The sequence below is a fragment of the Streptomyces sp. ISL-43 genome (genome assembly GCF_018614195.1).
Lineage (GTDB): Bacteria > Actinomycetota > Actinomycetes > Streptomycetales > Streptomycetaceae > Streptomyces.
The window spans coordinates 115089-172257 of record NZ_JAGGOT010000051.1 but is presented as its reverse complement, the minus strand read 5'-3'; the positions used below and the strand labels follow the sequence as shown (position 1 = coordinate 172257).

Below are 57169 nucleotides of genomic sequence, written 5' to 3'. Positions count from 1 at the left end.
ATGGCTACTGACATCAAGGACTCCGTCCATGCCGTCGAGGCTGCCGCCGTCATGGGACTGCTCCCGGCCCGGCCGCGGCTGCTCGCCCTGGGCGAGCCCACCCACGGCGAGGACACGCTGCTCGACCTGCGCAACGAACTCTTCCGGCAGCTCGTCGAGCAGGAGGGCTACCGGACGATCGCGATCGAGAGCGACTGCATGGCGGGCCTGGTCGTGGACGACTACGTCACCTCGGGTACGGGCACCCTCGACGAGGTCATGGAGCACGGATTCAGCCACGGCTGGGGCACCTCCGCGGCCAACCGCGAACTCGTGCGCTGGATGCGCGCCTACAACGACGGCCGGCCCGCGTCCGAGCGACTCCGCTTCGCCGGTTTCGACGGCCCGTTGGAGATCACCGGCGCCGCGAGCCCCCGGCAGGCCCTCACCGCACTCCACGGCTGCCTCTCTGCCCGGGTGGACGCGGGCCTGCTCCCCTGCACCGCGGAAACCCTCGACCGCCTGCTCGGCACCGACGACCGGTGGACCCGTCCCGCCGCGATGATGGACCCGGCCCAGTCCGTGGGGCAGTCGGCAGAGGCCGGTCGGCTGCGGCTGCTCGCCGACGATCTGGTGGCGCTGCTGGACGCGCAGACGCCGCACCTGATCACGGAGACCTCGCCCGACGACCGGGACCGGGCACGCCTGTACGGGCGCACAGCGACCGGTCTGCTGCGCTACCACCACTGGATGGCCGACGCCTCACCGGCCCGCATGACCCGGCTGGTGGGCCTGCGGGACCAGATGATGGCCCACAACCTCCTCGCCGTCGCCGCTCGGGGCCCGGCACTCGTCCACGCCCACAACTCCCATCTCCAACGGGAGAAGAGCACGATGCGGATGGGCGGGATGCCACTGGAGTGGTGGAGCGCCGGTGCGCTGGTGAGCGCCCAGCTCGGCGAGGAGTACGCCTTCGTGGCCACGGCCCTCGGCACGATCCGGCACCAGGGAGTGGACGCGCCGCCGCCGGACACCGTCGAAGGACTCCTGTACGCGCTCCCGGAGGACCGCTACGTCATCGACGCCCGGCGGCTGGCCACCGCCCTCGACGACCCCCGGCCCGCGCCCCGCGTGTCCCCCTGGTTCGGCTACGCCCCGCTCGACCCGGCCCACTTGGCGGACAGCGACGGCATCGTGTTCGTCAAGGACGTCCCGCAGAGCTAGGGTCTCCCGGGCGCGGGCGGGTGTGGACCGGCTGGTCGCGCTCGACTCCCGGCACCCCTCACTGCCGCCCCTCGGCCTCCCACTCCTGGTGCGCCGTGTGGACGCGGTGCCACAGCTCCGCCCGCGTGGGGGCGTCGACGTCGGTCAGGTCCAACCGGAACACGCCGGCCAGTACGTCGTACCAGTCGTCGGCCGAGTCGATGGTCCGCTCGTCCGTGCCCCCGGCGTCGATCCGGCGCAGCACACAGCCGCGCAGCACGTCCACGCCCTTGGCGCCGCGGAGCTGGGCGGTGAGGACCCGGACGAAGCCGGACTCGGGGGAGGTGGACAGCCGGTTGTGCTCCGAGGCGAACGAGGACAGCTCCACGGGGTCCGGCGCGAAGTCCATCGCCGTGAACGCGCCGCGGGGGTCATGGGTGAACCGCCAGCCGCCGGGCACCGCCACCGACGGAGCCATCGCGTAGGTGAACGGCCCCTGGGTGTAGCTTCCTTCGCGCAGCGGCAGCGGCTCGTGCATTCCGCCGGCGAGTCCGGTGTCGACCAGCCACCGCTCGCCGTCGAGCCGCACGGTGAGCGCGAGATGGTCGCCGGCCGCGCCCGCGGGGGCCTCGGGGGTGCCCTGCACCCCGGCCCGGTGCAGGGTGACGTCGTAGCCGAGGGCCGTCAGCAGCGCGCCGAAGGCCCCGTTGAGGTGAAAGCAGTAGCCGCCGCGCCCGCGCGTGATCCGGGCCACGGATTCCGCGGCGCCGATGCCCGTCGGCCGCCCCAGATGGATGTCGAGGTTCTCGTAGGCGACCCGCTCCACCTGCGCCCGGTGCAGTGCCCACAGCGCCTCGATGGTCGGGGCCGCCGGCCGGGCCACCCCCAGCACGGCCAGATACCCGTCGACGTCGATCATGCTCCCCCTCACGGCCGGAAAGGATGATCAGCATAGTCGCCGGGCTCGCGCAGGTTCGTAGAGTGGGAGCGGAAGGTCGCCATGAGCGGGGAAATCGAGGGCGGGGCCGCGAAGTTCGAGCGGGCGGTGAACTGGCTGCGCCAGGAGGTGCGGGCCGTCGCGGCATCCGTCGCGCCCGGCGTCGAACCGCGCGTCAAGGAGCGGACCGACGACCGGTACAGCGTGGGCGGAGCGATGGGCAAGCGGTTCTCGCTGTCCCTGTTCCTGCCCGACACTCCGTACGAGACCGGTGCCGCAGCCGCCAACGACGCGTTCGTAGCGGCGGGCTGGCGCACCGAGCCGCGTCAGGCCTTCGGGGGGCGTCCCGTCCTCAAGGCAATGCGCGACGGCTTCGAAGCGGGCGCCGGCGCCGAGGGCCGCACGCACAGCCGGAGGTGCATGGAGTGCGGTCTCGGAATGGACTGCCCGGATTGCCGCGGCACCGGGCAGGAGCCCGTGCGCGGAGCGGGCGATGGCCGCTGATCGGGCCGCGGGGACGCTGTCCCCGCCCCAGGGCTTAAGTGACGAGCTGCGGCGGGCGCTGTCGGCGAAGACCCTGTGGGCGCTGGATCTGGGGGAAGCCGTCCTGGATGTACAGGATGGCCGGGGCTCGCCGTTCGCCCAGCTGCCGCTGTGGATCACCGTCAGCGCTTGGCGCCCGTCCGCGCGCGGCCCGGGCGGCTACTTCGGCGCCGACCTGGGCGCCCTCGACGACTGCCTGGGCGGGACCTTCGCGAGGACGTGGTCCGTACCCCGCGGATGATGAAGGAACGGGGAGCATCCACCCTGTTCCATGATCAAGATATAGCCCACCGGGGGGCTTGCCGCAAGACCCGGGTCGTCCCGCAGAATCGGCGATCGAAGCCGGAATCCACGGAAACGAGAGTCACTTCATGCGTGTGTTGTTGTCGACGTGCGGATCGCGCGGGGATGTCGAACCGATGGCGGGACTCGCCGTGCGGTTGCGGGAACTCGGCGCGGAGGTACAGGTGTGCGCGCCGCCGGACGAGGAGTTCGCGGCACTGTTGGCCGGTGTCGGCGTACCGCTGGTGCAGGCCGGCCCGGCGGTGCGCCCGATGGTGACCGGGGCTGCGCGGCCGTCGCCGGCGGACTTTCCCAGGCGCGTAGCCGAGATCATCGCCGCGTATTTCGACGCGCTCTCCGCGGCCGCCGAGGACTGTGATGTGCTGGTGGCGACCGGGCTGTTCCCGTCCGCGGCCGGCGCGCGGTCGGTAGCCGACAAGCTGGGCATCCGCTACGTGTACGCGGCACTCCAGCCGGCCGTCCTGCCGTCGCCGCACCACCCTCCGCATCCGTACCCGGGCCACCCCCTGCCGCCGGACGTGACCGACAACCGGGTGCTGTGGGACCTGGACATCGAGACCATGAACGCGGTGTTCGGGGTGGTGTTCAACACCCACCGGGCCTCGATCGGACTGCCGCCGGTGGACAACGTCCGCGACCACGTCCTGACCGGCCGGCCGTGGCTGGCGACGGACCCGGTCCTGGACCCGTGGCAGGAGCCGTCGGACCTCGACGTCGTGCAGACCGGCGCGTGGATCCTGCCGGACGAACGCCCGCTGCCCGCCGAGTTGGTGGAGTTCCTGGACGCCGGCGCGCCACCCGTGTACGTGGGCTTCGGCAGCATGCCGATGGGCGCCTCGAAGGACGTCGCCCAGGTGGCCATCGAGGCGGTCCGCGCGCAGGGGCGTCGCGTACTCGTGTCCCAGGGCTGGGCCGACCTGGCGCTGATCGATGACAAGGACGACTGCTTCGCGGTCGGCGAGGTCAACCAGCAGGCACTGTTCGGCCGGGTGGCCGCCGTCGTGCACCACGGCGGCGCGGGCACCACGACGACGGCCGCCCGGGCAGGTGCGCCCCAGGTGGCGGTACCCCAGTTCGTGGACCAGCCCTATTGGGCCCGCCGGGTGTCCGACCTGGGCATCGGCACCGCACACGACGGTCCGACCCCGACCTTCGAGTCCCTGTCGGCCGCGCTCAGGACGGCCCTCACCCCCGAGACCCGGGCACAAGCGAAGGCCGTGGCCGGCAGGATCCGCGCCGATGGGGCGGCGGTGGCCGCGAAGCTGCTGCTCGACCCGGCCGGCAATTCGTTGGACGTGGCATGACCAAAGCCGAGGGTGGCGGGATCGTCGTCTGGTGATCACGGCCGGCCCCGCCCTGTCACTTCGGACACCAGCGGGCGCGTCACGTCATGCCGCGAGGAACGCCGTCGTGGCCGCCACGAACGGCTCGGCGTCGTCGAGCCACGGATAGTGGCCCGCCCCCGGTTGCACCGCGAGCGTGACGTGAGGGAAGACCTCCGCGAGCTCGGCCATCATCGCGGGCGGGCTGTTCAAGTCGACGTCCCCGGTGAGCAGAAGAACGGGCGCTCCGAAGGCGGCGAGCGCCGCCCGAGTGGTTTCCGGGTCGAAGGCACCCTCGGCCGCGAAGAGGGCGACGGCCTCCTGGTTGCTCGGCCGGCCGGCTTTCTGATGTTCCTGGGCCGCCGCGTCCCACCGGCCCCAGAAGAAGGGGGCGATGGCTTCCCAGTCGCTGCCCGTTCCCTCGGTGATCGCCTCCAGGGCGGCGAACGCCGCCGGGAACCACGGCTCCTCCCTTCGAAGCCGGGCGAGCTCCCGTCGGGTCTCCCCGCTGACCGCCACACCGACGGCCCGGGCGCTGGGGCCGATGAGAGCGAGCTTGCCGACGTTCCGCGGGTACCGGGCCGCGTACTGCGTCGCGATGTTCGACCCGGCGGAGTGGCCGAGCAGGTCCATCCGGGGCAGTCCGAGGTGCACGCGTAGCGCCTCGACGTCTTCGACCAGGCGATCGCAGCGGTATGAGGAGGTGTCTTCGGGAATCGCGGAACGGCCGGTGCCGCGAAGGTCCAGGACGATCAGCCGACGGTGCGCGGACAGGCCGCCGAGATCGCCGAGGTACGCGGAGTCCGCAGGGCCTCCGGGGATGCAGACGAGCGGGTCGCCGTCACCGGTCACACGGTAGGCGAGCTGGGTTCCGTCAGCTGCGGAGAAAGTAGGCATGGGGTGGATCCTGCCAGCCATAACCGAGTTATACAACTCGGTTATGCGGACAGGACGCTCTGGGATATAACTGGGTTGTGGCAGCCGAAGAGAGTACGTACCGGATCCCCGAGACGCTGACCGAGGAACAGGCCGGGCGGATGCTCGCCGGCATGAACGAGGTCATCCGCGCGGGCGAGGAGATGCGAAAGCTGCGCGCCGAGATGATCAAAGTGTTCGTGGGCCTCGGCTGGACGCAGGAACGCATCGCGCAGCTCACCGACATGAGCCAGCCCGCCGTGTCCAAACAGGTGGCGAAGCACAAGACCGATGCCCCGGAGCCTCCGATGGGGCTCTCCCTCGGCCAGTACGACGCCCCCTGGCTCGAAGGACGCCTGTGGGGCCTCGCCGAGGAGATCTCCGAGGCCTGTCAGGAAACGGCCCGCTGCACCCGCTACGTCAACGCCCTCACCCGGGGGAAGAAGCGTTTCACGCCGCAGAACGTCGACGAGCTGCGGCGTCTCGTCGAAGAGGACCTGAGGCTGCACCGGGCGGTCCTGCCCACCGGTTGCCAGGCCGCGTACGACGAGATCAGCCGCGGTCTCGACCTTCCGTCGGAGGCGACCACCACCGCACCGGCGTCCGTGCGCCGCTCCCTCGCGCACCGGATCCAGCGCGATCGGCTCGGCGCCGGCAGCTGAGCCCTGTTCGGCAACGACCCGCCGGTGTCACGACACCGCCGGAGCCGTACGTCGCGCGAGCGCGTCGGAGGTCCTGACCGTGATGTACAGCGAAGCGGCGAGGGCGAGTACGAGGACGGCGCCCATCGCGAAGACGCTGCCGCTCGACACGACCGAGGGGCTGCCCGCCTCGGAGCGGGCCGAGCCGCCGAGGAAGGGGACGATCGCCAGGACGGCGATCCCGAGGGCCACCTCGCCCCAGACCACCTTCGGGAAGTGTCCCAGGGTCAGGCGCAGGAGGGAGGACGTGGCGTCGTCGCGGCGGGCCCGGGCGATACGGGGCATCAGCCAGAACTGATTGACGCCGCCGGCCGTGACCATGCCGAGGACCAGCAGGATCTTGACGAGCAGGAAGAGTCCGTAGGTCGTCGTCCAGAGCTGGCTGACGGAGCCGACGTGCTTCCAGCTCAGCCACAGGCCGGAGGTGAACACCGCGCCGACACAGGTCAGGGCGACGAAGGCGAAGCGGCCCCAGACGTCCGCCCACAGGGCGCCCGCGTCCTGGCTCAGGCGGCCGCGTGCGCCGGCGAGGGTGGCGAGGAGGGTCAGGCCGCCGGCCCAGACCACGCCGCTGACGATGTGCGTCTGGCTGAACACGAGGTCCAGCCACTTGTCCGCGTCCTTCGGCTTGGTTGCCGGGACCGCGGCGACCAGCGTCACCGCGAGCGTCAGGGGCAGGGCGGTCAGCGCGAGGGCGTCGAGGCGCCGGCGCGCACGGGGAAGGAACAGCGAGATCAGGACGGCGGACGCGAGGACCAGCACGAGGTTCTGGACCAGGTAGATCGTGCCCTGCGCGATCCAGGCCCCCTTCGCCGCCGGCGCGCGGAGGAAGTCCCAGATCAGCCCCGGCGCGAGGGCCTCACCGAACGGCATGCCCTTGCCGGCCCGGGCCACGCGGCCGGCGAGCTGGAAGTAGCCCGCGACCAGCAGCACCACGCCCGCCCAGGCGAGGTACCCGGCCGTTCTTCGTCTTATGACACCGACGTCACCGCGGTCGTTCTCCGGTGCGCGCAGGGCGGGGCGGATCGACGCCGCGTAGGTCACGGTGGCGCCGATGGCTCCGGAAAGGCCGATGAAGTAGCCGGCCTTGGTGAGGATGCGCCACAGCGGGGGCACGGCGTAACCGGCCTCGGCGGCCAAAGATATGGAAATCATAAGGGCAGGCTAACCTAAGTGACCCCATGCCCCTGCTGGTCGACATGTACATGACCTGAATTCGCCGTCTCGGGCCGCCGGCCGGCTGCCAGGGGCTCCCGGTCGTGGCGGACCGGGCCCGGTCAGCCTCCCGACAGCCTGTAGGCGTCCCGGGCCAGGGTCAGCGCGATCAGATCACGGGGCCGGGACAGCGAGCGCGAGGTCAAGTGCTCCAGTCGGCGCAGGCGGTTGAAAACCGTGTTGCGGTGGCAGTACAGGCGGACGGCCGCACGGCCCGCCGAGCCCTCCGCGGCCAGCCAGGCGTCCAGGGTCTCGAGCAGCATCGCCCTGTCCGCCGGATCCAGCTCCAGCAAGGGGCCCAGCACCGACAGGACCAGCTCGGCCGAGAGCTCCGGCTGACGGACCACCAGGGCCGTCGGCAGCCGGTCGGCCAGCTGCACCAGCACCCGCTCGTCCTGCCCGCAGGTGCGCAGCGCCGTCTCCGCCAGCCGCCGCGCCCGGCCCAGCTCGGCCAGCCCGTCCACGGCCGGGCTGATTCCCCCCGGTCCCGGGCAGCGGTCCGCGAGCTCAGTCGCCAGGTCGGCAGGCGAGCAGTCGCCCAAGGCCACGACCGCCAGCTCCCGTTCCGTGCGCATCCGCCAGAACAGCCGCATCCCGCGCGCCGCCACCACGCGGTGCACCTCGTCGCCCCGGTCCGCCGGCAGCACCACCACCGCGTACCTCCCCTGCTCCGGCAGGTCCAGGGCGAGCGCCGTCCGGGCGGCCAGCCCGGGCGTGGCGTCTCCCTCCAGCAGGGCGTCCAGCAAGGCCTGCACCCGCTCGTCGCTGCGCCGCCGCATCTCCAGCTCCGCCGTCCGATAGGCCTCGGCCGTCGCGGTCGCCTGCTGTTCGATGCCCGCCCACATGGCACCGGCGGCGCGCGCCAGCACGGGCAGCGCCTCCGGATCCTTCTCGGTGACGATGTCCAGCAGGGCGTCCCAGGTGAGGCGGCCCGCCCTGCGGTACGCGTACAGCAGCAGGCCCAGCGGAAGTCCCTGCTCGGCCCGCCTGCGGCCCAGCTCCTCGGCGTACAGGAGGTCCTTGCGCGGTGCGGACCGGCGCGCGGCGAACGCCTCGATCCCGTAGTGCATGGCCTCGCTGACCTGCTGCCAGTGCTCGTCGCGGGGTACGGCCAGGTCGAAGAGCGGCGAGTGTTTCGCCAGGTCCTCGATGAGCTGGTCGGTGAGTCCGGAGATGCTGCCGATCAGCACGTCCGCGGCCGACAGCAGGACCGACCATTCCTGTTCCGTGCGCGTTCTGCGTCCGCCCATGGCCGCCGAGGATGCCATCCGCCCCGGCCCCCGTCAGCGGCCCGCGCAGCAGGTCTGTGCGTTTGCACAACGCACTCCGTCCGCAGCTGGTCATCGGCAGCGATTCCGCATCGGCCCGTGGACGCGGGCCCGGCCCGGTGCTGGGGTGTGCGCCAGCACAAGGCCGCCCAGAGAAGGGAGAGGACGTGGCTTCGCTACAGGTGCGTGCGCTGTCCGCCGGCTACGGACCGGTCCGGGCGCTGCGGTCCGTATCGCTCGACGTGCCCGCCGGCGCGGTGGTCGTCGTACTCGGCGGGAACGGCGCCGGAAAGTCGACGCTGCTGCGCGCGGTGTCCCGGACGCTCGCGTTCCACCGGGGCGCCGTGACGGACGGGACCATCAGCTTCGACGGCCGGCCGCTGGACGGGCTCGGCCCGGACCGGGTGGTCGCCGCCGGCGTGGTGCAAGTCCCCGAGGGACGGCAGGTGTTCACGCGGATGACCGTCGCGGACAACCTCCGCTGCGGGGCGCTGGGCGCCCGTTCTGGGTCCCGCGCGGACGTGGCTCGCTCCCTCGGCCGGGTGCACGAGCTGTTCCCCGTACTGGCAGAGCGGTCCCGGCAGCGCGCCGGCCTGCTGTCCGGCGGCGAGCAGCAGATGCTCGCCCTGGGCCGGGCGCTGATGGCCCGCCCCCGTCTGCTGCTCCTCGACGAGCCCACCCTCGGGCTGGCCCCCAAGATGGCCGCCTCCATCGCGAAGACCGTCACCGAGATCAACGCCTCCGGCACCTCGGTGCTCCTCGTCGAGCAGAACGCGGCCCTGGCCCTGCGCCTCTCCTCCCACGCCTACGTCCTGGAGGTCGGCGAGGTCACCCTCGACGGCCCGGCCACCGAGCTGGCCGCCTCCGACGAGGTCCGCCGCCGCTATCTCGGCATCACCGACGAGGCAGCACCGGTGCGGGCGCCGGCCGGGGCGCCCCGCGAGCTGCGCAGGTGGTCCGCGTGACCGCGTCCTGGTCGCCTCCCCCGCCGCCTTCCCCTTCCCCGCCGCCTTCCCCATCCCCTCCCCCGCCGCTCGCCGTCACCGACGTCACCGTCCGCTTCGCGGGCCTGACCGCACTCGACGGTGTCTCCTTCACCGTGGACCCCGGCAGCGTCCACGCCGTCATCGGACCCAACGGGGCGGGCAAGTCGACCTGCTTCAACGTGCTCTCCGGGGTCTACCGGGCCACCGGCGGCAGGGTCCGCTTCGGAACCGCCGAGCTCACCGGCCTGGCGCCGCACGACGTCGCGGCCCTGGGCATCGCCCGCACCTTCCAGAACCTGGCGCTCCCCCCTCACACCACCGTCGCCGACAGCCTGCTCCTGGGCCGCCACCGGCTGATGCGGTCCGGGTTCCTGGCCGCCGGACTGCGGCTGCCCGCCGCCGCCCGCGAGGACCGCCTGCACCGCGAACGCGTCCGGGAGATCGCCGAGTTCGTCGGTCTGGAGGGTGATCTCGGGGCCCCGGCGGGCTCCCTCCCGTACGGAAAGCAGAAGCTCGTCGAGCTCGCCCGGGCCCTGTGCATGGAGCCCCGGCTGCTCCTCCTCGACGAACCCGTCGCCGGCATGACCGCGGACGAGCGCCGCCGCACCGCCGCCGTCATCGCGGGCGTCCGGGACGGCCTCGGCATCTCGATCGTCCTGGTCGAACACGACATGGGGGTGGTGATGCGGCTCGCGGACGCGGTGACCGTACTCGACTTCGGCAGGCGCATCGGCGGCGGGACTCCCGCGCAGGTGCAGAACGATCCCGCGGTGATCCGCGCGTACCTCGGAGAGGAGGACCCGGCCGCGTGATCACTTTCCTCGAACTGCTCATCGGCGGAATCTCGATGGGTACCGTCTACGCGCTGATCGCCCTCGGCTTCGTGATCATCTTCAAGGCCACCGAGGTGGTCAACTTCGCCCACGCCTCCCTGCTGCTGGCCGGCGGGTACGTCACCGCGACCCTGCACGAGGAGCTCGGGTTCTGGCCCGCCCTCGCGGTCGGCACCCTCGCGGCCGCCGCGGTCGGGGCGGCCATCGAGTTCCTGGTGATGCGGCGCTACCGGGGCCAGGACCAGAGCGTGCTGGCCATCGTCACCATCGGCGTCGACATCCTCCTCATCACCGACCTCACCCGGCGCATCGGCACCGACGTGCTGCCGCTCGGCGACCCGTGGGGCGACCGCGTCGTCCATCTCGGCCCCGTCACCCTGGCACAGACCCGGATCGCCGCCATCCTGGCCGCCGGCCTGCTGATCACCGTCTTCCTGCTCGTGTTCCGCCACACCTCCTGGGGGGTGGCGATGCGCGCCGCCGCCGAACGGCCCGAGACCGCCGCGCTGATGGGCGTGCGCCTGGGGCGGGTCTCGCTCGCCGCCTGGGCGGTGGCCGGGGCGCTGGCCGCCGTCGCCGCGCTCTTCCTGACGGTCTTCCCGACGCCAGGCCTGGAGCGTGCCACCTCCTTGGCCGCGCTCAAGGCCTTCCCGGCGGCGATCCTCGGCGGCCTCGACTCCACCACCGGCGCTCTGGCCGGCGGACTGATCGTCGGAGTCACCGAGGCGCTGGCCACCGGCTACCAGGGCCAGCTGGCCTTCCTCGGCCGGGGCATCGGCGACCTCGCGCCGTACGTGGTCATGGTCGCAGTCCTCCTGGTCCGTCCGGCCGGACTCTTCGGTACGAAGGAGCTCGCCCGTGTCTGACACCCGGAGCCCCGCCGGGCACGCCGAGGACCCGGCCCGCACACCCACACCCACACCCACACCCACTCCCCCGAGTCGTGCGGCGGGGAACTCGCGCCCGCCGGGCGCCGTTGCCGGGAGGACCGTCCGGCCCGGGTGGCTCCGCACCCGGACCCGGACGGTGGCGGCGGCGGCCGCGGGCGCGGTGCTGCTCGCGCTGCCCTTCTACCTCGACCGGTTCTGGCTGCAGGCCGGGCTCTTCGCCATGGCCGCCGCCATCGGTGCCATCGGGCTCAACCTGCTGACCGGAGCCACGGGTCAACTGTCCATGGGCCACGCCTTCTTCCTCGCCGTGGGCGCGTACGGCTACTGCGCGCTCGCCGGGGACGGGAGCACGGCCGGCGGCCACACGCTCGTCGGGCTCGGCCTGCCCAGCTGGCTCGCCGCGATCCTCGCCGTCGCCGTCGCCGGGGCGGCGGGCGGTCTCTTCAGCCCGATCGCGGGCCGGCTGAGCGGCGCGTACCTCGGCATCGCGACCCTCGCGCTGATCTTCATCGGCCAGCACCTGCTCTTCAACGCCACCAGCCTCACCGGCGGCTTCAACGGTCGCGCCGTGGAGCCGCTGTCCCTCTTCGGCCTCACCTTCGACGACACCGAGACCGTCATCGCCGCCGTCCCCTTCCAGTCCGCCGAGAAGCTCTGGTACGTCGCCCTCGCCGCCCTCCTCGCCGGCTCCCTGTTCGCGCGCGGGATCCTGCGCGGCCGGCCCGGCCGTGCCATGAACGCCCTGCGCGACCACCGCATCGCCGCGGGGGTGATGGGAGTGCCGGTCGCCCGGACCCGGGCCGCCGTCTTCGTCCTGTCGTCGATGTACGCGGGGCTGGCCGGCGTACTGCTCGCCCTGGTCTTCCAGCGCACCGTGCCGGACTACTTCGGCATGGTCCTGTCCCTGGAGTACCTCGCCATGATCGTCATCGGCGGCCTCGGCACGGTCGCGGGCGCCGTGGTCGGCGCGGTCTTCGTCTCCCTGCTGCCCCAGCTCCTCGCCCGGTACAGCGACAGCCTCCCGTTGGTGTCCGCGCCCGGGACCGGCGGGGTCTCCCCGGGCGAGGCCTCCCGCTACCTCTACGGCGCGGCCGTCGTCGTGGTCGTCCTGTTCCTCCCCGGCGGCCTCGCCCGCATCGGCGGCACCACCCGGATCGTCCGGACCCGGTCCACACTCCCGAAGGAGCGCACGTGAACACAAGAAGGCTCGGTACCGCGGCCCTGGCGGCCGCACTCGTCCTGACCGGCGCCGCCGGGTGCAGCGGCAAGGCCAAGACCGATGCCGGTGACAAGCCCGCGGCCGGCGGCGTGAAGGCCGGAGCCGGGGTGAGCGACACGGTCATCCGGCTCGGCGCGCTCACCGACATGACCGGTGTCTACGCCTCGCTCGGCAAGAGCGTCACCCAGGCGCAGCAGCTCTGGGTCAAGCAGGCGAACGCGGCCGGCGGCATCTGCGGCCGCACGATCGAGCTGACCGTGCGCGACCACGGCTACGACCCCCAGAAGGCCCTCGCCGCCTACACCGAGCTGGAGCCCACGGTGCTGGGCTTCACCCAGTTCATCGGATCGCCGTTCGTCGCCGCCGTCGAGCAGCGGATCGACGGCCAGGACAAGGGCCTGGTCATCCCGCAGGCCTGGTCCGCCTCGCTGCTGGGCAGTCCGTACATCCGTACGGTGGGCGCGACGTACGACATCGAGACCGTCAACGCCATCGGCTTCCTGCTCGACCAGAAGCGGATCGCCTCGGGCGACAAGGTCGGGCACGTCTACTTCGAGGGCGACTACGGCGAGAACGCGCTCACCGGGGCCAAGCACGCGGCCAAGGAAGCCGGGCTGACCATCGTCGAACAGAAGATCAAGCCGACCGACAACGACATGACGGCCCAGGTCGCCGCACTCAAGCAGGCCGGGGTCAAGGCCGTGGTCGTCAGCGCCGGCCCCCGCCAGGCCGCCTCGCTCGTCGGGGTCGCCGCGGCCGGGGGGTGGAACGTACCGTTCGTCGGCAACAACTCGGCCTTCTCGCCCCAGCTGTTGGCCACCCCGGCCGGCGCGGCACTGCAGAAGGACTACTACGTCGCCTCCTCGGCCCTGCCGATCGGCTCCACCGAGGCGGGTCCGGCCGCGCTCGCCGCCGCGTACAAGGCGGAGTACCCGGATGCCGGTCTCGACAACGGCGTCGTGGCCGGATTCACCGCCGGCTCGCTCTTCGGGGAGGTGCTGAAGAAGGCCTGCGCCGACAAGGACCTGACCCGCGAGGGCATCCGCAAGGCGCTGCTGAGCCTGAAGTCCTACGACAACGGCTTCGGCATCACCCACGACTTCTCGGACCCCAAGGCCCCCTCGACCCGGCAGAGCGTGATCATGAAGCCCGACGCGACGGTCCCGGGCGGCATGAAGGTGGTGAAGGAGGCCTCGACGGCGCCCGCCGCGGCGAAGTTCACGCCCGCCTCCTGAGACACCGGGGCACGCGTACCCGTACGACGGCAAGGCCTTCGGACGGCCGGGACGTCCGAAGGCCCGCTCTCGCCCGGCTGGAGCGGGGGCAGGGTGAACACCGCACCCCAGGCACCGTGACAGGGTGAACCAATGACGACGAAGGACGAGCACGCGACCGGCCTCCACCCCGCCGGCCCCACACCCTGGTCGGATACCGCCCCGGTCCACAGCGATCTCCTGGCGGCGAAGGCGCTCGTCTACGACCCCTGCGGGTTCAGCTGTTCGCAGCCGGTCCCCGAGGCGGAGAGCGCCGAGTACGCCGCCCACACCTTCACCCTTGACGGCCTCTCCGTCCGGTTCCGCGCGGCCAGGACGACCCCGGCGAAGGCCGGACAGTTCGTCACCGTATGGAAGAGGTCCGCGACCGGACCCATCCAGCCCTTCGACACCGCGGACGCCGTCGACCTCTTCGTCATCAGCAGCCGCGACCAGCACCGCTTCGGCCAGTTCGTCTTCCCCATGGACGCGCTCCGCCGGCACGGTGTCGTCTCGGCGAACGACGCCGGCGGGAAGCGCGCCTTCCGCGTCTACCCGCCGTGGGTGGCCACCACCAACCGCCAGGCAGGCAGTGCGCAGGCATGGCAGCTGGACCACTTCCTGCACCTGCCCCAGGACGGGCCGGTCGACTCCGCGCGTGCCCGAGCGCTCTACCACCCGTAGAACGGCGCCGGCGAAACCACCGGGTCGTCCACGCGGCGCTCACGGCGCGCCGGGCTCGGCCCCCTCGCCGCCGCGCGCCAGGGCGAGTACTCCGGCGCCGATCAGGACCAGGCCGAGCAGCTGGGGGACCAACCACCAGTGCGTCCGCAGGTGTTCCTCGTACAGCAGCACCCCCAGCGCGACGCTCACGCCCGCGTCGCCGAGGGTCAGCGCGGGCTGCGAGGCGACCAGCGGGCCCCCCTGCATGGCGTGTTCGAGGAGCAGCAGGGCGCAGATGCCGCTCGCGGCGAAGGCGTACGTCTCCCACGTCCTCAGGAATCCGCCGATGCCCTCCTCGTCGAGTACGTGCATGGCCGACTTCATCAGAGCGGCCGTGAGCGCGTAGCAGACGGCGGTGGCCGCGCCGAGACATCCGGCCCGCATCCGGCCGGGCGGCCGTCGCAGTCCGACCGCGGCCAGTACGGCCACCGCCGCCGCGCAGGCCGCCAGTGCCAGGACCCACCGGTCGAGCGGGACGTGCGTACGGTTCCCGGCCGGCGAGGCGGCCACCAGTACGATCCCGAGCCCGGCCACCACTCCCACCACCGCGAGCCAGAGCGCGCCGGGCAGTCGGCTGCGCGCCACGAGCGAGGCGATCAGCAGCGCGAGCGGCAACTCCATTACGAACAAGGGCTGTACGAGGGCCAGCGCGCCCGTGGCGAGCGCGGCGGCCTGTCCGACGCCTGCCGCGATCACCGCCAGGATCCCGCCGATCCACAGCGGCCGCCGCATCAGGTCGAGGACGAGTCCGAACCGGAAGCCGTCGCTCTGCGGCACGGTGAGCGCCGCCCGCCGCTGGAGGACCGTCGCGAGCGCGTTGCTGAGCGCCGCGAACAGCGCGAAGAGGACCGGCGGTACGAAGCCCATGCCCCGATCCTCACCTCACCCGCAGCGACTCCCCCGCCCCGACACCACCCCGCGCCCGCCCGGCGCCGGTCATTCCCCCGTCCAGTCCCACGGGCGAGGGGTCTGCGCACTGCCCGGCGTGCCGATCAGTCGGCCGCACCGGGGTCGACGGCGATGCCGGGGGGCAGCTTGGCGTCGGCGTGGACCACGGCCCTTCGCAACTGCTCCGCCGTACAGGAAAGGGCCGTCGACAAGTCGGCACCGTCATACGCGGGAAAATGTCCCGTCGGCACCGGAGTACTCGCCTCCCGTTTCCCGGCCGGCGCCGCCGGAGTACGTCGGCGCCCCGTACCCCCGCGTGGGGCGGGGCGGTCATTCCGGTCGATCGTCCCCCCGCGGTACGGTCCGTGCGGAAGTCGGCAGAGTGAGGCACACGGCGTACCCGCCCTCGCTGCGGGGGCCGATGCCGATGGTTCCCCCGTAGAGCCTGGCCCGCTCGCGCATGCCGATCAGCCCGTGCCCGCCCCCCGGCGGCACTTTGGCCACGTCCCCTTCCGGTCCTCCTCCCCCTCCCGCGCCGTCGTCGGTGACCGTGACGCCGATGTGCGAGGGCCGGTAGTCGAGTTCGACGGTCACGCTGGCGTGCCGGGCGTGCTTGAGCACGTTGGTGAGGGCCTCCTGGACCACCCGGTAGGCGCACAGCTCCACCCCCGGGGCCAGCGCCCTCGGTTCCCCCGTGACCCGCAGCTCGACCGGCACCCCGACCGCCCGGACCCGCTCGGCCATCTCCGCCAGCCGGGACAGTCCCGGCATCGGCGCGTCACGGTCCCCCGTCCCGGCCCAGCCGGGCCCGGTCGCCTCCGCTCCACCCGCCCGGTCCTCGGGCTCGCCGGCCCGCAACAGGCTCAGCATCCGGCGCAGTTCGTCGAGTGCTTCGGAGCTGGTGTCCTCGATGGTGCGCAGGGCTGCCGTCGCGGTGGCGGGCGCGGAGGAGAAGACGAAGCGGGCCAGACCCGCCTGCACCGAGATGACGGACATGTGATGGGCCACGATGTCGTGCAATTCCCTTGCTATCCGGCCGCGTTCCTCGGCGACCTCCCGTCGGGCCCGTTCGTCCCGCTCCAGGCGCAGTTGCCGGGCCAGATCGGCCGCGCGCCGGGCGACCAGCCCGAACCGCCACAGCAGCGCCGGGAAGACGACGGCCTGGGCGACGACGGCGGCCATGGAGCCGCCGCCGGGCCCGTGCCCCAGGAGTCCGCCGTAGATCCAGATGGCGCTCATCAGCGCGGCGCACGCGAGCGAGGTCCGAGGCGGGCAGAGGGCGGCCACCGTGTACACGGTGAGCATGGGACCGAGGCAGTTCACCACGGGCCAGTAGCCGGCGGTGACGTACACGAACCACGCCAGCTGCACGAAGAGGCAGACCGCGACGGGCGCCTTCGTCCGGACGGCGCCCGGCACGTTGACCAGCCCCACCAGGAGGAATCCCGCGAGGTCGAGCTCCGGCCAGCCCTGCTGTACGGCCTCCCGGCCCAGCAGTACGGCGACACCGGTCTGCGCGACGGCCGTCAGCGCATCCATGTAAGAAGGGCGGATCCGCATCGCCGCAGCGTAGCCCGTGCGTCGGCGCGGCGCCTGCGACTCCCGGCCCCGGCCCCGGGTCGGACACGGGTCGAGGCCCGGGCGGAGCCTCACGTCAGATCGAGTGTCCGTGAAATGGCGTCGCGTACCGAGTCGTCCGTCTCGTTCGCCAGGTGTCGGCCGAGCACCTCCCGTAGCCGGGGCGGGAGGTGCCACGCCTGCGGCGTGCGCGTCGTCATCAGGATGGCCGCGAGGGCGCGGACGCCGGGGACCGGATCGGTGAGGGCGCGGGTGAGCAGGTCCCGGCCGTGTTCTCCCTGGGCGGCCAGGGCGCGGAGGATCGTTTCGCGGACAGCCGGGTGGGGCTCCGTGGTCAGCGCCCGCAGCAGTCGCCCGGGCAGGTCGACGCTCGGCTCCGGGTGGGTGATGAACGTGTAGGCGGCGGCTCGCCGCCTGGCCGGAAGTTCGTCGCCGAGGAGTGTGGCCACGAGCTGGACCTCGCTGCCGGCCATCTGGTCGGCGAACCAGTTGAGGTTGTGGTGTCCGGTCAGTACGAAGTCGAGCCACCGCTCGTACCAGGAAAGGAAATCGGGGTCGGCGTGGAAGCGGGGAGCGAAGAACCCCTCGCCGTTGGCCTCGACCAGGCGCCCGCGCCCGGGGCCTGTGACGACGAGCAGCGTGGAGTCGCTGCAGCCCCGGTAGACGACCTCGATGGTGCCGGGGAACGAGCCCGTGAGGTCTCCCCGGTCATCCGGGCCGGTGGGGACGTCCAGGTCGGGGACGATCGGGAAGGGTTCGGCGAGCCGTGCCGTGCCGGGCTGTCCGGTCCACTTCTCCATCGGCAGCAGCCCGTAGGTGGGACCGTATCCGCCGTGCCCGATCCGGGTGAGGAAGCGGCGGAATTCCTCGGGCAGCCGGACACCGTGCGTGTCCTCGAATTCCGAGATCTGCGCCTCGGTCAGCACGGGGCCGAGTACGGCCTTCTCCGCGTCCGGGAGCATGGAGAGCTTGGTTCGGATCCGGTTGATCCTGGCGTCCACAGGTACTTCTTCTCAAGGGGGAGAGGGGTCCGAGTCGCAAGTATGCAGGACCCGGGTTCAGAGGTGGTAGAAGAAGCGGATCCACCAATTGGGGTTGCCCACCCATGCCCAGTCGGTGTGGGCGCCGTCGTAGTCACGCTTCAAGAGGTGGTGCGGGACGCGTACGTACTCCAAGTCGGACAGCGCTGCTTCCAGGCGGAGGCCGTCCGCCTCGGCGACGGTGCCTTCGGTGAGGCCGGCGGACACGCGGTCGGGGAAACCGGAGGGCGGAGAGATCGAGGCGAGATCGCCGTGGTTGCTCAACCAGACTCGGATGGGCCACCGGGCTTCCGTCACCTCCGGCGGGACACTGACGGTGAAGTAGGCAGCGGCGTCCTGCATGCCGCCGACAGGGCAAGGACTTCCGAAATCGCGCTCCAGACGCTCGGACAGGGCTGTGGCCCGGTCCTTGGCCCGTTGATTGTCGAATCCGTCGGGGAACTCCATGTGCCGCGGGCCCGGCAGCCGGTCGAGTCGGTGCAGGAGTTCCAGAGCGAGCCGGCCTTCGTCGTTCACGTGTCCGATATACACGAAGAACACGAAGACCACGAAGAACCGCCACACGGGAAACGCCTACGGCCGTCCGGGCCGGCCGGTGTCGGCCGGCCCGGACTGCGTGATCAGACGAGGTCGAACCGGTCCAGGTTCATCACCTTGTCCCAGGCGGCGACGAAGTCCTTGACGAACTTCCCCTTCGCGTCGTCGCTCGCGTAGACCTCGGCGAGCGCGCGCAGCTCCGAGTTCGACCCGAAGACGAGGTCGGCGCGGCTGCCGGTCCACTTGACCTCGCCGGTGGCGCAGTCGCGGGCCTCGAAGGTGTTCGCGTCCTCGGACGTCGCCTTCCACGTCGTGCCCAGGTCGAGCAGGTTGACGAAGAAGTCGTTGGTCAGGGACCCGGGGGTCGTGGTGAGGACGCCGAGCTGCGACTGCTGGTGGTTCGCGCCCAGGACGCGCAGGCCGCCGACGAGGACCGTCATCTCGGGGGCGCTCAGGTTCAGCAGGTTCGCCTTGTCGAGCAGCAGGTACTCGGCCGGCAGGCGGTTGCCCTTGCCGAGGTAGTTGCGGAAGCCGTCGGCGGTCGGCTCGAGCGCGGCGAACGACTCCGCGTCGGTCTGCTCCTGCGAGGCGTCCACACGGCCCGGTGTGAAGGGGACCTCCACGTCGAAGCCGGCGTCCTTCGCGGCCTGCTCGACGCCCGCGGCGCCGGCCAGTACCACCAGGTCGGCCAGCGAGATCTGCTTGCCGCCGGCGCGGGCCGAGTTGAAGGACTCCCGGACGCCCTCCAGGGACCGCAGCACCGTCGCCAGCTCGTCGGGCTCGTTGACCTCCCAGCCGATCTGCGGCTGGAGGCGGATGCGCGCGCCGTTGGCACCGCCGCGCTTGTCGCTGCCGCGGAAGGACGAGGCCGACGCCCACGCCGTGGACACGAGCTGGGACGCCGACAGGCCCTGGCCGAGGATCTCCCTCTTGAGGGAGGCCACGTCCGCGGCGTCGACGAGCTCGTGGGTCACCGCGGGCAGGGGGTCCTGCCACAGCAGCGTCTCGGCCGGGACCTCGGGGCCGAGGTAGCGCACCGCGGGACCCATGTCGCGGTGGGTCAGCTTGAACCACGCGCGGGCGAAGGCGTCCGCGAAGTCGGCGGGGTTCTCGTGGAAACGCCGCGAGATCTGCTCGTAGGCCGGGTCGAAGCGCAGCGAGAGGTCGGTCGTGAGCATCGTCGGGGCGTGGCTCTTCGACGCGTCGTGGGCGTCGGGCACGGTGCCCGCACCGGCGCCGTCCTTCGGCCGCCACTGGTGGGCGCCGGCGGGGCTCTTGAACAGCTCCCACTCGTAGCCGAACAGGATGTCGAAGAAGGTGTTGTCCCACTCGGTCGGGGTGTTCGTCCAGATTCCCTCGAGCCCACTGGTGATCGCGTCACCGCCCTTGCCGGTGCCGAAGGAGTTGGCCCAGCCGAGGCCCTGCGCCTCGATCGGGGCGGCCTCGGGGTCGTCGCCGACGCTTTCCGCCGGGCCCGCGCCGTGGGTCTTGCCGAAGGTGTGGCCGCCCGCGATCAGGGCGACGGTCTCCTCGTCGTTCATCGCCATCCGGCGGAACGTCTCGCGGATGTCGCGAGCGGCGGCGATCGGGTCCGGAGTGCCGTTCGGGCCCTCGGGGTTGACGTAGATGAGGCCCATCTGGACGGCGCCGAGGGGGCTCTCCAGCTCACGTTCGCCGGTGTAGCGCTCGTCGTCGAGCCAGGTGGTCTCGGGGCCCCAGTAGACGTCCTCGTCGGGCTCCCAGACGTCCGCGCGGCCGCCGCCGAAGCCGAAGGTCTCGAAGCCCATCTGCTCCAGGGCGACGTTGCCGGTGAGGATCATGAGGTCGGCCCACGAGAGGCTCTGGCCGTACTTCTTCTTCACCGGCCACAGCAGGCGGCGGGCCTTGTCGAGGTTGCCGTTGTCCGGCCAGCTGTTGAGGGGCGCGAAGCGCTGCTGGCCGGCCCCGGCGCCACCGCGGCCGTCGCTGATCCGGTAGGTGCCCGCGCTGTGCCAGGCCATGCGGATCATGAACGGGCCGTAGTGGCCGAAGTCGGCGGGCCACCAGTCCTGCGAGGTGGTCAGTATCTGCGCGATGTCCTGTTTGACCGCCGGGAGGTCGAGCGTTTTGAACGCCTCGGCGTAGTCGAAGTCCTGGCCGAGGGGGTTGGCCACGGCGGGGTTCTTGGCAAGGATCTTCAGGTTGAGCCGCTCGGGCCACCACTGGCGGTTTCCGCCGCCCTGGGTCGGGTGCGGGGCGCGCTCGTGCGCGACCGGGCAACCCCCCGCGCCCTCCGCCTTCGCGTCTACGACGATTGCATCATGGTTCTCAGACATGGGAATCCTTCCGGACCGGACCAGGCGGCCTCGGTGATCAGGAACTGCATGCGGTGGAACATTCTGGGCGCGGGGCCCGGGTAACGGGCCCCGGCTTGGCGGGACTTACCGGCGCCGAGGTCGGTCACATCCAGTCTCCCGCTGCTCTGGAGTCTTCCTGTCCCTTGGCTGTCAACGAATCCGATCCTACGATGGACAGAATCCAAGTCAAGAAAGACACCAAGGCCACATCCAGTCGGATCCCGGACGTCCGTCGGTAGTTCCGCGATGTCCCACCGAACCTGAAAGGTTGAGCCGATATGAGTGACCTGCTGGAACGGCTGCGAGGGCGCGGCTGGCGGATGACATCGCAGAGGCGCGTCGTCGCGCAGGTGCTCGACGGCGACCACGTGCACCTCACGGCCGACGAGGTGCACGCCCGCGCGGTGGAGCGGCTGCCGGAGATCTCCCGGGCCACGGTCTACAACGCCCTGGGCGAAATGGTCTCCCTCGGCGAGGTCTTGGAGGTCACCTCCGACGGCCGGGCGAAACGCTACGATCCCAACGCCCACCACCCGCACCAGCACTTGGTCTGTTCCGGCTGCGGCCTGATCCGCGACGTCCACCCGAGCGGTGACCCGCTGGCCGACCTCCCGGACGGGGAACGGTTCGGCTTCACGGTGTCCGGGGTCGAGGTCACCTACCGCGGGCTGTGCGCTTCCTGCGCGTAGGCAGCGGCTCCCGCTGTCGCACCCCGTCGACCTCTCCCAGCAGCGCCGCGCCCATCCGCGGCGGACCGCCGGCCTGTGAACCCGGCGGGCCCGCCCGGCCGCGGTGAGTATCCGTACCCACGCACGTCAAACCGCGGAATGGAGGCTGCCGCTGTCCTGACGGACAGTCGCAGCAGGCGTGCTCGTGAGGCCGGCGAAATCGCTGTACGCGGTGCGTCGCCGATGCGCGGAAGGGCTTGTCCGTCCAGAGCGGACGAGGAAGGCAAAAAGGAATACCCACTCCTTGCCACTCTCAATTTATAACGCACTGGGGGGCTTGCGGCAAGGCCCCGGCCGTCGGGCAGAATCGCGGACCGAAGCCAGAAGCTGCAGAAATGGGAGATTCACGAAGTGCGTGTGCTGTTGTCGGTTCATGGGTCGTGCGGTGACGTCGAGTCAGTGGGGGGAAGCGCATCGCGGGTACGAGCACTCGGCACCGGGACGCGGCGGGTGTGCGCGCCGCCGGCCGTGGCGTCAGCGACCTCGGATCGGGGCTGATGACATGAACCCCTTGACCACCAGCGCCTTCGACCTTCCCGACCACCTCTCCCCCAAGGCCGACCCGGCGCTGATCGACGCCGACGATCGGCACTTCGCGGCCATATCGGAGAGCCTCGAGCAGACGATCGCCGAACTGTCCGACCGCCTCGAGGCCGCGCGCAAGGCGCCCGGCGGCATCGGCCGGGAGGCGATGGACCGGGACATCGAGATCCACCGTCTGACCGGTCGCCTGCGCACCTTGCGTCGCTTCGGTCTGGACCTGTGCCTGGGCCACACCGTCCCTGCGGACAGCTCCGAGCCCGTGTACATCGGACGCCTCGGCCTCACCGACAGCGAGGGGCGCCGACTGCTGCTCGACTGGCGCTCCCCCGCGGCCGAGCCGTTCTTCGCCGCGACCCACGCCAACCCGATGGGTCTGGCGAGCCGCCGCAGGTACCGCTGGAACCGCGGCCGGATCAGCGACTACTGGGACGAGGTGTTCACCAGCGACGGACTCGACGGGCACGCCGCTCTCGACGACCAGTCCGCCTTCATCGCCAGCCTGGGCGGCAACCGGTCGGCCCGGATGCGCGACGTGCTCGCCACCATCCAGTCCGACCAGGACGCCGTCATCCGGGCGGGATCCCGGGGCGCACTCGTCGTCGACGGCGGCCCGGGTACGGGCAAGACCGTCGTCGCCCTGCACCGCGCCGCCCACCTCCTCTACTCCGACCCCCGTCTCGGCCACCGTCGCGGCGGCGTGCTGTTCGTCGGTCCGCACCAGCCCTACTTGGCCTACGTCGCCGATGTCCTGCCCAGCCTCGGCGAGGAGGGCGTGCAGACCTGCACCTTGCGCGATCTCGTCACCGAGGGAGCCGTGGCAGCGATCGAGCCCGACCCGGACGTGGCCCTGCTGAAGTCGTCCGCGGACCTGGTGAAGGCGATCGAGGCGGCCGTCGCCATCTACGAGGAGCCGCCCACCAAGGGGATGACGGTCTCGAGCCACTGGTCCGACATCTGGCTGAGCGCCGACGATTGGGCGGCTGCGTTCGAAGCGGTGGAACCGGGCACTCCGCACAACGAGGCGCGTGACCAGATCCGGGAGGAACTGCTCACGATCCTGATGGACAAGGACGACAGCGAGGTCTCGCCCGAGCTGCTCCGGAGGTCCTTGCTGCAGGACCGGGAACTGATCGCCACCCTCAACGGTGCGTGGCCGATGCTCGAAGCCGGTGACCTCGTCGGAGACCTGTGGTCGGTACCCGCGTACCTGCGCAAGTGCGCTCCCTGGCTCGGCCCCGACGAGGTCCGCACCCTGCAGCGCGAGGACGCCCAGGCCTGGACGGTGTCCGACCTGCCGCTCCTGGACGCGGCACGCCAGCGGCTCGGCGACGCGGAGGCGTCACTGCGCAAGCGCCGCAACGAGGCCTCCGTCGCCGCCGAACGCGCGCGCAGGGCCGACGCCATCGACGGCATGCTGCAGAACGTCCTGATCGACGAGAGCGAAGGCGCGGTGGGGATGCTGCGCGGCCGCGACATGCAGGACACCCTGATCGACGAGAGCGCGCTGCCCGGAACCGAACCGGATCTGCTCGCCGGACCGTTCGCGCACGTCATCGTGGACGAGGCGCAGGAGCTGACCGACGCCGAGTGGCAGATGCTGCTGCTCCGCTGCCCGTCCCGGAGCTTCACCATCGTCGGTGACCGCGCCCAGGCCCGGCACGGGTTCACGGAGTCGTGGCGGGAACGGCTCGAGCGGGTCGGGCTCGACCGGATCGACGTGGCTTCCCTGAGCATCAACTACCGTACGCCGGAAGAGGTGATGGCGGAAGCCGAGCTGGTCATCCGCGCGGCGCTCCCGGACGCCAACGTGCCGACCTCCATCCGCAGCAACGGCATCCCCGTCGTCCACGGATCGGTGGCGGATCTGGACTCGATCCTGGACACCTGGCTCGCTGCACACGCCGAGGGAATCGCCTGTGTCATCGGCACGGGTGACATCGACGACGGCAGGTTCCGGACGACATCCCGCGTCCGGTCGCTGACGCCGGAACTGACGAAGGGGCTCGAGTTCGACCTGGTCGTCCTCATCGACCCGGAGACGTTCGGCGAGGGCATCGAAGGAGCCGTCGACCGCTACGTCGCGATGACCCGCGCGACCCGGCAACTCGTCATCCTGACGACGTCCTGAGGGGGGATCCGCGGATCCGTGTCAGCCGGGGTGACATGCGGGCTCCTCCAGCGTTGTTCCCGGTATGGACGAGGACGAGACCGGGGAACTGCTGGACGTACTCCTCGACGGAGTGACCGAACCGCGCCTGAAGCTGGTCAGCAACGACGAGGCCCGTGCGCTGATGGTGCTCCTCGGGCTGCTCGACGACGCCGAGCGGTCCGAGGACATCCGCCGGGCCGCGACCGAAATGCGGTCGCGGCCCGGCTCCCGCCTGCCGTAGGGCGTTCCGACGAGCCCGCGTCCACCCTGCGGCCGTCAGTCGCTTGTGGGTGCCAGCGGCTTGCGGCCGGGGTATACGTGATCGGGGGTCACGATGCTGGTGACCGCCTCGCCGAAGAGCGTGCTGGGCTCCTGGCCGTCGGTCTGGCTGTCGGTGTTGAGGACGATGACCATCGTCGCCTGCGCCTCGGGGAGGTGGACGGGCAGGACCTCGTAGCCGGGGATCGAGCCGTTGTGGCCGATCCAGCCCTGAATGTTGAAGATGCCCAGCCCGTAGCCGTCACCGGGGATGTCCATCGGGGTGGTCTTCAGGCGCTCGGCCTGGGTCGCGGGCGTCAGCAGTGTGCCGGTGGCGAGGGTGCGGGCCCAGCTGCGCAAGTCCTGTAGGTCGGAGATCATCGCGCCGGCAGCCCAGGCCCAGGAGGGGTTCCAGTGGGTCGAGTCCTCGGTCTTGCCCGAGGCTGTCTGGTCGGTGTAGCCGTGTGCGTACGGATCCAACATGTCCGCACTCGTGGGGAAGATGGTGCTCCGGAGCCCGGCCGGCTCCAGGACGTCCTGCTTGATGACCTCGTGGAGCGGCCGGCCGGTGACCTTCTCCACCACCAGGCCGAGCAGGATCAGGTTGGTGTTGGAGTAGTCGAACTCCGCTCCCGGCTCGAACTGCACCGGGTGCTCGAAGGAGTAGTCGAGCAACTGCTGTGGCGCGAAGGACTGTTCCGGATCGGCTTGGAGCTTCTTGATGAAGTCCTCGTCCAAGCTGAAGTTGAAGAGCCCGCTGCGCATGCCCGCCAATTGGCGCAGGGTGATGCGGTCCCCGTTCGGAACGCCTGAGATGTACTTGCCGATGGGGTCGTCCAGACCGATCTTCCCCTTGTCCACCTGCTGGAGGAGGGCGGTCACCGTGAACGTCTTGGTCTCGCTGCCGATGCGCACGTGGAGCCCCGCCTCCATGGGAGCACCCGTCGCCTTGTCCGCCACGCCGAAGGACTTCAGGTAACTCCCCTTACCGGGGGCCCACAGCCCCACGGTCACACCCGGCACCTTCGTCTCACTCATGACCTGGCGCACGGCCTCGTCCAGTTGCGCCGCGACGGCCGGGGTGAGCTGCGGGAACTCCGTGTCGGTGTCCGGGGAGGGGGCGGCGGGAGCGGAGAGTGCCGGAGCGCCCGCTCCGTACGCGGAGCCCGCGACCGCCGGGGCGACGAGCACACCTACGGCGGCTGCGGCCACGCAGGCCCGGCGCAGCCGGATGTGGGTTGACTTCACGGCATGCTCTCCTGTCGTCCGAGGACCTCAGGCAACAAGACCAGCCTAGGCCTGAGCCACCCCGGTCGCGAGGCGAGCCGGTCCCGCGGCCCGTCAATCATCTGCGGCCCTCAGGAGGCTTGCGAGACTTTGCTCGCCCGCCTCCTCACGCAGGTGGTCTTCGTAATCCCTGAATATGCCGACAGCTTCTCGCAAATGACTTACCGCCAGCCTCGTACTACCCTGCGCGGCGTGCACCTTGGAGAGTTCGCACAGAGATACCGCACGCCACCATTCAGCATCAATCCGATCGAATATATCGACACTTCCGGCCAGCACGTCGATCGCTTCCTGCGGACGCTCCGCGCCCATATGGCATCGACCTGCACTGACCATCGTCACCGCTACCCACCACTGGTCACCGAAACGCTCGAATATCGGCAGCGATTCGTCAAAGCATGACATGGCATCATCCCATTGCCCACGACCCAAATGCACGTCACCGATGCCGAGTATCGTCAAGGCCTGCCACCAACTTGCGTGCAACGCTTCAAAAAAGCCAAGACAATCATCGAACACCCGATGCGCATGATCGAGGCGGCCTTGCTGACAATAGGCCATGCCGAGACTGACGTTTGCCGTCATCTCCCACCACTTGTCACCAGCGTCTCGCAGTATGGAGATGCCGGATTCGAAGCATGAGATCGCTTCACCGGGCAGTCCCCGGTATCTGTTCATGATCCCGAGACTCACCAAAGCGAAACCCTCGGATCTGCGATCACCCAGTTCACGAAAGATCGAAAGGGCAAGATTGGCGCACCTCGCCCCCTCTTTCCATCGGCTCCGGTCCATCGCTATGTCCCCCATACCGGAAAGGACTGAGGCCTCCCACCAGCGATCCCCATACTCTCGGAGAATCGGCAGTGCCACGTCGTAGGAGTTCAATGCCGAATCCCAGCCGCCCCTATCCCTGTGCGTCTTTCCTAGGCGCGCAAGAGTAACCGCCGTCTCGTGTACGTCATTCGAGCCCCGAAAAATAAGAATGCACCGCTCGAACGCCGAGATCGCCTTATCCCAATGCCCCTGCACATGCTCCAACAAAGCGAGATTCCTCAGGGACCTCGCCTCCGCTCTGGAATCGCCGGACCGAGCTACAGCCATGAAGGCGATCGAGTGGGTTTCCCTCCACTCGCTCCATAGCGACTGGAGCTCGAAGAACGGGACGAGGCTTTCGGTGAGTCTCCAACATGTTTCGTCCAGCCCGGAGGCATAACATTGCTTCACGACGGCGACCAGCGACTGCTGCTCGGCCTCGAACCAGCGTGTCGCAAGCCGCACCGGCGACTCCCAGCCGGTTGCCTCGCCCTCCAAGTCCGCGAACCTCGCTTGAGCCCAACCGCCGGCCTCCTCGCAGAGGTCGGCTCGCCCTGGGTACAGACGCGCGCCCATGGTTCTGGTTTGACCCAGATACCAATCGAAGGCGCGCCGAAGCGAGACGGAACGCTCATCGGTTTCGACTCCTTCGCTGCATTCGACGGCAAGGAGACGAACGAGATCATGCAATTTATATCGATCGCCGACAACTTGGAGAAGCTGAGCGTCCACCAACTCCGCCAGAGAGCTCTCCACCTCATCTCGCCCTCCACCGCTGAGTTCGGCAATCATTCCGAGGCAGAGCACGGGAATCCTCAACAATCCGAGTAATCCGAAAACCCTGGACGCCTCCGGAGACAGAGCCCTGTGACTCGCAGCAAATGTTGCGCGTACGGCCCTTCGCCCGTCTGTCAGCCGATCCAGACGACGATCTTCACCTTTGAGCTGTTGGAGCAACGACGAGATGGGTAGCTGAACCCTGGCCGGTGTCGTCATGGAAGCACCTGCGATGCGCAATGCCAAGGGCAGCCCGGCACACAGATCGACGACTCGACGTGATGCATCGAGATCTCTGTGCACACGATCGCCCACCAAGCGGGCGAGCAGGCCGATCCCTTCGTCTTCCAAAAGCACCGGCAAGGGGTACCGCTCAACCCCATCGAGACCGGGCAAGGCCGATCGGCTGGTAATGATTGCTGCGCAAGCCGCACTCGCCGGCAAAAGCGGCTCGACTTGCTCGGCACGGCTTGCATCGTCGAGCACGATGAGTGCCCTGCGATCAACCAGAAGCGATCGGTAGAGGGCGACCTTCCCATCGAAGTCCTGGGGCGCCCTGCTCGGGTCGAGGCCCAAGGACCTCATGAGATGGTCAAGGGCCGCATTCGAAGTCGTGGTGGCGATGTCGCTCCCGCCGAGAGCAACCATCAACTGCGCGTCCGGGAATGCGGATTTGATCCTGTGGGCCAGATGTACGGCAAGAGTCGTCTTCCCCACGCCGCCCATCCCGTATACGAGAAGGATCGGAGGAGCATCTTCGATTCCGTGGCCGTGGCCGTGGCCGCGTCCGAAGAACTGTTCCAGCTCGTTCAGCGGCGCCGTCCGACCAGTGAAGTCGGCGAGCGCGCGTGGCAGCTGGTGCATCGCCGGCACGAGCGACGGTGAAGCAGTGTTGTAGATAGTGGTGTTCTGGGTGTTGCCGCTCCCGTGGTTGATCTGTACCCCTTGGCCGCCGGCGGCATCCCCTGTGCGGTTGCCGTGGCCGGACACGCCCGTCATGAGGGTCCGCCGAAGGTGTTGTTCTGGGTGCCGCCGCCCTGCTGGTTGATCTGCACCCCCTGGGACCGGCTCACGTTGGTCACGCCGTTACCTGCTTGCTCGACCGACTGGGGCGGCTGAGGCTGAGGCAGGTGAGGCGACTGAGGCTGGGACGGTGCCCGAGTAGGCAGCAGGTACGGAGCGAGCAGAGCAGCCAAGGCGATCAACAGACTGATGGCGCTGCTGACTTTGTCCGCCTTGTCCAGTCCGCTGGTGACGAGGTACGCGGCGAGCGCGGCAAGGACGAGTGCGGCGAGAATTCGTCCTGTCCAGATCCAGGCCTGATTCCGCCGTGGCATAGGCATGATGCGTCCTCCCCTGGCCGACGAATGGGCGGCTTCACCCCCGCGTTGGCGTGACACGTGACCCGGAGCCGAAGGCGGCCTCGCTCCCCTACGTGGTGGTGCCACACCGGATCCGCGACGGTCACGGTGCGCAGGTCGAGCCGCGCCGCGGCGGATGCGGGCTACGCCGTACAGGTACTCCCTCGCTGCCCGTGCGGCAAGGTGTGCACGTGCGATGAACGTGATGCGGTGTCGGTCGGCAGATTCGGTTGCGGTCCGGGTGAAGCCGGTGAGCGCATTCCGCAAGGACGGGTGGGGCGCACAGGTCGGTCCGTGCTGTGCCGTCAAGCCACCGGATACGCCGCATGCAGTACGCCCGCGCCGGCCGCACGGGGTCGGGGCCATCCGGCTCGTCTACCCTCATCGACGTGGGTACGTACGTGAACCGGCTCGGCAGCAGCGCGCCGCGGATCGGCGCGCTGTCCGCGGACTCGGATGTGGCGGTGTGGGCCCTGGCCGCCACTTCGGACGTCGTCGGCGGGTACCCGGTCGCCGAGGCCCTGCCGATGCTCGACGCCGCCGAGCGGGACCGGGCCGGCCGGCTGCTGCGGGAGGGCGACCGGCGGCGCTACCTGGCCTCGCACGTGGGGCTTCGGGTGCTGCTCGGCGGCTACCTCGGGCTGGCGCCGGCGGACGTGGTGCTGGTCCGCGACACGTGCCCGTGCTGTGGCGGCCCGCACGGCCGGCCCGCCGTGGACGGCGCCGCCCCGCACTTCTCCCTCTCGCACAGCGACGACATGGCCTACTTCGCCTTCGCGGGGGTGCCGGTCGGCGTAGACGTGCAGGCGATTTCGACCCCGGCCGCGGTGGCCGACGTACTGGCCGCCCTGCACCCGGCGGAGACCGCGGAGCTGACCGCGCTCCCGGAGGCGGACCGGCCGGCAGCGACGGGCCGGGTGTGGTCCCGCAAGGAGGCCTGCCTCAAGGCCACCGGTGTGGGCCTGGCGCGCGGTCTGGCCGAGCCGTACGTCAGTTCCGCACGGACCCCGGCCGCGGTCCCCGGCTGGACCTTGACCGACCTGCCGGCCCCACCCGGGTACACGGCGGCGCTCGCTGTCGCCACCACGGCCTCCGTGTCGGCCGACGCTCGCGCCTGACGACCGCGCGGGACCGTCACCCTCGATGGGACTGGCGACGCCAACCGAGCGCTCGTCGCCACTCCCGTGCGCTGAACCATGTCTTCCAGGCTCGCGGCCTGCGAGTATCCCCGTATGACGACGACCCCCTTCGCCCGCACGGCCATCGCGCTCGCCTTCTCCGCCGCCCTCATGGGCCTGTCCGCGCAGGCGGCCCCGGCCGCCGCTCCCGCCGAGTCCCGTGCCCCGTTGGGGACTTGCCACGGCTGCTGGCCCAACGGCGCCATCGTCGCGATGCGGAGCGGCTGGGGACAGGACTTCGCCGACGGGGAGGCGGACGGCAGCACGGACAACGTCCGGCACGCCGACGCCGTCCTGGGCGACGGCGTCTGGCTCTGACCGTTTCACGCGGCGAGGCTGGTCACCGCGGTGCGCCAGGCCGAGGTGACCGCGCCGTGGGCCACGGCCGTCGCGTCCGCGACGTGCTCCGGCAGGGAGACGGCCGCGCCGACGTGGACGTGGACGCGCGGGCGGCGGGCCGGGGCCGTCAGGACTCCGGCGATCTGCTTGGCCGCCGTCCCGGAGCTGATGCGGCGGGCGCCCGCCTGGCCGATCGGGCGGACGGGCGCGCCCGTGGTCCGGGCGAGGCGGGCCAGGCCGCTGCGGAAGGGCAGAGGCGCGGCCTCCCCCGAGTCCCGGCGCACGGGGATCCCGCCCTCCCCGTACATCAGCACGCACCGCCCCGCCGCCAGGGCCTCGGCGGCGGCATCGAGGGCCTCCGCCGCGCGGGCCGTGCCCCGGCGGACCGGGATGTGCCCTTCGCGGGCGAGCGCGCCCCCGAGCACCGGGACCCGCCACAGCCCGGCCGCGGCCATGACCACCGGGTCGACTCCGAGGCGGCGCAGCGCGGCGACCACGACGACCGGGTCGGCCAGGCTGGTGTGGTTGGCGACCAGGATGGTCCCGCCCACGATCGGGCCCGCCGCGTCCGCCGTGACGGTCATCCGGCCGAACACCGGGGCCAGGGTGGCGGCGATGTGGCTGATCACGGGACCTCCGGTGTGTGCGCACTTCGTGTCCCCAGAGTGGCGGGGGACGGCCGGCCCGGCATGAGTCGTCGTACTCAACTCGCCTGGGTACGCGGGCCGGCGGCCCTCGCGAGACCGTTCTCGACCCGCCCGCGAGCTATCCGACCCGCGCCCTCCGCCACTCCACTTCCTCGGGAGCCATCGGGGCCTGGATGCCGTAGACGTCGCCGACGCGGAGATTGTCCGGCGTGCTGTACTCGCCGTAGGTGCCGATGACGGAGACGGCCACGTGGGAATCGGGCTGCCAGAAAGTACGGAAGTACGGGGCGTTCGCCGGGATTTCCGGGATCTCCAGCAAGGGGACCCCACGCCGTTCCAGAAGGCGTCGCAGCTTCTCGAACCGGAGCCTGGGCGTGAACCGTCCGTACCGGGCGCGGAACACGCCGTCGACGAGGGTGCGGTCCCGGTACGCGAGCCGGTACACCTTCAGGGTGAAGTGGTGGCCCGACCAGGGGTGGTCGACGGAAGCCCGGTCCCAGTAGAACTCGGCGAGGCCGTAGTCACGGCACATGCCCTGGTCGAACGCGTTCTCACCGAAGTCCTCCCCGAGGACCTCGGTGACGCGGTCGGGTGAGTCCGTGGAGCCCAGGCCGAGCACGGTGCCGGTGGTGACGACGTCCAGGTAGAACGCCAGGGAGTACGGGGTCAAGGCCTGTCCTCGGTGTGGTGTCGTGTGGTCCGACCGAGTCGGCCCGGGAACCTTACTCCAGCCGATGGGTATTTCGTTCAGACGACACGCATCAAGTCTCCTGTGATAAAAGGGCATTGGCTGCGTGACGTCGTGACGGTCGGAGTGGTCGCGGCAACGGGGAGGTTGCGATGGCTGCACGTGTGGTGTTCGTTCACGGCATCGGCGGCCCCCGCGACCCCGCTGGGGAGCTCGGGCAATGGTCCGCCGGCCTGGCGGACGGGATGCGTGCCGCCGGTCATGGCGACCGAGCGGAGCGGCTGTTGGCGGATGTCTCGGGCGGCACGTCGTTCGTCTACTACGGGGACCTCTTCGCCGACCCCCGGGCGCAGGGTGAGGGCGCGTGGAGTCCGAGCGGGCCGGAGGCGGAGATCCTTGCCGGGCTGCTCGGTGATGTGGTGGCGTCGCTGGTCGCGGAGAACGGGCAGGAGACCGATCCCGAGCGCAGGCGCGCCGAGTTGCGCATCCTGGAGCACGCCCAGGCCCAGACGGCGCGACAGGGCGGGCAGCAGGGCAGCGGTGAGATCCTGCGCAAGGCACTTGACGTGGCCACCACGCTGCTGGAGCTGAGGCCGTGGCGCTCCGTCGGGACGTGGGTCGCCCCCAAGCTCATGGTGCGCGACCTGGCCCAGGTGGCCCGGTATCTCGCCCGCGGTGAGCGGGAGTCGGCGGGCGGGAGCCTGGACGAGCGGATCAGAGCGAGGGTGTGCGACGCGCTCGGGGACGGCCCGAGCGTGGTCGTCGCGCACTCCCTCGGAACGGTCGTGGCGATGGAAGCGCTGCACGAATTCACCGGGGAGGTACCGCTGTTCGTCACGCTCGGCTCCCCCATCTCCATGCGTGCGGCCGTCTGGCCGCACCTGAGGCCCCGCCCGCCGGCGACGCCCGCCGGGGTGCGGAGCTGGCTGAACTTCTGGGACCGCGACGACCTGATCGCCGTACGGCCGCGTCTGGAAGCGGACGTGGCGCCCAACGCGGCCGGGGTGGTCCCCGTGAGCCGACGCGTGGACTCCGACGGCGTGTGGGTGCACCCGGCGCAGAAGTACCTCGCCCAGCCGGCGGTGGCGGGGCCCATCGCCGCGGCGCTGCGCGACAGCGCGGCGGGGACGCGGTGATGGTCGAGCCGGACTCCCGCAGACACGTGCTGGTCGTCGCACCGCACTGCGCGTCCATGCCGCGGCTGGGCTCCCTCGAACCGGCCGCGTACGAGCTCGACAAGGTGCTCAGGGACGCCGCGCTGGGCGGCTGTTCCCCCGGCCTTCCCGATGGCGGGTCGCTCTTCGTCGGGGACGGACTGACCAGCGAGCGCGTCCGGGGTCTGGTGGAGCGGGCGGTCGAGCACGCCGCCGAGCGCAACGCGGTACTGGTACTCGCCATGCTCGGGCACGGCTTCGTCGTCGGTCAGACCGGAACGCTCCATCTGATGGCGGCCGACTCGGCCGAGGAGGTGCGCCGGGGAGCCGTGGACGTGAGTGCCCTGGTCACCATGGCCGTGGACCACCACGGTGTGGCCGGGCTGATCGGCATCGTGGACACCTGCCACGCGGCGGGGGCGCTGCCGGCGGCGGCCCAGCTGACGGCCGGCAGCCGCAACGGCCGCACGCGCATGTCGCTCCTCATGGCGTCCTCCACGAGCCAGCCCGCGTACGACCTGACGCTCTCCAGGGAACTCACCGCGCTGCTGCGCTCCGGCGTCCCCGTGGACGAGGGAGACCTGTCGGTGACCCGTGTCGCGCAAGAGCTGCGCAGGCGCGTGAAGGGCCAGGACGTCACCGACACGCACCACAACGGTGACCCCCATGCCGGCAAACCGCTCTGGATCGCCCGCAACCTCCGGTACCGCGGTTCGTCGCCCGGCATCCTCAGCGGACCCTTCGCGGCCGAGGAGCTCGCCTCCGCGCTGGGCGGGCTCAACCCGCCCGAACCCGTTCCGAGGACACACGGGACAGAGGCCGTACGGGCCCTCCTGCGCAGGCTGGAGGAAGGGCGGCCGGCGGAGCCGGACAGCGTCTGGGACCGGGCGATGGAGGCCGCGGACAATCTGTACGTGGCGGTCCGCACGGTGGAGTTCCTGCGCGCGTGGGTCGGCTCGGACCTGACGACCCCGGGCATCCGCCGCGCGCTCAGCTCCCTGCTCGCGGGCGAGCGACGGCTTCCCGCAGGTCCTGCCGCAGCGTGCGACAGCGATGTGGCCGTACTCGACTACCTGGTCTTCGATCATCCCGTCGCCTACAAGGACTGCCGGTCGTGGGTCACGCGGTTCGTACTCCTCCTCGCCCGTGCGGCCGGCCGGAGCGATCAGGATCCCGAACTGGGCAAATGGGCCGAGGAGATCAAGGCCCGGCAGGAGCTCAACGACGCCGTCGAGTACGCCCGGCGGCAACACGCCGAGCAGCGGCTGTCCTTGGTCACGAGCCTCCACGCGTCGGTGGCGGGGGCCTGGCCGGAATCGCTGGAAACCTGGCTTCTCCTGGACGGCGAGATCTTCGAACGCAGCACGTTCAGCTGCCTTCCGGAGACGGAGCGGCCCATCGACCGCGAGAGCGTGGAGGGCGCGCTCGAGAGCGCCGTGCTGTGGGCCCGCACCGAGGCCGAGAAGCTTCAACTTCCCCTGATTCGCATCCACGTGGCGGCTCCCAGTGCCTTGCTGGCCACCTGGCGCCCTGAGGAATCCGGATCCGCCCTGCTGCTCGGGGTCCACCACGATGTGGTCATGCACTGGAGCGAGCGCCTGGCGCCGTCCCGACTGCTGAGGCTCACCGAGGCGGCGGTCAGTGCCCGTTGGACGGCCATCGCCGGCCACACCGCCGCGTCCGCGCCGCTGGACTGGCTGTCGGCGCAGGAGACGGCCGATCCGAAGGCATTGGGCGCCCGCCTTGCCCGAGGGCAGTACGGCGCGGGCGCCATCGGACTCGTCCACCGCCCCACCGCGGACACGGATGGTCTGCTGGACCTGCTGCTCGCCTACACACCCGTACTGATGTGGCCGCACGGCGCCGACGACTTCGCACCGCCCCTGCGGGAACAGCTGGACGAGCACTGGCGCACTCTGCCCGACAGCCTCCTGGACACCTACCGGTGCGAGTGGAGCGGCGGCTCGGCCAAGGACATCGCCGTGCTACGGCTGGTCTGGGACAACCAGGAATGGCTGACGTTCTGCAACCGGTTCAGGGTGTCGGGCATGAGCACGAGTACGAGCACGAGCACGGAGACCGTATGACCGGCCGAGCCGCTCTCGCCGACACCGCGACCCGGATGGCCGATGCCTTGAGGCCCTTCCAACAGCACGGGCCCGGAGGCGACATGACGCGGCCCGGGATCCACGCCGAGATCCTGATCGACCGGTCGCCGACCATGGCGGTGTGGCACGACGATCTCGACGCGTTCGCCCGGGCCCTGATCGGGGTCGGGGTGTTTCGCAGCGTCCAGATCAGCGACCTCCCCTCGGCAGCGGGCTCGGGAGTCCTGGACGCGGCCGGCCCGGCCGGCACGGCCGGCACGGATGCGAACCGGCTGCTGATCCTGGTCTCGGACTGCGCCTCCCCCGTGTGGCGCGGTCCGGCGTGGTGGCAGGAGCTGCACGCGCTCCTGGACCGGTTCCCCACCGCGCTGATCAACCCGCTCCCTCCGAAACTCTGGCGCCACGTAGGGCTCGATCTCCCCGCGGTACGGGTCACGCCGCCCCTGTTGCCGGCGACGAGCAACGCCGACCTCCCCTTCCGGCCTCCGCCCCTCCTGAACGCCTTGCCGGACAGCGGACCGGGCGGACCAGGCGGGCGGCCGGGTGCACCGGGCGCACCCTCGTGGCTCCCCCTGCCGGTGATGTCCCTGACCAGCCATGCCCTGGGCCACTGGGCGCGGACGCTCACAGCGCAGTCGGCCGGGGGCTGCGACGCCCTGCTGGTGCCGGGCCCCTCGGTCTGGAATCCATCCCCACCGGACGAATTCCCTTACGCAGCGGATTCCTTGACCGATGCCTGCCTGCTGATGGCATCCCCCAAAGCAGCACGGCTGACGGTCTTGTGCGCGGCCTACGAGGAGCTCGATCTCCCACAACTCCAGGAGATGGCAAGGACCTTCGAGCCGGGAGCCAGTACGTCCGACATCGCCGAGGTCCTCGTGGGCGGGCTGCTCCGCGTCACCGCCGGTGAAACGACCACGCTGCGCTTCCGCGACGGTGTCCGCGAGCACATCCGATCGTCGCTCGGCGTGCGCGACGTACGCCTGCTGCGCGAGCGCCTGCCCCACTACGCGGAGCGTCTCGTCGAACGACGGCCCGACATCCGGCCCGCACCCCGCCCGGCGACCCCCGCGCCGCGCCCGGCCGCCCCCGTTCCTCCCGCCGCGACCGCTCCGCGACCGAGCAGCCTCGACTACCACCGGAGCAGCCGAGGGGACGCGCCGTACTTCTTCTTGAGCTATGCGCACACCCCGAGGTTCGGGCCGGGAGGACCCGATCCCGACATGTGGGTGGAGCGGCTCTTCCGCGATCTCTGCAGCCATGTCATGGCGCTCACCGATCTGCCGGCGGGAGCCGACGCGGGCTTCATGGACCGGGAGATTCGCAGTGGTGAGGGCTGGTCGGAACGGCTCGGCTCGGCGCTCGCCACCTGCCGCACCTTCGTCCCGCTCTTCTCGCCGCGCTACTTCGCCAGCGAGATGTGCGGGAAGGAGTGGTTCGCCTTCGCCCAGCGGGCCATCCATCAGGGGGCCGCGAGCGCCCGGTCGGCCGAGGCCATCGTGCCGGCCCTGTGGGTGCCGGTTCCACCCGAGCAACTGCCGGGCCCGGCCGAGCGGTTGCAGTTCAACCACCAGGCCTTCGGAGAGCGGTACGTCACCGACGGGCTGTACGGCCTGATCAAACTGCGGGGCTACGCCGAGCAGTACGAAAGAGCCGTGTACGAGCTCGCCAGGCGGATCGTCCGCGTCGCCGAGACCGCCAGGCTCGATCCGGTGCGTCCGCTGGACTACCGGACAGTGCCGAGTGCCTTCGGCGCCGCCCGGCAGGGAACTTCCCGTTCGCTCCGCATCGTCGTCGCCGCACCCACCCGGCACGACCTGCCGGCGGGCCGCAGCCCCGAGTACTACGGGGACAGCGCCCTGGACTGGAACCCGTACCACCCGGTCTCACAGCGACCCGTCGCCCATGTGGCCGAGGACATGGTCAGGAACCTCAACTACCAGGTGACGATCAGCTCCTTCGACGACGAGGCCGAGCACTTCGACCCCAAGCGGCCCCCGACCGAGCCCGAGATCCTGATCGTCGACCGATGGGCGATGGAGAGTGAGGACCGCAGGCAGCGCCTCGCCGCTTTGGACCAGGAGTCCCGGCCGTGGGTCAACGTGGTCGTGCCGTGGAACCGCTACGACCACCAGAGCCGCGCGAAGGAGAACGAGTTGGCCCACCGGCTCGAAGAGACGATGCCGGTCAAGATGAGCCAGGGCCGGGCCGCCTCCCGGGCCGCCGCAAACGGCGTGGCCAACATGGAGACGCTCGGCCAGATCCTGCCGCAGGTGGTGGAGGCGGCCACCCAGCAGTTCCTCAGACACCTGCAGGTCTACCCGCCCTCCGGCAACACCCGCACCGAACGCCCGCAGCTATTGGGTCCGAGGGGAGGCCGCTTCGACGGCATGCGTCCGCCCCCTCCGTTCGGACGGATCCCCGACAGCGAAGAGAACTGGACCGACGACAGCGAGAGCTGACCCCTCCGGAGGGGGAAGGCCGAGCTCCGGTCGCCGGGCAGTAGCTGCCCGGCGACCGGGGACTGGACAGCCCGTGCTCAGTTGTTGGATCCCACCGTGTTGTTGAGGCCCGCGTTGAACACGTCGTCGCCGGCGAACTGAAGCCAGTCGCCGAAGACGATGGTGTACGAGTTCTCGGACGGAGCGTAGACGGTCACATCGGCAGCGGCGGCGGAGGCGCCACCGAGGACGATGACACCGGCGGCGACGACGGAGAGCGCGGAGCGAACAGAACGCATGGATCCACCTTTCGGAGGGGGTAGTCGGCACGAAAGAACCTAAAGAGGTGTCGGCCCCCTGTCCCGGCACCCGGCCGGGCAGGACCGAGAGCCAGCCGATTGGCCGAACCGGGCCGGGCGGGCGGGCGGCCCGCACCGCCCGAGACGCGCGCGGACACGGCTGCCCCGCAGCATCGCCCTGCAGTCGCGTCTCTCCGCCGACGTGCTCGGGCGTCTGGCCGGTCCCGTGGCGGACGGCTGGCCCTTGGTCAGTGCTGCGCGGATTCGCGCTTCGCCGCCGGTTCCATGTCCGCGATGGTCTTGCGGCGCCACCGGACAGCCATAACCACGACACTCGCCCCCACCAGCAAGGCGACGGCCACACCACCCCACAACACGGCGGCGAGTGCGTACCCCAGTGATTCCACGGATCCCCCTCCCGCTGCGAAGCGTACTCCGCGGGGCGAGGGCGACTCGGGCATCAGGCGGGACCGCGGAGGGCCCGTCCGCCTGCCACCGGGCTCTGGGTGTCAGCTGGGTGAGGCAGGATCGCGTCCGATGACGAGTGCACACGCCGGACGCGACCTGGAGATGTTCCGGGTGGGCGACTTCCCCTTGTACACGCTGACCTTCGTACGGGGTCTGAGCCCCCTCGAGCTGCTCACCCGCATGGGGGCCGACCCCGAGACCCTCGCACTGCGCGACGGCATCGATGTGGTGCGGCCGGTTGAACCCGCTCCCGGAGTGATCCCCCGCTGGATCGAGGGGCCGTTCGATGCCTGACACGGGCCGTGTGACGCTGGCGTCATGACTGATCAACGCGAGATCTCCATCGTCCGCCGGCCAGGTCGGAACCTTGCCGCCGAGGACGGGTTGGCCGAGTAGTTGACGGCCTACCACCTGCGGACGGAGGCGGAGAAGGGCGCGGCCGTTGCCGATGTGAGCGGGTTGCCGGACCGCTATCGGGCAGAGGTCTCGGACCCGCGGACCGCGTTCACCGGCGACGTCGTGCTGGTGGCGCTGAGCGGGGACGCCGCGGTGGGCTGCCTGGTGGTGACCGCCCCCGTCGGCGGGCAGTCGGAGGTCAAGAGGCTCTGGACGGACCCGGCCTTCCGGGGCCGTGGAATCGCCTCCGCTCTGATCAGCGCCGCGCTCGCGCATTCCGCGGAGAGCGGCGTCGGCACTGTGCGGCTGTCGGTGTGGAAGTGGCGGACGAGCGCCATAGCCCTCTACGAACGGCTCGGTTTCACCATCACCGAGTCGTGGGACGAGAGGGATCAGCTGGTGTGCATGGAGCGCGTCGAGTGAGGGAACGCAGCGAGTCGTCGCCGGTGGCGGCGACCCGCGCGGTTCCTTCGTAGCGGACGGCGAGTTCGTCTGGCCCGGCACGCAGCCGGCCGGACGGCGGGCCCTGCTTCCTGCCCGCCGGCAACCAAGGCTCCGGCCAGGCCGCGTCGCCGGCGAAGAGAGGCCGCAGTCCCGAATGTGCCCGGCTTCACCTCGGACGTAGCCGCTGAAGTCCCTGCCATCGCGGATCGGCGAGGCGTCGACTGCGCGTCGCTGGTGGGTGGTTCGGCATGCGGATGGATCTCCTCTCTGCTCGGCGAGACGGGGACCTGCGAAGAGCATGAGCACAAGCTCTGAACCAGTGGGAGCGCTCCCACTCTGCAGACGGGACACGACGGCGTCAAGACGCGTGAAGAGTCGAAGGCACCCTGCGAGGAATTTGTTCAACTCCTCTTTTGCTTGGCGTCAGTTGCCGCTACGGTCTGGCACCAACCAGTGGGAGCGATTCCGTCAGTCGGCGCGCCGTCACAGCGCGCCCTCGCTGCAAGGAGTCGCTCATGCGACACCCCCCACGTACGTCCGCGCTGCTCACGGGGGCAGCGCTGGTGATGGCGAGCTCCGCGTTCGCCGTCCTGGGTACGGCCTCAGGAGCCGCGGCCGCACCCTCGTGCACGGTGAAGTACTCGGTCGTCGGCCAGTGGGCCGGCGGATTCCAGGGTTCGGTCACCGTCACCAACAACACCTCCGTGCTGAACGGCTGGAGCCTCGGCTTCGGCTTCCCGGCAGGTCAGACCGTCAGTCAGGGCTGGGGCGCCAAGTGGTCCCAGACCGGGCCGGCCGTCACGGCCGCGAACGAGAGCTGGAACGCCGCCCTTGGCACCGGCGCGAGCGTGACGGCCGGCTTCATCGCCTCGTGGTCGGGCGCCAACACGGCGCCCAGCTCCTTCACGCTCAACGGAGCACCCTGCGACACCGGACCGGGACCCGGACCGGATCCGACACCCACGGCACCGACACCGACACCCACCGGCCCCACGCCCACGCCCACGCCCTCGCCGACGGGCCCGACACCCACGCCCACCGGCCCGACCGTTCCCCCCGACCCCGCACCCGGGGCGCCCGAACTGGGCGTCACCGGCAACCGCCTCACCGACCGGAACGGCGCGACCCGCCGCCTGCTCGGTGTGGACCGCTCCGGGGCCGAGTACATGTGTGTCCAGGGCCACGGCATCTTCGACGGTCCCGTCGACGACGCCTCGGTACGCGCCATCGCCGACTGGAAGGCCAACACCGTCCGCATCCCCCTCAACGAGGAGTGCTGGCTCGGCCTCGACAACATCAAGCCCGAGTACCGGGGCGCGAATTACGTCGAGGCGATCAAGGGCCTGGTCGACCGGGTACTCGCGCACGGCATGACCCCGGTCGTCGAACTGCACTGGACGTACGGCCAGTACACCGGCAACTCCTCGGGGTGCGCCGACGTGCACGCCTCCTGCCAGAAGCCGATGCCGAACGCCCAGTACACCCCTGCGTTCTGGACCTCGGTGGCGAACACCTTCAAGAACGACCGTCGGGTCGTCTTCGACCTGTTCAACGAGCCGTATCCGGACCGGGCGACCTCCACCAGCGCCCAGGCCTGGGCCTGCTGGCGCGACGGCGGCGCCTGCCCCGGCATCGGCTACGAGGTCGCCGGCATGCAGGACCTGATGGACGCCGTCCGTGCGACCGGCGCCCGCAACGTCGTACTCGTCCCCGGTATCGCCTACTCCAACGACCTGAGCCAGTGGCTCACCCACTCCCCCACCGACCCGACGGGCAATCTGGCCGCGGCCTGGCACGTCTACAACTTCAACACCTGTTCCAACGAGTCGTGTTGGGACAGCACTCTCGCCCCGGTCGCCGCCCAGGTCCCCCTGGTGGCGGGCGAGATCGGCGAGAACACCTGCGGACACGCGTTCATCGACCGCGTCATGGCGTGGTCCGACGCCCGCGCCCTCTCGTATCTCGGCTGGACCTGGAACACCTGGAACTGCTCCTCGGGACCGGCCCTGATCACCTCGTACGACGGCACACCCACCGCATTCGGCATCGGGCTGCGCGACCGCCTGCGCGCCCTGAACTGAAAGGCCCCCACGAAATGAGCCGCACAACCCCTCGCACGACCAGCCGCACGACCAGTCGCACCGCCCTGCTGGCGGCCGTCAGCCTCGTCACGGCCGCCGGCGCCACCGCCACCGTCTTCGGCACCACCGCCGGCGCGGCCACCGCCGGCTGCAAGGTCGAGTACCAGATCACGAACCAGTGGAACACCGGCTTCGGCAGCAACGTGACCGTCACCAACACCGGTGACCCGGTAGCCTCCTGGACCCTGGAGTGGTCCTACGCGAACGGCCAGCAGGTCACCCAGGGCTGGAACGCCACCATCACCCAGTCCGGGGCCGCGGTGACCGCCAAGAGCATGTCCTACAACGGGTCCCTGGCCACGGGCGGTTCGACGTCCTTCGGGTTCAACGGTTCGCACAACGGCACGAACGCCGTCCCCGCGACCTTCAAGCTCAACGGCGTGACCTGCAACGGCGCCACCGACCCGACCCAGCCGCCGACCACTCCCCCGACGACACCGCCCACCACGCCGCCGACGACCCCGCCGCCGACGGGCGCCAAGGCCGACAACCCGTACGCCGGCGCCAAGGTGTACGTGAACCCCGAGTGGTCCGCCAAGGCCGCCGCCGAGCCGGGCGGCACCAAGGTGTCGAACCAGCCCACCGGTGTCTGGCTGGACCGCACCGCCGCGATCCAGGGAGTGAGCGGCGGAATGGGTCTGCGCGCCCACCTCGACGCGGCCCTGGCACAGAAGGGCAGCGGCGAGCTCGTGGTGCAGCTGGTGATCTACAACCTGCCGGGACGCGACTGCGCCGCGCTCGCCTCCAACGGCGAGCTGGGCCCCACCGAGATCGACAAGTACAAGACGCAGTACATCGACCCGATCGCCGCGATCCTCGCCGACTCCAAGTACGCGGGACTCCGGATCGTCACCACGGTCGAGATCGACTCGCTGCCGAACCTGGTCACCAACGTCTCCGGACGCCCGACGGTCACCGCCAACTGCGATGTGATGAAGGCCAACGGCAACTACATCAAGGGCGTCGGCTACGCGCTGAACAAGCTGGGCTCGATCGCCAACGTCTACAACTACGTGGACGCGGGCCACCACGGCTGGCTCGGCTGGGACGACAACTTCGGCGCCTCCGCGGACGTGTTCAAGCAGGCGGCCACGGCCGAGGGCTCCACCGTCTCCAAGGTGCACGGCTTCATCGTGAACACGGCCAACTACAGTGCCCTGAAGGAAGACCACTTCAAGATCGAGGACTCCGTCGGCGGCACGTCCGTGCGCCAGTCGAAGTGGGTCGACTGGAACCGGTACACGGACGAGCTGTCGTACGCCCAGGCCATGCGGTCCAAGCTGGTCTCCTTGGGCTTCGACGCCAACCTCGGCATGCTGATCGACACCTCCCGCAACGGCTGGGGCGGCACGGCCCGGCCGACCGCACCCGGCGCGCTGACGAACGTCGACACGTACGTCAACGGCGGCCGCTACGACCGGCGCATCCACCTCGGCAACTGGTGCAACCAGTCGGGTGCCGGGCTCGGCGAGAGGCCGCAGGCGGCGCCGGCCGCGGGCATCGACGCGTACGTGTGGATCAAGCCGCCGGGCGAGTCGGACGGGGCGAGCAAGGAGATCCCGAACAACGAGGGCAAGGGCTTCGACCGGATGTGCGACCCGACGTACACGGGCAACGCACGCAACGGCAACAGCATGTCGGGGTCCCTCCCGAACGCCCCGCTCTCGGGCCAGTGGTTCTCGGCCCAGTTCCAGGAGCTCCTGAAGAACGCCCACCCGGCGCTGTGACCCAGCGCCCGTGAGAACGCGGAGCCGTACGGAACCTCCGGGTCCGTACGGCTCACGCGCTCCGCAGGGCGGTGACGAAGTCCCGCAAGCGGTCGAGGCCCGCGCGCGGGACCAGGCCCAGGTGGTAGAGGTGTGCCTCTCCGAGGCCCGCGGCCACATAACGGGCGGCCAGCGCGCCGAGGCCCTCCTCGGTCGCGGGCAGGGTTTCCGGACGGAAGTAGCCGCCGACGGTGGTGGCGGGTGGCGCCAGGTGCCGGAGGGCGGCAACCGGACCTCCGGCGGGAGGCCCGGGCTCGGCCGCCCAGCAGTTGGCGACCACCGCGTCGACGCCCTCGGTCACGGTCGGCCCGAGGGGCGCGAAGGCCCCGGTGGCCCAGGCGGACGCCGAGCCGTGCACGGTGATGCGGATGCCGGGCGCCGCGGTACGCGCGGCGGCGACCAGGAGGGTGTGCAGAGCGGAAGCGTTCGCGTCGGCGCACCCGCGCAGCACGGAGGCCGTCTGCGCCCCGAGGGCGTCATCGGGGCTCTTCGGCGGCTGCGCCGGTCCCAGGGCCGCACGGACCTGGGCCGCGACGCGTTCGGGGTCGAGACCCCCCGCCCGCTGGACGCGTCGGCAGGAGGCGCAGAAGCACAGCGAGAGCAGCTCTCGCTGGACGGGGGTCCACTGCGCGAACTCGGTCTTGTCATGATGCCCGCCGTGGTCCACTCCCAGCGGACCGGCGGCCTCCAGGATCAGGCCGTCGGCCTCGCCGAGGAGGGCGACCTCGTGCACGAGGGTCGCGCAGTAGTCGGCGACCTGGGGCGCCTGCGGGCACAGGGCGTATTTGTACGGCTCGTCGAAGGCGTTGCGCCGTACGAGGTCCGGATGGTCATGCCCCAGCACGCTGTTGTGGGTGAGGACGGTCCATGCGGCGACCCGTAGTCCCGCCGCCACGATGGCCTTCCTGGCCACGGCGAAGGAGTCGGGGACGGTCCAGCCGGGAACGCGCGGCACCAGTCTCATGCCCTGCCAGGCGGCGGGGCGGATCGGGAGGTAGCAGGCGGCGTGTTCGGCGTCCACCAGTCGGTGTCGCGGGTGGAGCGGGGTGGCGGCGCGGGTGCGGTGGTAGTTCGCCGCGACGGCCACGGTCGTCACACCGGCCTCGCGAGCCCGGTCGGCGGCTGCCGGATCATCGACGAAGTCCCAGGGATACGCGTATCCGGTCGCCGTCACCATCGGAACCTCACCGCCTGTGCGTGGAGTCGAGACTGTTCAGAGCTGTGAACTCCGGCCATGGTCAAGAGCGTTGCGAACAGTAGGCACGCGTGCGCGACATCGTCAAGCATCCGCCCGCCGTTGACGATCTTTAGAAACGCTCCCCCAAGCGTTCACATATGTGACTACGTTCTCCGCATGGAAACCTCACACAAGAAGCCCCACACCGTCCTGCTCACCGGCGCGGCCGGGGGTGTCGGCACCCTCATGCGGGAGCTGTTGCCCGGCTACGGATACGAGCTCCGGCTGCTCGACCTGGTGCCGGTCGACGGCGCACCGGACGCGATCGTCGCCGACCTCGCCGACCGCCAGGCGCTGCGGGAGGCCGTCCGGGGCGTCGACGCGGTCATTCATCTCGCCGGGATATCCCTGGAGTCCACCTTGGAGAAGGTACTGGCCGCCAACGTCACCGGGCTGCACCACCTCTACGAGGCCGCCCGCGAGGAGGGGGTGCGCCGCATCGTCTTCGCCTCCAGCAACCACGCCGTCGGCTTCACCCCGCGGCCGCGCGGAGACGACCCGCTGGTCCCCGTCGACACCCCGCGCCGGCCCGACAGCTTCTACGGCTTGTCCAAGTGCTTCGGCGAGGACCTGGCCCAGCTCTACTGGGACCTCCACGAGGTCGAGACCGTATCGGTGCGGGTCGGCTCCTGCTTCCCCGAGCCGACTTCGGTCCGGATGCTGTCACTGTGGCTGAGCCCCGCCGACTGCGCACGGCTCCTCCACGCGGCGCTCACCGCCGAGAACGTCGGGCACACCGTCGTGTACGGCTCCTCCGCCAACACCCGGCTCTGGTGGGACCTTTCCTCGGCCCGGGCCATCGGCTACGAGCCGCGTGACGATTCGGAGCGGTTCGCGGAGCGGCTCGTCACCGAGCAGGGACTCCCGGACGAGGGCGACCCGGACGACCTGTACCTGGGCGGCCGGTTCTGCACCGACCCGCCGCGCTGGCCGCACTGACGACCACCACCCAGTAAGCGCTTTCCAAGACTCGTGCGCGAAGCATTGACGAAACACCAACTGCCGCTTAGCTTCTCGTCATTGCACTTCGTACATCATATATGAGACGCGATACACGAGATCTGAGAGTGCGTCATGGCCTTCGCTCCGAGCCCCATCCCGTCCCGCACCCAGTTCGTTCTGGAAGCGATCAAACACGACATCCTCACCGGGGTCCTGAGCCCCGGTCAGGCCCTCGTCGAAACGGAACTCGCCGCTCACTTCGGGGTGTCCAAGACCCCGGTCCGCGAGGCGCTCAAAACCCTCGCCGGCAGCGGACTCGTGGTGGTGAGCCAGTACAAGGGCGTCACCGTGCGCATGGTGGACGCCGACATGGCCCGCGAGGTCTACGACGTACGACTGCTCCTGGAGCCCGAGGCGGTCCGCCGCACGGTGGCCGCGCGCGCCCCGCTCGACGCGGCGCGCGAGGCACTGCGGCGGGCCGCCGGAGCCGAGGACCCCGCCGAACGTTCCCTCGCCAACCGCGAGTTCCACCGCGCCCTCTACCTGCCCTGCGGCAACCCCCTGCTCGGCCGGATGCTCGACGAGGTCCGCGACCAGGCCGCTCTCGTCTCCACCGTCGCCTGGGCCGCCGTCCCCTCCTGGGAGCACGAGGCCGCCGAACACGAGGAGATCCTGCGCCTCGCGACCGCCGGGGACGCGGACCGGGCCGGCCGGGCCCTCCACGACCACATCGCCTCCTTCGTCCAGCGCGCCTTCCCCCAGGACGGCGAGTGACCATGGCGTTCGAGACCCTGAGGACCGCACTCGCCGACGTCGTGGCCATCCCCGTGACGCCCTTCACCGCGGCGGGCGATCTGGACACCGACGCGCACCGCACCCTGCTCCGCCGTTTGATCGACGGCGGCGTGCGCACGCTCACTCCGAACGGGAACACCGGCGAGTTCTATGCCCTTACGCCCGAAGAGCGCCGCCTCGTAACGGAGTTGACCATCGAGGAGGCGCGGTGCCGCGCCACGGTCCTGGTCGGCGTGGGCCACGACGTGCCGACCGCGATCGCGGCCGCCCGGCACGCAGGCGCCTGCGGAGCACAGATGCTGATGGTGCACCAACCCGTGCACCCGTACGTCTCCGAAGACGGCTGGGTCGACTACCACCGGGAAATCGCCGAGGCCGTGCCCGAACTCGGCATCGTCCCCTACATCCGCAACCCGCAACTGAGCGGAGTGCGGCTCGCGGAGCTGGGCGACGCCTGCCCGAACGTGGTCGGGGTGAAGTACGCCGTTCCGGACTCGGCCCGGTTCGCCGGCTTCGCCCGTGACGCGGGGCTCGACCGCTTCGTCTGGGTGGCGGGGCTCGCCGAACCGTACGCCCCTTCCTACTTCGCGGGAGGCGCGACGGGCTTCACCTCCGGCCTCGTCAACGTCTGCCCCCCGCTCTCCCTGGAGATGCTGTCCGCTCTGCGGGCCGGCGACTACCCGGCCGCCATGAAGGTGTGGGAGCTGATCCGCCGATTCGAGGAGCTGCGGGCAGCCAACGGCAGCGCCGACAACGTCACCGTCGTCAAGGAGGCCCTCGCCTCACTCGGTCTGTGCCGGCGCGACATCCGCCCGCCCAGCCGTGAGCTGCCCGTTTCCGCACGCGCCGAGGTCGCCGCGATAGCCGCCGGATGGCAGGCATGAGCGGGCGACCCGACCAGCTGCGCAGCCACCAGTGGTACGGCACGGACGGACTGCGCTCGTTCAGCCACCGCGCCCGCACGCGCCAGCTCGGCTACCTCCCCGAGGAGCACCTGGGCAAGCCGGTGGTGGCGATCCTCAACACCTGGTCCGACATCAATCCCTGCCACGTTCATCTCCGGGAGCGCGCGCAGGCCGTGAAGCGGGGCGTGTGGCAAGCCGGTGGCTTCCCGCTCGAATTCCCGGTCTCCACCCTCTCCGAGACCTTCCAGAAGCCGACGCCGATGCTCTACCGCAACCTCCTCGCGATGGAGACGGAAGAACTGCTGCGCTCCTACCCGGTCGACGGCGCGGTTCTCCTCGGCGGCTGCGACAAGTCGACCCCGGCCCTGCTGATGGGCGCTGCCTCGGTGGATCTGCCGACCGTCTTCGTGCCGGCCGGGCCGATGCTGCCGGGCCACTGGCGGGGCGAGACCCTCGGTTCCGGCACCGACATGTGGAAGTACTGGGACGACAAGCGGGCGGGCCTGATCGGGGACTGCGAAATGGCCGAGCTGGAGAGCGGGCTGGCCCGCTCCCCCGGCCACTGCATGACCATGGGCACGGCCTCCACGCTCACCGCCGCCGCCGAGACCCTCGGCGTGACCGTGCCGGGCGCCTCCTCGATCCCGGCGGTCGACTCGGGCCACGACCGGATGGCGGCCGCCTCCGGGATGCGGATCGTGGAGCTCGTACGGCAGGATCGGCGGTTGTCCCGGATTCTGAGCCGGGAGGCGTACGAGGACGCGGTCGCCGCCGTGCTGGCGCTCGGCGGGTCGACGAACGCGGTCATCCATCTGATCGCCATGGCCCGCCGTTCAGGGGTGAAGCTCACCCTGGACGACTTCGACCGCATCGCGCGGACCGTGCCGGTGCTGGCCGATCTCCGCCCCGGTGGGCGGTTCCTCATGGAGGACTTCCATTTCGCCGGCGGCATGCCCGGGTTCCTCTCCCGTCTCACCGACGTGCTTCATCTCGACCGGCCGACCGTCTCCCACGACACGCTGCGGGAACAGCTCGACGGCGCTCGGGTGCACAACGACGAGGTGATCCGGGAGCGTGAACGGGCGGTCGCACCCGAAGGCGGGGTCGCGGTGCTGCGCGGGAACCTCTGCCCGGACGGCGCGGTCATCAAGCACATCGCCGCCGAGCCGCACTTGCTGAAGCACACAGGTCGTGCGGTGGTCTTCGACGACTACCGCACCATGCAGCGGACCATCGACGACCCGGAGCTCGGGATCACCGCGGACCATGTGCTCGTGTTGCGGGGCGCCGGGCCGAAGGGCGGACCGGGGATGCCGGAGTACGGGATGCTGCCGATCCCCAGGCATCTGCTGGAACAGGGCGTACGGGACATGGTCCGGATCTCCGACGCCCGGATGAGCGGCACGAGTTACGGCACGTGTGTGCTCCACGTCGCGCCCGAGTCGTACGTCGGCGGGCCGCTCGCCCTCGTCCGCACGGGCGACACGATCACCCTCGACGTCGAGGCGCGCACGCTCCATCTACACGTTTCCGAGGACGAGTTGGCGCGTCGGCGGGAGGAGTGGACCCCGCCGCCGGTCCGCTACGAGCGCGGCTACGGGGCGCTCTACAACGAGCACGTCACCCAGGCCGACACGGGATGCGACTTCGAGTTCCTGGCTCGGGCGGGGGCGACTCCCGATCCCTACGCGGGCTGATTCCCTTCGCGCGGCCGGCGAATCCGCCTGTCCGAAATACCGAGAACGGAGCCACCGTCATGGCCTCAGCTGTGACCCGACCCCCTCAGGCGCCGAAAGCCCCCCAGGTCTCCCGGGCGCCCCAGGTACGCGGTCGCCGCCGCACGGGAGCCTCCCCCCGCCGACTGCCGTACCTGCTGATCGCCCCCGCCGGGCTGCTGATGCTGGGCTTCATCGCCTATCCCGTGCTCAGCGTCTTCTCTTACAGCTTTCAGGACTACAACCCCACCAAGCCCTGGCGGAACGGCTTCGCCGGCTTGGACAACTTCGTGCGCATCTTCACCGACGACCCGCACTTCTGGGGGACGCTGACGTTCAGTGTGAAGTGGGTCGCCGTCGAGGTGAGCCTGCAGCTCCTGTTCGGCCTGGCCCTCGCGCTGATCGTCAACCAGACGTTCGCGGGCCGCGCCTTGGGCCGGGCGCTGGTGTTCTCCCCGTGGGCGGTCTCCGGAGTACTGACTTCAGCCATCTGGGTGCTGATCTACAACTCCCAGACGGGCATGACCCGTTACCTCGCGGACATGGGAATCGGTGAGTACGGCACGTCCTGGCTGTCCGACACGTCCACGGTCTTCTCCGCGGTGGTCGTCGCCGATCTGTGGCGCGGTGTCCCCTTCTTCGCGATCCTCATCCTCGCCGACCTCCAGTCCGTGCCGAAGGACCTGTACGAGGCCGCCGAGGTCGACGGGGCGGGCCGGCTGCGGCAGTTCCTCCACATCACGCTGCCGCACCTCAGGGACGCGATCATCCTGTCCACCCTGCTGCGGGCGGTGTGGGAGTTCAACAACGTGGATCTCCTCTACACCCTGACCGGCGGCGGCCCCGCGGGCGAGACGACCACGCTGCCCCTCTACATCGCCAACACCAGTGTCGACGCCCACAACTTCGGATACGCCTCCGCGCTCACGACGGTGGCGTTCGTGATCCTTCTCTTCTGCTCGATGGTCTATCTGCGCCTGAGCAAGTTCGGAGGCGAAAGCAAGTGAACCGGCGGCGCGCCTGGGACGAGGTCCCCCGGTGGCAGATCTACCTGCCGCTCGGCATCTATCTTCTCTTCACCCTGATCCCCTTCTACTGGATCCTGCTCTTCGCCCTCCGACCGGCAGGCTCCACATCACTGGTGCCGTGGCCCATGACCACCGAGCACTTCGCGAAGGTGTGGACCGAGCGAAGCTTCGCCATCTACTTCCAGAACAGTCTGCTCATCGGCCTCGCGACCCTGGTGATGACCACGGTGATCGCGCTCACCGGCGGCTATGCGCTGGCCCGCTTCGACTTCCGGATCAAGAAGGGCTTCATGCTGGCCCTGCTGTGCTCCCAGTTCGTCCCGGGCGCGCTGTTGCTCGTACCGCTGTTCCAGACCTTCGCCAGTCTGCGGATGATCAACTCTCTGGGCAGCGTCATCATCGCGGAGACGGTCTTCCAGCTCCCCTTGTCCATGATCCTCATCAGCGGCTTCATCAAGAACGTGCCCTATTCCCTGGAGGAGGCCGCCTGGGTGGACGGCTGCAACCGCTTCGGCGCGTTCCGCATCGTCGTCCTGCCGCTCCTGCGGCCCGGTCTGGTCGCCGTAGGCTCCTTCGCCTTCGTCCACGCCTGGAACCACTTCCTCTTCGCGCTGATGTTCCTCAGCAGCCAGGAGAAGCAGACCATTCCGGTCGGCCTCAACACCCTCATGGGCGCGGACAGCGTCGACCTGGGTGCGCTCGCCGCGGGCGGCGTGATCGCGGCGGTGCCCGTCGTCATCGTGTTCGCCTTCATCCAGAAGTGGCTGGTCACCGGCTTCAGCGCGGGGGCGGTGAAGGGATGAGTACCGTACGCACCCCACTGCCCGTGGTCCTGGCGGGTGCACGCGGCCACGGCCGTTCGCACCTGCGGGGCATCCGCAGGCTCGAACACCTCGGCCTGGTCCGCCTCGCCGGCGTCTGCGAGCTACGGCCGCTCGACGCCGATGAGCTGGACGGGTTCGGCGCCCCGGAGCAGTCCTCGGACTTCGACTCGCTGATGGCCTCCACCGGGGCCCGGATCGCCGTGCTCTGTACGCCGATCCAGACCCACACCGATCTGGCCCTGACCGCCGCCGGCCACGGCGCGCACATCCTCCTGGAGAAGCCCCCGGCACCGTCGTACGCGGAGTTCCGCCGGATGGCGGACGCAGTGGCGGCGGCCGGTGTGGCCTGCCAGATCGGCTTCCAGTCCCTCGGCTCACATGCTGTTCCCGCCATCAGGCGGCTCATCGAGGAGGGCGAGATCGGCGAACTCCTCGGCGTCGGCGCGGCCGGCGCCTGGGTCCGTGACGAGGCGTACTTCCGACGTGCGCCCTGGGCCGGCCACCGGCGCCTGGACGGCATCGACGTCGTCGACGGGGCCCTGACCAACCCGCTGGCCCATGCCGTCGCCACCGCGCTGGCCCTCGCCGGCAGCACTCGGGCCGAGGACGTCGAGCACATCGAGGCCGAGCTCACGCGTGCCAACGCCATCGAGTCCGACGACACCTCCTGCGTCCGGATCGTGACCACGGCAGGCAGCCGGATCACCGTCGCGGCGACCCTGTGCGCCGAGAAGGACTCCGAGCCGTACGTGGTGGTCCACGGCAGCCGGGGGCGCATCACCTTCTGGTACCGCCAGGACCGGGTGCTGCTCCAGCGGGCCGGGCACGGCCCGGAGGAGACCGTCCACGGCCGGACCGATCTGCTGGAGAACCTCGTCGGCCATGTGACCGACGGCGAGGCCCTGTGCGTACCGCCCGAGGAGACCGGCGCGTTCATGCGGGTCGTGGAGGCGATCCGGCTGGCACCCGACCCCGTGGCGCTGCCGGACGCGTACTGGCACACCGAGCCGGGCCGCGGTACGCCGCGCCGGGTCGTCGACGGGATCGACGCACTCGTCGACACGAGTGCCCACACACTCAGCCTCTACTCCGAACTCAGCGCCCCCTGGACGCTGCCGGCCGGGGCGGAGGCCCGATGAACGCGGCCCTCGTCCTGCGCTGCGCCGGGCGCCCGGTGGCCCGGTACACCGCTGGTGCGGACATGGCACGGGACCACTCCCCCCGGCCCTGCCTGCATCCCGTCACCACCCTGGCAGGGGTCCGTGTCACCGACCTGATGCCCGCGGACCACCCGCACCACCTCGGCGTCGGCGTGGCCGTGCCCGACGTGGCGGGCCACAACTTCTGGGGCGGGCGCACCTTCGTACGCGACCGGGGGCCGACCGAGCTCGACAACCACGGCGTGCAGCGGCACGACGGCTTCACACTCCGCGCACCGGACGGGTTCGTGGAGAACCTGAGCTGGACGGCCGGGGGCCGGGTGCTCCTGCGCGAACGCCGGACCGTGGCGACGGCGGTACTGAGCGACTCGGCCTGGGCCCTGGACTTCGCCTTCTCGCTCACCGAGGTGTCGGGCCAAGCCCTGTCCATCGGCAGCCCGGCCACCAACGGACGACCGGGCGCGGCCTACGGCGGCTTCTTCTGGCGCGCACCCAAGGAGGCGGCGGCGCCGGTCGTCTTCAGTGCGGACGCGGACGGCGAGGAGGCCGTGCACGGCTCCCGTGCCGGCTGGGTCGCGCTGGCCGGCCCGGGCTGGACCCTGGTCTTCGCCGGCGCGAGCGAGGAGACGAGGCGCGATCCGTGGTTCCTGCGCGCCGCCGAGTACCCGGGCGTGGGTTCCTCCCTCGCCCATGACCGGCGGCTGCCCGTCGCGGCCGGAGCGACCGTCGTGCGGCGGGTCGTCACCGTGGTGGCCGACGGACATCTGGCGCGGGCAGAGGCCGCCGCGCTGGTGCGCAAGGCGGTCGCGGCATGAGCCGCACCGTGGTCGCCGCGTTCCGCACCACCCCTGAACACACTCCCCACACCACACGACGTCCCCGACAGACCCCGACAGACCCCGAGAGAAGAGAGCCGACGATGACCAGCTTCCGTGAAGGGCGGCGCAGAGCCGTCTGTGCCCTGGCCCTGACCACCGTGCTCGCCCTGACCGCCACCGCCTGCGGGGACGACGGCAGCGGCGCGGCGGGCGACAAGGGCGGCGAGGGTTCGGGCAAGGGAGAGATCACCTTCTGGGACAACAACGGCGGTGTCCGCACCGACGTCTGGAAGGCGATCATCGAGGACTTCGAGAAGCAGAACCCCGAGATCAAGGTGAACTACGTCGGGATCGCCTCGACCGAGGTCCAGTCCAAGTACGACACGGCCATCCAGGGCGGCGGCCTGCCGGACGTCGGCGGCGTCGGAGCGGCGATGCTCGCCGGGATCGCCGTGCAGAACACCTTGGAGCCGCTCGACGCCCGGGTCGACGGCAGCGCCCTCAAGGGCAAGCTCAACGCGGGGATGGTCGAGAGCGTGAAGTCGGCGGGGGGCCAGGGCAAGCTCTTCACCGTTCCCACCTCCGCCAGCAACGGTGTCCTCTATTACCGCACCGATCTGTTCCAGGCGGCCGGCCTGCAGCCGCCCGAGACCTGGTCCGCTTTCTACGAGGCGGCCGCCAAGCTGACCCAGAAGGACACGAACAAGTTCGGCTACACCATCCGCGGCGGTGCGGGCTCCATCGCCCAGGCGCTGGACGCCATGTACGGCCAGAGCGGTGTCACCAGCTTCTGGAACGGCGACAAGACAACGGTCAACGATCCCAAGAACGTTGCCGCGTTGGAGAAGCACGTGGGTCTGTTCAAGAACAACACCCCGGCGGCCGACGTCAACAACGACTTCACCAAGATGGTCGCCCAGTGGGACAGCGGCGAGATCGGCATGCTGAGCCACAACCTGGGCTCCTACAAGGACCATGTGAAGGCGCTCGGTACGGAGAAGTTCCGCGGCATCCCGAACCCGACCACCGACGACGGCACCCGGGTACAGGTCTCCCACCCGGTCGACGGTCTCGCCCTGTTCTCGTCGAGCAAGAACAAGACGGCGGCCTGGAAGTTCATCGAGTTCGCCGCCTCGCACGCCTCCAACAGCAAGTGGAACGAGTCGGCGGGCGCGATCCCGGCCAACACCGAGGCGGCTCAGGACCCCTGGATCCAGAAGGCCGAGCCGACCAAGCTCGCCGCCGAGGCCCTCTTCAGCGGCAAGGCCACGATCGTGCAGCTGCCGTACTACCTGCCCGACTGGAACACCATCTCCAAAGCCGACAACGAGCCCGCCTTCCAGAAGGTCCTGCTCGGCAAGTCCACGTCGAAGGAGTTCCTGGACAGCCTCGCCGAGCAGCTGAACACGGCGCAGGCCGAGTGGAAGACGCAGAACAAATGACCCTCACCCGCCGCCGGGCGGTCACGGCCGGGACGGGGCTCGCGCTCACCCTGGCCGCGTCCCGCGCCTCGGCCGCACCCCGAGGAAGCGGGCGCACGCGCACCCTCTACGTCGCCGGCGACTCCACGGCCGCGCAGAAGTACGCCGACGCCGCCCCGGAGACCGGGTGGGGCATGGCGCTGCCCTTCTTCCTGCACAAGCACGTTCCGGTCGCCAACCACGCGGTCAACGGCCGCAGCACCAAAAGCTTCATCGACGAAGGCCGGCTGACCTCGATCCTGGACGTGATCCGGCCCGGAGACCTCCTGCTGATCCAGTTCGGCCACAACGACCAGAAGGCCACGGACCCCACGCGCTACACGGAACCCTGGACCTCCTATCAGGACAACCTGTGCCGGTACGTCGACGGCGCGCGCGAGCACGGGGCCCTGCCGGTCCTCGCCACCTCCGTCGAGCGCCGCAGGTTCGACGCCGACGGCACCGCTCTTCGCACCCACGGGGAGTACCCGGCCGCGATGCGGCAGGTGGCCCGGGAGGAGGGCGTCGACCTCATCGACGTCCAGGAGCTGTCCTTGGCGCTCTGGCAGAGGCTCGGCCCGGAGACCACGAAGACGTACTTCAACTGGACGGCGGCCGAGCAGGACAACACCCACTTCAACCCGCCGGGCGCGATCGCCGTGGCCCGGCTGGTCGCCACCGGACTGCTGCGCACCCGCGCCCTCGCACCGGGCGACACCCGCCGCATCGACGAGGAAGTCCCCGCGCAATGGATCACCTGGCCCGATTCCGAGGAGAGCTGAGCATGCGACACACACGGATATGGGCGGTGGGCGCCGCCGCCCTCGTCCTGAGCGTCACCGGTCCCGCGTCCGCCGCGCACGCCGGGCCGGCCGCGCCCGACCTCGCCCGCCAGGTCCTCCCGGCCGGTGACGGCTGGGCGTCGGACGGTACGGGGACCAACGGCGGCGCCGCGGCCGATGGCTCCCGCGTCTTCACCGTCACCACCTGGGATGAGTTCCGTGCGGCGCTCGCCGTCGCGGGCACCGAGCCGCGGATCGTCAAGGTCCTGGGAACGCTGAACGCCACGGCCGCCGGCTGCGCGGCCTTCGAGGCTCCCGGGTACGGCTTCGAGGCGTACCTCGCCGCCTACGACCCCGCGGTCTGGGGGTACGACACCGAGGTCAGCGGGGAGCAGGAGGATCTGCGGGCCGCCTCCGCCAAGGCGCAGGGGAAGGCCATCAAGGCGTACGTCCCCGCCAACACGACGATCGTCGGTGTCGGCAGGAATGCCGGCATCACCGGCGGCAGCCTTCAGCTCCAAGGCGTCGACAACGTCGTCGTCCGCAACCTGACCGTGGAGAGCCCGCTCGACTGCTTCCCGCAGTGGGACCCGACGGACGGGGCTACGGGGGCGTGGAACTCCGAGTACGACAGCGTGGTCGTGTACGGCTCCACCCATGTGTGGATCGACCACAACACGTTCACCGACGGAGCCCACCCGGACGGTTCCCTGCCCTCGTACTACGGTGAGCGCTACCAGCAACACGACGGCGAGCTGGACGTCGTGCGCGGCGCCGACCTGGTCACCGTCTCCTGGAACGTCTTCGCCGACCACGACAAGACCTTGATGATCGGCAACAGCGACAGCGCGGGCGCCACCGACCGCGGCAAGCTGCGCGTCACCCTCCATCACAACCTCTTCGAGAACGTCGTCGAGAGGGCGCCGCGGGTCCGCTTCGGCAAGGTCGACGCGTACAACAACCACTTCGTGGTGCCCGGTTCGTCATACTCCTACAGCTTGGGCATCGGAATCGAGTCCCAGCTCGTCGCGGAGAAGAACGCCTTCACGGTCGCCGAGGGCGTCCAGGCCGGAAAGATCCTCAAGAAGTGGAAGGACGCCCCGGTCACCACTGCGGGCAATCTCGTCAACGGTGCGCGGGTCGACCTCCTCGCGGTCCACAACGCACAGTTCCCCGGGGAGATCCTGCGCGCCGACGCGGGCTGGACGCCGTCCCTGCGCACCCGGGTCGACGTGCCGCAGGCCGTGCCCGCTCTCGTCGACCACCGCGCGGGCGCGGGCCGACCGCGCTGACCTTCCGGCCGCCGCCCTCTCCCCCCTTTCAGCAGCGAAGGAGCTCCCCCATGCCCTCGCACCATCCACGAGCCGCCTTCGGCCGCCGTTCCCTGCTCACCGCCGGCGCCGGCGCGGCGTTCGCGCTCGCCCTGGCCGCCCCTCCCGCCGCCGCCCTCGCCGGGGCCGGCCCGTTCGGCCGGTTCGGTTCGCCGGCCGCCCGGCTCACCGAGCGCACCCTGTACGTCCACCCGGGCGGCCTCGGCGACCACACCACCGTCCAGGCCGCGGTGAACGCGGCGGACGGCCCCGGCCGGACGCTGGTCCTCGCTCCGGGCACGTACCGGGAGACCGTCGCCGTCAGCCCGGCCCGCACCGCCATGACCTGGGTCGGCGCGAGCGAGAACCCCCGTGACGTCGTCATCGTGTACGACAACGCGGCCGGCACGGCCCGGCCCGACGGCGGCACCTACGGCACGACCGGTTCGGCGACCACAACCGTCCAAGCGGACGGATTCACCGCGCAGTGGATCACCTTCGCGAACGACTTCCTGCGCACCGACCTCCCCGGGAATCCCGGCACGCAGGCAGTCGCGCTCAAGGTCCAGGGTGACCGGTCCGCCTTCTTCCACTGCCGGTTCCTCGGACATCAGGACACCCTCTACACCGACTCGATGGAGTTGGCCACCGTCGCCCGCCAGTACTTCGCGCACTGCTACGTCGAGGGCGACGTCGACTTCGTCTTCGGCAGGGCCCGCGCGGTCTTCGAACACTGCCACTTCCGTACGCTGCTCCGCCCCGATCTGGCGGGCGCCCCGTACGGCTTCGTCTTCGCCCCCTCCACCGCCCGCGCCAACCAGTACGGTCTCCTGGCCGTCCGCTGCCGGGTGACCGGCGAGGCACCGGACGGCTTCTACAAGCTGGCCCGGCCCTGGGTCCCGGGCTCGGACCCGAGCGCCTGGCCGTCCCTCGTCGTCCGCGACAGCGTGCTCGGTCCGGGCATCGACGCCACCGCGCCGTACGCGAACATGCGGGACGCCCATCCGTGGCAGGCCCAGCGCTTCGCGGAGTACCGCAACACCGGTCCGGGTGCGTCGATCGACGTCCCGCAGAACCGCCCTCAACTCACCGTGTCACAAGCCGAGTCGGCGACCAGAGACCGCTACCTCGCCGACTGGCGTCCCGTGCCCGCCTGTTCCTGACCTACGAGAGGACCCGCACCTCATGTCTCGCAACGGCAGCAAGCGCAGCGCTTTCACCGCCCTGTCCCTCCTCGCCACCACCGCCGGCCTCGGAGCGCTGGCCGCCCCCGCCCATGCCGCAACCGTCGTCGTCGCCGGCGCGACCGAACTCGCCAGCGCGATCAAGAACGCCACGCCCGGCACGGTCATCCAGGTCCGCGGCGGCACCTACTACCCGACCGCCGTCCTCCAGTCCACCGCCAACGGCACCGCGAGCAGCCGCATCCGGCTCCAGCCCTACGGCTCCGAGACGGTGAAGATCGACGGCTCGAACCTGCCCGCCGGGTCCTGGATCTTCAAACTGACCGCCGACTACTGGACCGTCTCCGGCATCACG

The 57169-nt window shown here is 70.6% G+C and carries 53 protein-coding genes (1 of these 53 running past the window's edge); 36 read left to right on the top strand and 17 right to left on the bottom strand.

Annotation, left to right across the window (positions count from 1 at the left end):
* A complete protein-coding gene (locus tag J7F03_RS27965) occupies positions 1–1203 on the top strand; it encodes an erythromycin esterase family protein (protein WP_214954250.1) in 1203 nt (400 codons plus the stop codon).
* Between the two features lie 58 nt (positions 1204–1261).
* On the opposite strand, the gene J7F03_RS27960 is transcribed toward J7F03_RS27965, so the two are convergent.
* Positions 1262–2101 (bottom strand): arylamine N-acetyltransferase, encoded by an 840-nt coding sequence (locus J7F03_RS27960; RefSeq protein ID WP_214954248.1) that lies wholly within the window; start codon positions 2099–2101, stop codon positions 1262–1264.
* Between the two features lie 81 nt (positions 2102–2182).
* Between J7F03_RS27960 and J7F03_RS27955 the strand changes: the two genes are divergently transcribed.
* The 3 genes from J7F03_RS27955 (at position 2183) to J7F03_RS27945 (ending at position 4269) form a co-directional block, all read left to right on the top strand.
* Positions 2183–2623 carry a hypothetical protein gene (locus J7F03_RS27955; RefSeq protein WP_214954246.1) on the top strand — a complete coding sequence of 147 codons (441 nt, stop codon included), beginning with the start codon at positions 2183–2185 and terminating at the stop codon, positions 2621–2623.
* Positions 2613–2903 carry a hypothetical protein gene (locus J7F03_RS27950; RefSeq protein ID WP_214954244.1) on the top strand — a complete coding sequence of 97 codons (291 nt, stop codon included), beginning with the start codon at positions 2613–2615 and terminating at the stop codon, positions 2901–2903. The genes J7F03_RS27955 and J7F03_RS27950 overlap by 11 nt, the downstream gene beginning before the upstream one ends.
* Positions 2904–3033: 130 nt before the next feature.
* Positions 3034–4269, top strand: coding sequence for a glycosyltransferase (locus J7F03_RS27945; protein ID WP_214954242.1), 1236 nt, complete (start codon positions 3034–3036; stop codon positions 4267–4269).
* An 84-nt stretch (positions 4270–4353) separates the two neighbouring features.
* On the opposite strand, the gene J7F03_RS27940 is transcribed toward J7F03_RS27945, so the two are convergent.
* On the bottom strand, positions 4354–5184 hold the full coding sequence (locus J7F03_RS27940) for an alpha/beta fold hydrolase (protein ID WP_214954240.1): 831 nt from the start codon (positions 5182–5184) through the stop codon (positions 4354–4356).
* Positions 5185–5261: 77 nt separating this feature from the next.
* Between J7F03_RS27940 and J7F03_RS27935 the strand changes: the two genes are divergently transcribed.
* Positions 5262–5864: a sigma-70 family RNA polymerase sigma factor gene (locus J7F03_RS27935; RefSeq protein WP_308379996.1), complete on the top strand. Its 603-nt coding sequence runs from the start codon at positions 5262–5264 to the stop codon at positions 5862–5864.
* A gap of 27 nt (positions 5865–5891) precedes the next feature.
* On the opposite strand, the gene J7F03_RS27930 is transcribed toward J7F03_RS27935, so the two are convergent.
* Together J7F03_RS27930 and J7F03_RS27925 are read right to left on the bottom strand one after the other, a co-directional pair.
* The gene (locus J7F03_RS27930; protein WP_214954238.1) at positions 5892–7058 is read right to left on the bottom strand and encodes a copper resistance D family protein; all 1167 of its coding nucleotides are present in this window, start codon (positions 7056–7058) and stop codon (positions 5892–5894) included.
* Positions 7059–7180: 122 nt separating this feature from the next.
* Complete coding sequence (locus J7F03_RS27925) at positions 7181–8368, bottom strand: CdaR family transcriptional regulator (protein ID WP_214954236.1); 1188 nt, start codon at positions 8366–8368, stop codon at positions 7181–7183.
* 185 nt (positions 8369–8553) lie between these two features.
* On the opposite strand from J7F03_RS27925, the gene J7F03_RS27920 reads away from it, so the two are divergent.
* The 6 genes from J7F03_RS27920 (at position 8554) to J7F03_RS27895 (ending at position 14251) form a co-directional block, all read left to right on the top strand.
* A complete protein-coding gene (locus J7F03_RS27920; protein ID WP_214954234.1) occupies positions 8554–9351 on the top strand; it encodes an ABC transporter ATP-binding protein in 798 nt (265 codons plus the stop codon).
* 104 nt (positions 9352–9455) lie between these two features.
* Positions 9456–10184, top strand: coding sequence for an ABC transporter ATP-binding protein (locus tag J7F03_RS27915; RefSeq protein WP_251072609.1), 729 nt, complete (start codon positions 9456–9458; stop codon positions 10182–10184).
* Complete coding sequence (locus J7F03_RS27910) at positions 10181–11071, top strand: branched-chain amino acid ABC transporter permease (RefSeq protein ID WP_214954230.1); 891 nt, start codon at positions 10181–10183, stop codon at positions 11069–11071. Before J7F03_RS27915 ends, J7F03_RS27910 begins: the two co-directional genes overlap by 4 nt.
* Positions 11064–12290: a branched-chain amino acid ABC transporter permease gene (locus J7F03_RS27905; RefSeq protein WP_308379995.1), complete on the top strand. Its 1227-nt coding sequence runs from the start codon at positions 11064–11066 to the stop codon at positions 12288–12290. Before J7F03_RS27910 ends, J7F03_RS27905 begins: the two co-directional genes overlap by 8 nt.
* The gene (locus J7F03_RS27900; RefSeq protein ID WP_214954228.1) at positions 12287–13549 is read left to right on the top strand and encodes an ABC transporter substrate-binding protein; all 1263 of its coding nucleotides are present in this window, start codon (positions 12287–12289) and stop codon (positions 13547–13549) included. Before J7F03_RS27905 ends, J7F03_RS27900 begins: the two co-directional genes overlap by 4 nt.
* Before the next feature lie 132 nt (positions 13550–13681).
* Entirely contained in the window at positions 13682–14251 is a 570-nt protein-coding gene (locus tag J7F03_RS27895) for a MepB family protein (RefSeq protein WP_214954226.1), read from the top strand.
* 39 nt (positions 14252–14290) lie between these two features.
* Here J7F03_RS27895 and J7F03_RS27890 read toward each other — a convergent pair whose 3' ends face one another.
* The 5 genes from J7F03_RS27890 to katG form a co-directional block, all read right to left on the bottom strand.
* Positions 14291–15157, bottom strand: coding sequence for a DMT family transporter (locus J7F03_RS27890; protein ID WP_214954224.1), 867 nt, complete (start codon positions 15155–15157; stop codon positions 14291–14293).
* A 351-nt stretch (positions 15158–15508) separates the two neighbouring features.
* Entirely contained in the window at positions 15509–16738 is a 1230-nt protein-coding gene (locus J7F03_RS27885) for a sensor histidine kinase (RefSeq protein WP_214954222.1), read from the bottom strand.
* An 89-nt stretch (positions 16739–16827) separates the two neighbouring features.
* Complete coding sequence (locus J7F03_RS42430) at positions 16828–17757, bottom strand: HEAT repeat domain-containing protein (protein WP_214954219.1); 930 nt, start codon at positions 17755–17757, stop codon at positions 16828–16830.
* A 57-nt stretch (positions 17758–17814) separates the two neighbouring features.
* The gene (locus J7F03_RS27875) at positions 17815–18312 is read right to left on the bottom strand and encodes a hypothetical protein (RefSeq protein WP_214954217.1); all 498 of its coding nucleotides are present in this window, start codon (positions 18310–18312) and stop codon (positions 17815–17817) included.
* Between the two features lie 104 nt (positions 18313–18416).
* On the bottom strand, positions 18417–20648 hold the full coding sequence (gene katG, locus J7F03_RS27870) for a catalase/peroxidase HPI (RefSeq protein WP_214954215.1): 2232 nt from the start codon (positions 20646–20648) through the stop codon (positions 18417–18419).
* A 299-nt stretch (positions 20649–20947) separates the two neighbouring features.
* Here katG and J7F03_RS27865 point away from each other — a divergent pair, with 299 nt between their 5' ends.
* The 3 genes from J7F03_RS27865 to J7F03_RS27855 all read left to right on the top strand — a co-directional run bounded on the left by J7F03_RS27865 (position 20948) and on the right by J7F03_RS27855 (position 24330).
* Positions 20948–21358, top strand: a complete 411-nt coding sequence (locus J7F03_RS27865; RefSeq protein ID WP_214954213.1) for a Fur family transcriptional regulator — start codon at positions 20948–20950, stop codon at positions 21356–21358.
* A 541-nt stretch (positions 21359–21899) separates the two neighbouring features.
* Entirely contained in the window at positions 21900–24068 is a 2169-nt protein-coding gene (gene helR / locus J7F03_RS27860; RefSeq protein ID WP_214954211.1) for an RNA polymerase recycling motor ATPase HelR, read from the top strand.
* 64 nt (positions 24069–24132) lie between these two features.
* A complete protein-coding gene (locus tag J7F03_RS27855; RefSeq protein WP_214954209.1) occupies positions 24133–24330 on the top strand; it encodes a hypothetical protein in 198 nt (65 codons plus the stop codon).
* A 35-nt stretch (positions 24331–24365) separates the two neighbouring features.
* On the opposite strand, the gene J7F03_RS27850 is transcribed toward J7F03_RS27855, so the two are convergent.
* The 3 genes from J7F03_RS27850 to J7F03_RS27840 form a co-directional block, all read right to left on the bottom strand.
* Entirely contained in the window at positions 24366–25595 is a 1230-nt protein-coding gene (locus J7F03_RS27850; RefSeq protein ID WP_214954207.1) for a serine hydrolase, read from the bottom strand.
* 93 nt (positions 25596–25688) lie between these two features.
* Positions 25689–28223, bottom strand: a complete 2535-nt coding sequence (locus tag J7F03_RS27845) for a tetratricopeptide repeat protein (protein ID WP_214954205.1) — start codon at positions 28221–28223, stop codon at positions 25689–25691.
* Positions 28220–28567 carry a hypothetical protein gene (locus tag J7F03_RS27840; RefSeq protein ID WP_214954203.1) on the bottom strand — a complete coding sequence of 116 codons (348 nt, stop codon included), beginning with the start codon at positions 28565–28567 and terminating at the stop codon, positions 28220–28222. The genes J7F03_RS27845 and J7F03_RS27840 overlap by 4 nt, the downstream gene beginning before the upstream one ends.
* 407 nt (positions 28568–28974) lie before the next feature.
* Between J7F03_RS27840 and J7F03_RS27835 the strand changes: the two genes are divergently transcribed.
* Positions 28975–29703: a 4'-phosphopantetheinyl transferase superfamily protein gene (locus J7F03_RS27835; protein WP_308379994.1), complete on the top strand. Its 729-nt coding sequence runs from the start codon at positions 28975–28977 to the stop codon at positions 29701–29703.
* A 114-nt stretch (positions 29704–29817) separates the two neighbouring features.
* Entirely contained in the window at positions 29818–30081 is a 264-nt protein-coding gene (locus J7F03_RS27830) for a hypothetical protein (RefSeq protein WP_214954199.1), read from the top strand.
* A gap of 5 nt (positions 30082–30086) precedes the next feature.
* Here J7F03_RS27830 and J7F03_RS27825 read toward each other — a convergent pair whose 3' ends face one another.
* The gene (locus J7F03_RS27825) at positions 30087–30731 is read right to left on the bottom strand and encodes a 1-acyl-sn-glycerol-3-phosphate acyltransferase (protein ID WP_214954197.1); all 645 of its coding nucleotides are present in this window, start codon (positions 30729–30731) and stop codon (positions 30087–30089) included.
* 136 nt (positions 30732–30867) lie between these two features.
* Positions 30868–31419 (bottom strand): hypothetical protein, encoded by a 552-nt coding sequence (locus J7F03_RS27820; protein WP_214954195.1) that lies wholly within the window; start codon positions 31417–31419, stop codon positions 30868–30870.
* A 170-nt stretch (positions 31420–31589) separates the two neighbouring features.
* Here J7F03_RS27820 and J7F03_RS27815 point away from each other — a divergent pair, with 170 nt between their 5' ends.
* From J7F03_RS27815 to J7F03_RS42425, 3 genes are read left to right on the top strand one after another with little or no spacing between them, the layout of a single operon-like run.
* Positions 31590–32573: an alpha/beta hydrolase gene (locus J7F03_RS27815; protein ID WP_214954193.1), complete on the top strand. Its 984-nt coding sequence runs from the start codon at positions 31590–31592 to the stop codon at positions 32571–32573.
* Positions 32573–34678, top strand: a complete 2106-nt coding sequence (locus J7F03_RS27810) for a hypothetical protein (protein WP_214954191.1) — start codon at positions 32573–32575, stop codon at positions 34676–34678. Before J7F03_RS27815 ends, J7F03_RS27810 begins: the two co-directional genes overlap by 1 nt.
* Positions 34675–37161 (top strand): TIR-like protein FxsC, encoded by a 2487-nt coding sequence (locus J7F03_RS42425; protein WP_308379993.1) that lies wholly within the window; start codon positions 34675–34677, stop codon positions 37159–37161. The genes J7F03_RS27810 and J7F03_RS42425 overlap by 4 nt, the downstream gene beginning before the upstream one ends.
* Before the next feature lie 77 nt (positions 37162–37238).
* Here the strand turns inward: J7F03_RS42425 and J7F03_RS27800 are convergent, their stop codons facing one another.
* Together J7F03_RS27800 and J7F03_RS27795 are read right to left on the bottom strand one after the other, a co-directional pair.
* Complete coding sequence (locus J7F03_RS27800) at positions 37239–37439, bottom strand: hypothetical protein (RefSeq protein WP_214954189.1); 201 nt, start codon at positions 37437–37439, stop codon at positions 37239–37241.
* A 248-nt stretch (positions 37440–37687) separates the two neighbouring features.
* On the bottom strand, positions 37688–37846 hold the full coding sequence (locus tag J7F03_RS27795; RefSeq protein WP_214954187.1) for a cytochrome c-type biogenesis protein CcmH: 159 nt from the start codon (positions 37844–37846) through the stop codon (positions 37688–37690).
* A gap of 130 nt (positions 37847–37976) precedes the next feature.
* Between J7F03_RS27795 and J7F03_RS27790 the strand changes: the two genes are divergently transcribed.
* The 4 genes from J7F03_RS27790 to J7F03_RS27775 all read left to right on the top strand — a co-directional run bounded on the left by J7F03_RS27790 (position 37977) and on the right by J7F03_RS27775 (position 42615).
* Entirely contained in the window at positions 37977–38201 is a 225-nt protein-coding gene (locus tag J7F03_RS27790) for a hypothetical protein (protein WP_214954185.1), read from the top strand.
* A gap of 102 nt (positions 38202–38303) precedes the next feature.
* Entirely contained in the window at positions 38304–38726 is a 423-nt protein-coding gene (locus tag J7F03_RS27785) for an N-acetyltransferase (protein WP_251072577.1), read from the top strand.
* A 536-nt stretch (positions 38727–39262) separates the two neighbouring features.
* Positions 39263–40828: a cellulase family glycosylhydrolase gene (locus J7F03_RS27780; protein ID WP_214954183.1), complete on the top strand. Its 1566-nt coding sequence runs from the start codon at positions 39263–39265 to the stop codon at positions 40826–40828.
* 14 nt (positions 40829–40842) lie between these two features.
* Positions 40843–42615, top strand: a complete 1773-nt coding sequence (locus J7F03_RS27775; RefSeq protein ID WP_214954181.1) for a glycoside hydrolase family 6 protein — start codon at positions 40843–40845, stop codon at positions 42613–42615.
* A gap of 52 nt (positions 42616–42667) precedes the next feature.
* On the opposite strand, the gene J7F03_RS27770 is transcribed toward J7F03_RS27775, so the two are convergent.
* On the bottom strand, positions 42668–43831 hold the full coding sequence (locus J7F03_RS27770; protein ID WP_214954179.1) for a hypothetical protein: 1164 nt from the start codon (positions 43829–43831) through the stop codon (positions 42668–42670).
* 177 nt (positions 43832–44008) lie between these two features.
* Between J7F03_RS27770 and J7F03_RS27765 the strand changes: the two genes are divergently transcribed.
* The 13 genes from J7F03_RS27765 to J7F03_RS27705 all read left to right on the top strand — a co-directional run.
* On the top strand, positions 44009–44830 hold the full coding sequence (locus J7F03_RS27765) for an NAD(P)-dependent oxidoreductase (protein WP_214954177.1): 822 nt from the start codon (positions 44009–44011) through the stop codon (positions 44828–44830).
* A 135-nt stretch (positions 44831–44965) separates the two neighbouring features.
* A complete protein-coding gene (locus J7F03_RS27760) occupies positions 44966–45607 on the top strand; it encodes a GntR family transcriptional regulator (RefSeq protein WP_214954175.1) in 642 nt (213 codons plus the stop codon).
* Between the two features lie 2 nt (positions 45608–45609).
* On the top strand, positions 45610–46512 hold the full coding sequence (locus J7F03_RS27755) for a dihydrodipicolinate synthase family protein (RefSeq protein WP_214954173.1): 903 nt from the start codon (positions 45610–45612) through the stop codon (positions 46510–46512).
* The gene (araD, locus tag J7F03_RS27750) at positions 46509–48230 is read left to right on the top strand and encodes an L-arabinonate dehydratase (protein WP_214954170.1); all 1722 of its coding nucleotides are present in this window, start codon (positions 46509–46511) and stop codon (positions 48228–48230) included. Before J7F03_RS27755 ends, araD begins: the two co-directional genes overlap by 4 nt.
* Positions 48231–48289: 59 nt before the next feature.
* Positions 48290–49255, top strand: a complete 966-nt coding sequence (locus J7F03_RS27745; RefSeq protein WP_214954168.1) for a carbohydrate ABC transporter permease — start codon at positions 48290–48292, stop codon at positions 49253–49255.
* Positions 49252–50079, top strand: coding sequence for a carbohydrate ABC transporter permease (locus J7F03_RS27740; RefSeq protein WP_374104401.1), 828 nt, complete (start codon positions 49252–49254; stop codon positions 50077–50079). Before J7F03_RS27745 ends, J7F03_RS27740 begins: the two co-directional genes overlap by 4 nt.
* Positions 50076–51239 carry a Gfo/Idh/MocA family protein gene (locus J7F03_RS27735; protein ID WP_214954166.1) on the top strand — a complete coding sequence of 388 codons (1164 nt, stop codon included), beginning with the start codon at positions 50076–50078 and terminating at the stop codon, positions 51237–51239. The genes J7F03_RS27740 and J7F03_RS27735 overlap by 4 nt, the downstream gene beginning before the upstream one ends.
* Positions 51236–52075: a PmoA family protein gene (locus J7F03_RS27730; protein WP_214954164.1), complete on the top strand. Its 840-nt coding sequence runs from the start codon at positions 51236–51238 to the stop codon at positions 52073–52075. Before J7F03_RS27735 ends, J7F03_RS27730 begins: the two co-directional genes overlap by 4 nt.
* 104 nt (positions 52076–52179) lie before the next feature.
* A complete protein-coding gene (locus J7F03_RS27725) occupies positions 52180–53520 on the top strand; it encodes a sugar ABC transporter substrate-binding protein (RefSeq protein ID WP_214954162.1) in 1341 nt (446 codons plus the stop codon).
* Entirely contained in the window at positions 53517–54320 is an 804-nt protein-coding gene (locus J7F03_RS27720) for a rhamnogalacturonan acetylesterase (RefSeq protein WP_214954160.1), read from the top strand. Before J7F03_RS27725 ends, J7F03_RS27720 begins: the two co-directional genes overlap by 4 nt.
* Positions 54321–54322: 2 nt before the next feature.
* Complete coding sequence (locus tag J7F03_RS27715; RefSeq protein ID WP_214954158.1) at positions 54323–55612, top strand: polysaccharide lyase family 1 protein; 1290 nt, start codon at positions 54323–54325, stop codon at positions 55610–55612.
* 50 nt (positions 55613–55662) lie between these two features.
* On the top strand, positions 55663–56793 hold the full coding sequence (locus J7F03_RS27710; protein ID WP_214954156.1) for a pectinesterase family protein: 1131 nt from the start codon (positions 55663–55665) through the stop codon (positions 56791–56793).
* A gap of 22 nt (positions 56794–56815) precedes the next feature.
* On the top strand, positions 56816–57169 hold the 5' portion of the coding sequence (locus tag J7F03_RS27705; protein ID WP_214954154.1) for a right-handed parallel beta-helix repeat-containing protein. 771 nt of this gene lie beyond the right edge of the window; only the first 354 of its 1125 coding nucleotides appear in the window; its start codon is at positions 56816–56818; its stop codon lies off the right edge, out of view.

Bases quoted from the DNA above. Each gene is read 5' to 3' on its own strand.
- J7F03_RS27710 (WP_214954156.1), top strand. From the start codon at position 55,663: ATGCCCTCGCACCATCCACGAGCCGCCTTCGGCCGCCGTTCCCTGCTC.
- J7F03_RS27885 (WP_214954222.1), bottom strand. From the start codon at position 16,738: ATGCGGATCCGCCCTTCTTACATGGATGCGCTGACGGCCGTCGCGCAG.
- J7F03_RS27890 (WP_214954224.1), bottom strand. From the start codon at position 15,157: ATGGGCTTCGTACCGCCGGTCCTCTTCGCGCTGTTCGCGGCGCTCAGC.
- J7F03_RS27940 (WP_214954240.1), bottom strand. From the start codon at position 5,184: ATGCCTACTTTCTCCGCAGCTGACGGAACCCAGCTCGCCTACCGTGTG.
- J7F03_RS27960 (WP_214954248.1), bottom strand. From the start codon at position 2,101: ATGATCGACGTCGACGGGTATCTGGCCGTGCTGGGGGTGGCCCGGCCG.
- J7F03_RS27855 (WP_214954209.1), top strand. From the start codon at position 24,133: ATGGACGAGGACGAGACCGGGGAACTGCTGGACGTACTCCTCGACGGA.
- J7F03_RS27865 (WP_214954213.1), top strand. From the start codon at position 20,948: ATGAGTGACCTGCTGGAACGGCTGCGAGGGCGCGGCTGGCGGATGACA.
- J7F03_RS27925 (WP_214954236.1), bottom strand. From the start codon at position 8,368: ATGGGCGGACGCAGAACGCGCACGGAACAGGAATGGTCGGTCCTGCTG.
- J7F03_RS27725 (WP_214954162.1), top strand. From the start codon at position 52,180: ATGACCAGCTTCCGTGAAGGGCGGCGCAGAGCCGTCTGTGCCCTGGCC.
- helR (WP_214954211.1), top strand. From the start codon at position 21,900: ATGAACCCCTTGACCACCAGCGCCTTCGACCTTCCCGACCACCTCTCC.
- J7F03_RS27955 (WP_214954246.1), top strand. From the start codon at position 2,183: ATGAGCGGGGAAATCGAGGGCGGGGCCGCGAAGTTCGAGCGGGCGGTG.
- J7F03_RS27830 (WP_214954199.1), top strand. From the start codon at position 29,818: ATGACGACGACCCCCTTCGCCCGCACGGCCATCGCGCTCGCCTTCTCC.
- araD (WP_214954170.1), top strand. From the start codon at position 46,509: ATGAGCGGGCGACCCGACCAGCTGCGCAGCCACCAGTGGTACGGCACG.
- J7F03_RS27735 (WP_214954166.1), top strand. From the start codon at position 50,076: ATGAGTACCGTACGCACCCCACTGCCCGTGGTCCTGGCGGGTGCACGC.
- J7F03_RS27950 (WP_214954244.1), top strand. From the start codon at position 2,613: ATGGCCGCTGATCGGGCCGCGGGGACGCTGTCCCCGCCCCAGGGCTTA.
- J7F03_RS27755 (WP_214954173.1), top strand. From the start codon at position 45,610: ATGGCGTTCGAGACCCTGAGGACCGCACTCGCCGACGTCGTGGCCATC.
- J7F03_RS27930 (WP_214954238.1), bottom strand. From the start codon at position 7,058: ATGATTTCCATATCTTTGGCCGCCGAGGCCGGTTACGCCGTGCCCCCG.
- J7F03_RS27780 (WP_214954183.1), top strand. From the start codon at position 39,263: ATGCGACACCCCCCACGTACGTCCGCGCTGCTCACGGGGGCAGCGCTG.
- J7F03_RS27815 (WP_214954193.1), top strand. From the start codon at position 31,590: ATGGCTGCACGTGTGGTGTTCGTTCACGGCATCGGCGGCCCCCGCGAC.
- J7F03_RS27845 (WP_214954205.1), bottom strand. From the start codon at position 28,223: ATGACGGGCGTGTCCGGCCACGGCAACCGCACAGGGGATGCCGCCGGC.
- J7F03_RS27775 (WP_214954181.1), top strand. From the start codon at position 40,843: ATGAGCCGCACAACCCCTCGCACGACCAGCCGCACGACCAGTCGCACC.
- J7F03_RS27945 (WP_214954242.1), top strand. From the start codon at position 3,034: ATGCGTGTGTTGTTGTCGACGTGCGGATCGCGCGGGGATGTCGAACCG.
- J7F03_RS27895 (WP_214954226.1), top strand. From the start codon at position 13,682: ATGACGACGAAGGACGAGCACGCGACCGGCCTCCACCCCGCCGGCCCC.
- J7F03_RS27800 (WP_214954189.1), bottom strand. From the start codon at position 37,439: ATGCGTTCTGTTCGCTCCGCGCTCTCCGTCGTCGCCGCCGGTGTCATC.
- J7F03_RS27765 (WP_214954177.1), top strand. From the start codon at position 44,009: ATGGAAACCTCACACAAGAAGCCCCACACCGTCCTGCTCACCGGCGCG.
- J7F03_RS27840 (WP_214954203.1), bottom strand. From the start codon at position 28,567: ATGCCTATGCCACGGCGGAATCAGGCCTGGATCTGGACAGGACGAATT.
- J7F03_RS27965 (WP_214954250.1), top strand. From the start codon at position 1: ATGGCTACTGACATCAAGGACTCCGTCCATGCCGTCGAGGCTGCCGCC.
- J7F03_RS27790 (WP_214954185.1), top strand. From the start codon at position 37,977: ATGACGAGTGCACACGCCGGACGCGACCTGGAGATGTTCCGGGTGGGC.
- J7F03_RS27720 (WP_214954160.1), top strand. From the start codon at position 53,517: ATGACCCTCACCCGCCGCCGGGCGGTCACGGCCGGGACGGGGCTCGCG.
- J7F03_RS27760 (WP_214954175.1), top strand. From the start codon at position 44,966: ATGGCCTTCGCTCCGAGCCCCATCCCGTCCCGCACCCAGTTCGTTCTG.
- katG (WP_214954215.1), bottom strand. From the start codon at position 20,648: ATGTCTGAGAACCATGATGCAATCGTCGTAGACGCGAAGGCGGAGGGC.
- J7F03_RS27770 (WP_214954179.1), bottom strand. From the start codon at position 43,831: ATGGTGACGGCGACCGGATACGCGTATCCCTGGGACTTCGTCGATGAT.
- J7F03_RS27715 (WP_214954158.1), top strand. From the start codon at position 54,323: ATGCGACACACACGGATATGGGCGGTGGGCGCCGCCGCCCTCGTCCTG.
- J7F03_RS42425 (WP_308379993.1), top strand. From the start codon at position 34,675: ATGACCGGCCGAGCCGCTCTCGCCGACACCGCGACCCGGATGGCCGAT.
- J7F03_RS27810 (WP_214954191.1), top strand. From the start codon at position 32,573: ATGGTCGAGCCGGACTCCCGCAGACACGTGCTGGTCGTCGCACCGCAC.
- J7F03_RS27745 (WP_214954168.1), top strand. From the start codon at position 48,290: ATGGCCTCAGCTGTGACCCGACCCCCTCAGGCGCCGAAAGCCCCCCAG.
- J7F03_RS27730 (WP_214954164.1), top strand. From the start codon at position 51,236: ATGAACGCGGCCCTCGTCCTGCGCTGCGCCGGGCGCCCGGTGGCCCGG.